Genomic DNA, 57,671 nt, shown 5'->3' on the forward strand with positions numbered 1-57,671 from the left:
CTTCCTCTTGAATATGGAATAATGCAATAAGAGCAAAAAGCATTGCACCCGTCTTGAATTTTGAGGTAAGCTCTTGTTTTTGTTGCTTTGTTTGGCGAAGACATAAACTTGAATTCTGTTTCTGAACATACTGAACTTATAATTGTATCTTCAAATGAGTCTTTGATTGTAAATTCAGGAATAAGGTTTTTTTTCCCTTGGGAAACAAGGGTTATTTTCTTATTTATTTTTTTTATTTCTTCAGGTTCTGTTTGAGAGTGGCATCCTGTAGCTATAATTTTTACTAAAGGATTTTTTTTAAGCTCTTTTCTTATTGCCTGTCTTGACTGCATTCCTGCTTTGGCAGTCACAGTACAAGTGTTTACAATAACAAGGTCTGGAGTTTCTTCATTTTGTTCATATCCGCTTTGTTCAAGTTGCATTGCTATTGAGTCAGATTCGTAATGATTGCATTTGCAACCCAGGGTAATGATTTTAAATTTTTTCATTTTTTACTATAAATCCTGCTCCAATAATTATTTCTTTGTCGTAAACAACAACGCCTTGGCCTGGAGTCACTGAGCTTACAGCGGAATTGAATTCAACCTTGAATAAATTATCCTTAATTTTTAAAATTTTGCCTTTTTGGCATTTCTGGGAATACCTTGTTTTAAATTGGGCTTCAAAAGGAAATTTTTCTGGGTATTTAAACCAATTGAAGTTTGACCCAAGAAGTGAATATGAATCAAGATCTTCTTTTTTTCCTACAATTATTGTTTTAGTTTCAGGGTTCGTTTCAAGAATATAATAAGGATGAGGTCCAGGGCAGTTTATTCCTTTTCTTTGGCCAATGGTAAAATTATGAACACCTTTGTGAAAGCCTATTGTTTTACCAGTTTTATCAATTATTTTACCTGGGGCAAAATCTAGTTTTTTGTCCTGTTCTAAAAATAATTTATAGTTTTTGTTTTTTATAAAACAAATATCCTGGCTCTCATCTTTTTGAGTTGGAGTAAGATTGAAATTTTTTGCAATTTTTCTGACCTGGGATTTTTTTAAGTGTCCAATTGGAAATATTGAGTTTTGAAGATTTTCCTTAAGAACCATTGAAAGAAAATAAGATTGATCCTTTAAGGGGTCATTTGCCTTTGCAATAAAAAGATTACCATCATTGTCTTTAATTGTTTTTACATAATGGCCTGTTGCAATTTTTTTTATATCTCTTTTGTTTGCTTCTTTAAGGAGAAGTCCAAATTTAATCAAGGGATTGCACATAAGACAGGGATTTGGAGTCAATCCTTTTGTATAAGATTTTTTAAAGTAAGATACAATTTTATCTTCAAAATCTTTTTTTATATCAATGAAAACAACAGGGAGATCAATTTTATCGCACATCTGGGTTATTTCATCTTTTATAACAGATTTTTTTTTGGACTCATAGCCGGTAAAAAAGTGAAATCCTGTTATTTCAATTTTTTTTCTTTTTAAAATAAAAGCAGCGACAAGTGAGTCTATACCGCCGCTTACAGCTACTGCTATTTTTTCTTTCATTTTTTAAAAAAAGTTTTCGTTTTTCGGACTTGCAATCATTGCCTTTACAGGGCAAGTCACTACGCAGAGTTCGCAGGCACTGCACTTATCCTGATCAAACTCAACAGTCATTTCAGGTCTTTTAATATAAAGTGCCTGGGTAAGACAAACAGCAGTACAAGCTCCGCAATGAACACAAGAAGCTTCATCTCTGATTATTTCCTGGGCGGCAGTTTTAACAGAGACTCCCTTTTCTTTAAGATATTTTACCCCTGAATCAAAGTTTGCAGCTGGGCCTGAAAGGTCAAGAACAAGAAGTCCTTCTTTTCTTGGAAGAATTTCAGCATGTAAAATAGCAAATGTCAGCCTGAAGTCTTTTGCAAGATTGCATACAAGAGCTTCGTGAGCTTGGTCCTCGGGAAACCTTAAAATAAGAATTTTGGAACGCAATTTTTTTCCTCCATTTTCAAAATAATACAAAAAATCATATTAAATTTTTTTTAATGGAATTGTCAAACTTTAGTGTAGATTTGTTTTAAATAGAACCTTGAAGTTTTTGGGAAAGATAAAAAAAGCATCCTTAAATGATTTAAGGATGCCGGGAAAGTCTTTGAAAAAAATATTATTGAGGAACTACATTAACTGCATTTTTTCCTTTGGGACCTTCTGCAATGTCAAAAACTACTTTTTGACCTTCTGATAGAGTTTTAAATCCATCCATGTTAATTCCAGTATGATGAACAAAAACGTCTGGTCCGTCTTCTTGTTCGATAAACCCATAGCCTTTACTTTCATTGAACCACTTTACAATTCCGTTTGCCATTTTAAACTTTTTCCTTAAATTATTTCTATTAATTGTTACTGGATTTCTCTTTTAAGAAGACCTTATTTTGGATTACAAAAAAAGATATGTTCTAAAAAAAGAAACCTGTTTGCGAAAAACTACTATTTGTTTTTCATAATTACAGAGTAACATACTTTAATTTTTAGGAAAAGTAAAAGGATTTTTAAAAAAAATATCCCCCTGAGTACTCAGGGGGATATTAAGAAGGAGAACAATGAAAAAAATAAAACTGTTTAGTAAAGGTAATTTTTTACAAAAGTTTTTTCTTAAGCCTTTGCAAAAATTCTAACTTAATATTTGTATATTACAATATTCATGCCATGTCTATAGATAATAAAAAAGATTTAAAAGAGTGTTGGCGTCAACAAAGTTCAGGTCTAGAATGTTGAGGATTTAACTGTTTTTAATTAAGAATCTTTGTTTATCAAAATTAAGCCTAGGTGTGTTTTGTTTAAGAAAGAAACAAGTCCTCTGAGTATATTTTACACTATGTATCTTTTTTAACCATTTCAATCTTTTTGAAAGCAAAAAACGTTAAGATGGTTGTCTATTGAAAGTTTGCCATGTTTTTCAGGTGCTTGTGAAATTAAGTTTTTAATCTTTGCCTCAATGCTTTCATTCCAGTTTATACCTGGTTTGTCTTTAATTTTAGAATTAAAAAAATCATTGTAACCATTAATGAGAAATTCGATTTTTAAATTTTTGGAGAAAAGTTTTTTGAAAGAAAGATTCTTTAGTTTTTTAATTTCTTTATTTGCTTTTTCCTTAAGCCTTTTCTCTGTGTTAATAAGGGCTGTTATTTTTCCATAGATCCCTTTATTATACATTGGTTCTATAATTAAAAGAGTCCCTTTGTTTTTTAACACCCTTTCTGCTTCTTTAAGAGCAAGGGCTTGACTGTTTTCTTCAATGTGGTGGAGAGACTGGCAAAAGAAAACAAAATCAAAAGATTGGTCTTTAAAGCAAAGGCTGGATCCTGAATTTGCAGCAAAATAAAGGTTGTCAGTTTTTAAATTCTTAAGCTTTTCAAAAAATGGTTCAATACCTATTGTAAGGGAGGTGTTTTTAGAGATAAATTTTGTAACTTCCCCGTTTCCACAGCCTATGTCTAGGGCAAAACAATTTTTGTTTTTTATTTGTGAAAGAATTGTTTTTTTTATTTTGTTTTCAGGATCTCTTATCATCAATGCTCACCTTTTTGCAATCTCAGCCGATTAACTGCTTTTCTTAACTTAAATGGACAGATAAAATGTCACTTCTGGCATTAACATTTTGAATTATAACAACAATATTGTCTCCTGGCTTTAAATTCATTCCAGATGTTGCAGGAAGTTTTGAGTCCATCATGTAATTGAGAAGAACAATTGAATAACTGTTAAACCTTTTATCTGAGATAACAAGAGCAGGTTCTTTTTCCCCTCTTTTTTCTTCAAGATATTTTAAAATCCAATATCTTTTTCTTTGGAACTGAACCCTTCCTATGCTTGACATTGTGTTGTCAAGCCTTGCTGTTATTTCATCTAGCTCTTCTGTTGAATAGGGAGTTTCTAGCCCAAAAACAGATTTTATCTGTCTTTGACATACCAGATCAAAATATTTTCTTACAGGAGAAGTTGATGTTATATATGAGTTAACTCCAAGTCCAAAGTGGGGTTCTGGAGTGGTAGAAATTATTACCCTGCTCATTTCTTTTCTTTGGAGGAACTGCATTAAAAGATCCCCATTGTCTCCTTCATAATATCTTGTTTCAGGTTTGGGCTGGCCTCTGAAAATTGCAGGAATGGAATTTGATTTTAAAAATTCAGCCATAAGATGATTTGCAATTATCATAAATTCTGAAACAAGAAGCCAGGAAGGAGTTTCCCTGTCTAAAACTTTTATTTCAATATTTTTATTTTCATCAACATAAACATCAGTATCAGGAATTGAAATATGAACTGCGTGGGATAAAAATCGTGTTTCTCTTAATTTTTTTGCCAATTCATAAAGTTTTGAAAGTTCATTTGAATTGCTTGAATTTATAAGTTCATCTGCTTCGTCATAGGTTATCTGCTCACTTACTTTTATAATTGAAGGAACTATTTTAAAGTCGCTTATTGAAAAGTCTTCTGTAAATTCAATTAAAACACTGATTGCAGGTCTTGTTTCTCCTTTAATCAAGCTTGATTTTTTTTCAGATATGCTAGGGTGGAGCATTGGTATTTTTTCGTCGGGCATATAAATTGAACTTGCCCTAAGCATGGCATTTCTATCTATTGGTGTATCTTTTTTAATTGAAAATGCAACGTCGGTGATATGAACGCCGGCTGTTAGTTTTTCATTTTTTTCCTCAAAACTTAAGGCATCGTCAAAATCTTTTGTATTTTTGCCGTCTATTGTAAAAATTTTTAAACCTGTAAGATCTTTTCTTTTTGAAAGATCTAAATCCAGGGTCTCTTTTTCAAGATTTTTAACTGACTCAATTATGTTGTTTGAAAAGTTTCTTTCAAGATCATATTTTAATAAATCTGTATTTTCATCATTATCCCAGACTCCAAGTCTTGTAAAAAGTTTAAAAACTTTAAGTCCGGGCTCTGTTCCTGCTTCTTTGAATATTTCCCTTGCAAGTTCGCTTTGATTTGATTCATTTTCAAGAAGGTAATATGAGGAAAGAATGTTTATCAGATCAAGTTCTTCAGTAGGCATTTCAGGATTTTGCATGTTCATATTTTTCTTGAGCCAGCTGCCTCCTTTTTTGATTATATTTTTTTTCCTCTCTTCTTCCTGTTTTTGTATTTTTAGTTGCTCTACCTGTTCAGGAGTAAATGGAAGATATTGTGAGTGATTGAATTTAAAATAGAGCCTGTCATAAAACATTGCCCTCATTAAAGCTGATTTTTGGAAAGGTTCGGGGTTGTCTCCAAACCAAAGTTCGGAGACAGAATCCACATCTATCCAGTCTGACTCTGTATTTAAAATTTCCCATAAGGATTCTATGTCAACTTCTTTTGAGTTTTTTTCAGATTCAGCTGAAAAATCTTTTAAAATTTTTGAGATATTTTCCCTTGATTGTTTTAAGGGGATTCTTTTTTCAGATGAAAGGGAAATTCTTTTTTGCGATATATTAACTTCCCTGTTGTTTTCATTTAAAATTCTTAATCTGTTTTTTTTGATTTCAAGAACTGCAGCAGAAAGAATTTTTTGGTCATCTATATATTCTACAACTTGTCCTTCATTCATAATTAAATTTTTATTGTCCCCTCATTTTCCTCAAATAGAGATTAACCTTGTTTACAAATTCAATCATAAATATGATTTACTTTGAGCCATTGATTGTATAGATTTATATCTTTTTATTAACAAAAATGGATCTATTTATGTCTTTTAAACTTGTTTTACCATATTTTAAGGAACACTTTGTTAAAATTATATCAGGAATACTTATCCTCCTGACTGTTGATTTTTTTCAACTTTTAATACCATATCTGACAAAAAAAGCTATAGATGTAATAACATACAATAAAAATGATTTTAATAGTGTTTTAAAAGTTGGGCTAATAATTGTTTTATCAGGCTTTTTAATTACTTTTTTAAGATATTGGTGGAGAGTTTTCCTTATAGGGACATCAAGGCATATTGAAAAAGGAATAAGGGACAGTCTTTTTTTTAACATAATGAATTTTAAGGTTGGTTTTTTTGATCAGGTAAAAACCGGAGATATAATGGCAAGGGCCACCAGCGATCTTGCCCATATAAGAATGGCTTTTGGAGTTGGAATAATTGCATTTACAGATGCTGTACTTCTCGGAAGTGCTACAATAGGAATCATGTTTTATCTCAATCCTAAGCTTGCTGGTTTAGCACTTATTCCCATGCCTTTTATTGCCCTTTCTACACGGGTTTTGGGTAAAAAAATGCATGATTATCATACAGATGCACAGAAATCATTTTCAGATCTAATGGAAAATATGAGGGAAAGCTTTTTGGGAATAAGGATAATTCGGGTTTTTAACTTTGAAAAGTTCATTAATAAAAAAGTTGATTCATATTCTTTGGACTATTTTGAAAAAAGCCTTAAAAGAGCAGTAATTCTTTCTGCGATCAAACCATTGATGATTTTTTTCCTTAACTTATCTCTTTTTATAATTCTTTTTTACGGAGGCTTCCTCGTGATGGAGGGAAAAATCACCTCAGGTGATCTTGTTGCCTTTATTCAATATTTAAGCCTTTTAGCCTGGCCTGTGATGGCTCTTGGCTGGATGACCAATCTTATGCAAAGGGGGATTGCCTCGCTTAAAAGAATTGAAGATATCTTAAATTTAGGTGAATCTGTTTTTGAAGAAGAAGCTAGAAGTGAGGAAATTAAAAAAGTTGAAGAAATAAGCTGTGAAAATCTTTGGTTTAGTTATGAAAATGAAGAGTATGTGTTAAAAAATATAAATTTTTCTCTTAAAAAGGGTGAAATGCTTGGAATAACCGGGCCTCCAGGAAGTGGTAAATCAACCCTTGCGGCTATTATTTCAGGTCTTTATGAGCCTTTAAAAGGGAGTGTTAAATTAAACGGGAAAGATTTAAGAACTATAAAAATTAAAAACTTAAGACAAAAAATTACATTTATGCCCCAGGAATCTTTTATATTTTCAGGGGAATTAAAAGAAAATATTGTTCTTGGCCAGAATTATGATTTAGAAAGACTTAAAAATTCAATTAAATTATCCTGTCTTGAATCTGATCTTGAAAATATGCCCCAAGGTCTTGATTCTATAGTAGGAGAAAGGGGAACTGCTCTTTCAGGGGGACAAAAGCAAAGGACAGCAATTGCAAGAGCTCTTTATAATCCAGGCGATATTATCATTTTTGATGATCCAATAAGCCAGGTTGATTCAAATACAGCAAGGTTTTTAATTGAAAACTTAAAGAGTTTAAGCGAAGATAAAATTCTTATTGTTATTTCAAACAGAATATCTGCAATTTTGAATGCTGAAAAAATTATGGTTTTGAAAAATTATGAAGCTGAAAATATAGGTTCCCATGAATATCTTTTAGAAAATAATAGGTTTTATAAAAAATCATCTAAGATTCAGGGTGTTTTGTAAATGTTCCATTCAATTGAATCCAAAAAAATTAAAAAACTATCTGACTTTAAGGTTTTAAAGGTTTTATACCCGTTTATTAAACCCTATGTTAACCATCTTCTTTTATGTGTTTTATTGATCTTTTTTATAACTGCTCTTGAGCTTCTCCTTCCTTATCTTACCAAAAAAGCCATAGACGGATTTATTCTTTCTGAAGTTCAAGGTGCTTCTCTTTTGTTTGGAATAGAAATAGATTCTTTTTATAAACTGTCATTTCTTTTTCTTAGTGTAATTGCCCTTGTTTTTGTCTTTGATTTTTTTCAATCTCTTTTTATGGAGTTCACGAGTCAGAAAATAATTTATAATTTAAGGAAAGAACTGTTTTTTCATATGACCCATCTTCCAATTTCATTTTACGACGATAATAGCACGGGTCGTCTTGTTAGCAGGGCAGCAGGCGATATTGACAATATGAATGAAATGTTTTCATCAATCCTTGTTTTTATATTTAAGGACCTTGTTTTAATGATTTCTGTTGTTGTTATAATGTTTTTTTATGATCTTAAATTCGCATCTCTTGTTGTAGTTGTAATTCCTTTTGTAATTGCCCTTGTTTTATTTTTTTCAAAAATATCAAGAAAAGCTTTTGCAACAATGAGGGAAAAGATTGCAGGAATAAATCACAGTTTTTCAGAAAATATTTCAGGAATAAGAATAATTCATACAAACAATTCTTTTAATTATTTTTACAAGAAATTTCAAAAACTTAATTTTGAAAATTTTAAGGCTGGAATGACCCAGGTAAAAGTTTTTGGTATTTTTATGCCTTTAATTGAACTTTTCAGTCTTTTTTCCCTTTCAATAATTTTGGTGTATGGAGCTTCAAGAATTAATGAAGAAGCAATTACAATAGGAGTGCTTGTTGCTTTTATTTCTTATATGAAAATGTTTTTCAGGCCTGTAAGAGACTTGTCTGAAAAGTTCAATCTTATTCAAAATGCTCTTGCATCGGCAGAAAAAATTACTGGGATTCTTAATGAAGAAAAAGAAGCTGATAAAAAAGGAGCTTTGGATTTCAATGAAGAAATTGAAGAGATTGAATTTAAAAATATTTGTTTTTCATATAAAAAAGGAGAGACTGTTCTAGACAATATTTCTTTTAAGATAAAAAAAGGACAGTCTCTTGGGATAGCAGGACACACAGGAGCAGGGAAAAGCTCAATAATTAATCTTATCACAGGTTTTTACAAGCCCGATTCAGGGGAGATTTTAATCAATAAAAAAAATATGGATTTTTACAAAAAAAATCAAATAAGAAAAAAAATTGCACTTGTTATGCAAGACCCCGTGGTTTTTTCAGGGAGTTTAAGGCAAAATCTTCTGCCTGAAAACAAAAGTTTTGATAAAAACTTTTTAAATCAGTGCCTTAAAGACGCAAATTGTAAGTTTGCATTTAAAAGTAAGCAGGGAATTGAAATGAAAATAAAAGAAGGTGGAATGCCGCTTTCAAGTGGAGAAAAACAGCTATTGTGTATAGCAAGGGCTTTTGCCGCAGCTCCTGAGTTGATTATATTTGATGAAGCAACTTCCTATATTGATTCAGGATCAGAAAAATTAGTTCATGATGCAATGAAAAAACTAATGGAAAAAAGAACCTCAATAATGATTGCACACAGATTGAGTACAATTAAACACTCAGACAATATTCTTGTAATAAAAGATTCAAAAGTATGTGAATCAGGAAACCACAATGAGTTGATAAAGAAAAAAGGTGAATATTATAACCTCATTCTAAGCGGGTGAATTATCGTAATTCTATGTTTTATTGACATCAATTAATTTTTGAGGTAAAAAAAATTTTTAAATAAATATAAATCAAGGGAAAAAATGGTTCTTAAAATATATAAACAAAGTTTTCTTGTCAAAATCACTCTTGTTATTCTGTTTTTTTTTATATTTATCTTTCTTTTTTCATTTCAAAAGGGGTCAAAAGCCTTTACTGAGCTTGGGCCTGTAAATAATGATAATGAGAAAAGTTTACAAACACTTCTTGCTTCTTCTGATTTAAATAAAGAAAATTCATCAGCCTTGGAGTTGGCTGCTGATGATTTATCGGAATTTGATCTATTAAATGTAAAACTTGAAAATAACACCTTGTATGAAAAATTAAAAATCTTTGGTATTTCATCAAAAGAAATTATGAAACTTTCAGTAAGTTTTAAGGATTCTTTTGATTTTAGATATTCTTTGCCAGTACATAAATTCAGTGCAAAAACAAACAATGAAGGTTTGATTGAAAAATTTGTATACAAAACAGATCCTGAAAACCAGTTTGTTGCAGTAAGAAATGAAAGTGATTTTTTTGATGTTTCAAAAAAAGAAATAGTGCCCGATATCACAGTAGAAACCTCTGAATTTGAAATAAATTCCAGTTTTTATGAAGCCGTAGTAAAATCAGGGGAAAGCCCTGCTCTTGCGGCCCAGTTTGCCGAAATCTTTTCATGGGATATTGATTTTTATCTTTATCCAAGAAAAAATGATAAAATTCAGATTTTATATGAAAAGAAGTTTATTAATCAGAGTTTTTGCGGATATGGAAAGATTTTAGCTGCAAGATATATTGGCTCTAAGGATTCTTTTTCAGCTTTTTATTTTGATGATGGAAAAACTAAGGGCTATTATGATGAATCAGGAAGCCCTTTAAGAAAAATGTTTTTAAGAGTTCCTGTAAAATTTGGAGTTTTGACCTCTTCTTTTTCAATTAGAAGGTTTCATCCAGTCTTAGGGAAATATAAACCCCATACAGGAATAGATTATGGAGCACCCAAGGGAACCCCTATTTTTGCAACAGCCAATGGAGTTGTTATTTTTTCAGGCTGGCAGAATGGTTATGGTAATCTTGTAATTTTAAAGCACCCAAATGGTTATAAAACTTATTATGGGCATTGTGACTCTCTTATTGCAAAAAAAGGTGAAAAAATTAATCAAGGTCAGATTCTAGCAAAAGTTGGAGAGACCGGAATAGCAACAGGTCCTCATGTTCACTATGAGGTTAGAATAAACAATAAACCAGTTGACCCTAATACTCTAAAGTCTGAAAGAGGAAGGCCCATAGTCGGGGGCAAGTTGGAAACTTTTAAAACCCTTGTTCAGGTTAGAACTGATTATATGAATAATCAGCTTGGAGAAAGCCAGGAAAAGCTTATTGCATCATTGGTTGAGAAGTAAAGCCAATGTTTACAATTGAACTAGTTCAAAAATAAGCTTTCCTGAATTTAAGATTGAATTTCTCTTAAATAAATTGTTTAGTTAAGGATTGCATCAAGAAAGGCTTCAGGGTCAAATTCATGGAGGTCTTCAATTTTTTCTCCCACACCAATATAATCAACAGGAATTTTAAACTCTTTTTGAATTGCAGCAGCAATTCCACCTTTAGCTGTTCCATCCATTTTTGTTATAATAATCCCTGTTATTTTTGCAGCCTCATTAAATGTTTTTGTCTGGTTAAGAGCATTTTGACCTGTAGATGCGTCAACCACCAGAAGAACTTCATGGGGAGCACCTTCAAGGCGTTTGTTAATAGTTGACTTTATTTTTACAAGTTCTTTCATAAGATTGTCTTTATTGTGAAGTCTTCCTGCGGTATCAATTATCACTACGTCTTTTTTTCTGGCAATACCGGCATCAATACTGTCAAAGGCAACAGCAGCAGGATCTGTTTTTTCTTTGTGTTTTACAAAATCACTTCCTGAGTTTTTTGCCCATTTTTCAAGTTGTTCAACTGCAGCAGCTCTAAATGTATCGGCGGCACCTATAAGAACTGATTTTCCTTCATTGGTAAATTTATAGGCAAGTTTTCCTATTGTTGTTGTTTTACCAACACCATTAACCCCGGTGACAAGGATTACGTGGGGGCTTCCATAAAGTTTTTTTTCAGGCTTTTTCATGAAAGATAAAAGCTGTTTTCTTATAAACTCCTTTAGTTCTTTTGGAGATTTGATTTCTGATTCGTTTTCTTCAATAAGGGCGATAAGTTCCATTGATGTTTTTACTCCCAAATCTGAAGATATAAGTTTTTCCTCAAGTTCTTCAAGGTGGGAGATATTAAGTTTGTTTCCTGTGAATAAATCTTCAAGATCAGTTGTTAAAATTGTTCGAGTTTTGGAAAGGCCTTTTTTTAGAGAGGAAAAAAAGCCTTTTGGTTCTGAAATGGGTGAACTTTTAGTTTCTTTTTTAAGATCTTTTTTTATCCAGTTTTCCTGGTTATTTGATTTCTTTTTACTTTTTCTTCGAAATATCATAATTTCATTCCTTGGAGTTGCTTGTAAATATTTATAGTTTAATTCTCAATGTTTTGTTTGAAAGAGTCAATTCCCAAGTTTGTGGGTAGTTAAAAAAGCTGGTAATCAGCTTTTGTGAAGATAAATACATAGTAATCAGTCAAAAAACAAGAAAAGTCTTTGCAAGATCCAGTTGGAGAAGGGAAATAAGGTTTCTATGATCAAAACAATAGTTTGCAGCGGAATCTCAGAGTCAGAAAAAAAAATTCTTGAGCTGGCCTTAAAATACAAAATTGAAACAAAAGGTTATTGTCCTAAAAACCTTAAATTTAATCATGAAAAATTTGGTCTTGAAAAAGTTTTAGATGAAAAAGACGCTGATTTTAAAAATATTAAATCTGCTGATGGTTTGGTATATTTGTCTGAAACAGGTTTTCCTCAAGATGATTGTTATATGGAATTTAAAAATTATTGTCTTTTAGATAATCTTCCTTTTTGTTTTCTTGATATAAGTTCTGCTCATATTCATAAGATGTCAGACAAAATTGGGCAATTTGTTTTTGAAAATGGAATTTCTGCTTTAATGTTTAAAACCGATGCTGGAATCAAATCAGATAAAACAGAGCTTATTCAGGGGATTTTTGAATCACTTATATATCTTCTTTTAATGAAAACTAATCCGGAAAGACTTATTTCTCCAATTCGGGCTCAGGTTCCTGATTACTCATCCAGCTCTTTTTCGGTTCAGTCTGTTGTTGAGGATTTGTTAAGCACTTTGCCTTTAAGAGACAGGGTACTTATATCTAAAATGAATGAAACTGAGCTTCCAGATCTTTTGCTGGTTTTTGGAATAACTATTTTGTCAAAATATTATTGGCCTAAAAATAATTTTCTTTTAAACGACTGCATTGAAATTTCAGGCAAAAAAAATTTGGAAGAATTTGAAATAGCCGAGGTGATAATCAAGAGTTTATGGAAAAATCTTAGAAAAACTCATAAAATAAGGATTTTGAAATAATTCTAAATTTAAGCTTAACAGGGTTCTTCCAGAATTGGTTTAAATGGGTATTTGGTCAATTAATCCAGTCTTGACAATTGTTTCATCTTTGATATTAGTGAATAAATTTATCAAGAATTTAACAGCGGGGACTTGAAGGGTCGTTTTTTTATTCTGTTCAATTAGTTTTGGTAAAATATTGAGCAGTTTTAAGACTTTAGTTATGTTTTACATTTTTATACACTCTGATTTATTCAACAATTTGTCTGTCCAAGTCAACATTAAAAACATTGTTAATTGTGCTTACCTAAAAAATCATTTCCAGTTTTTATAAATATTTTTGTAACCATACAAATTTTCAGCTTCGAAAATAGAAACAATTTAGGATCGGTTTCATTATAGCTGAACAACCTTTTTAATTTTTAGCAGTTATTAAAAAATTATTAAAAAATTCCAGGGAGTTAATTATGACATCTCATACAGTGGAAAAAATTGGCGGAACTTCTATGTCAGATTTTGAGAAAACCTTGAATAATATAATTCTTAAAGACAAGGAAGATATTTATAACAGGATTTTTGTTGTTTCTGCCTATGCCGGGATTACAGACATGTTGCTCGAGCATAAAAAAACAAGTGAACCCGGAGTTTATGGGCTTTTTTCAAATGGAAATGATTCATGGGCCTGGGGAGATGCAATAACTAGTGTTGGTGCGAGGATGTGTGAGATCAATGCTTCCTTTGAGCATTTAGGCCTTGATCTTCAGCTTGCAGACAGGTTTGTCAAAGAAAGAATAGAAGGTGTAAGGAGCTGTCTCATAGATCTTACCAGGTTGTGTTCTTTTGGTAATTTTCAATTAGTAGAGCATTTAAGTGCAATTAGGGAAATGCTCAGTGCTCTTGGTGAAGCTCATAGTGCGCACAATAGTTTTCTTATACTTAAAAATATGGGGATTAATTCAAGGTTTGTAGATCTTACAGGCTGGATGGAAGGTGAAAACATGGGTTTTGATGAAAAAATAAAATGTTTTTTCAAGGAAATGGATCTTTCTTCCGAGCTTCCCATAGCAACAGGATATACAAGATGTAAGGAAGGTATAATGGATACTTATGACAGGGGCTATAGTGAGATTACCTTTTCAAAGATTGCCTGTGTCACCAATGCTCTTGAAGGAATAATTCATAAAGAATTTCATTTAAGCAGCGGGGATCCCAAGGTTGTTGGCGAAGATAAAGTAAGAACCATAGGCAAAACCAATTATGATGTTGCAGATCAGCTTTCCGATCTTGGAATGGAAGCTATCCATCCAAGAGCTGCAAAAGGACTCAGGCAGCTTGGGATTCCTTTGAGAATAAAAAACACTTTTGAACCAAATCATCCAGGAACATTGATCAGGGGAGATTATAAAAGTTCTGAATCAAGGGTGGAAATAATAGCTGGAAGACCGAGTTTATACGGAGTTGAGGTTTTTGATCAAGATACTGTGGGGCAGTATGACAGGGATTTTATTGTAACAGAGCTTTTTAAAAACTCTAAAATCAGGTATGTAGCAAAAAACCTTAATGCAAACACTATCACCCATTATGTCACTGCTTCTCTTGAAAAGATCAACAAACTTATTAATGGGATCGAAGAAAAATACCCTTCTGCAGAAGTATCAGTGAAAAAGGTGGCAATGGTTTCAGCCATTGGAAGCAATATGTCAATTCCTGGCTTTTTGGCAGCAGCAGCCAAGGCTTTGTATGAAAAAGGTATTAATGTTCTTGCTGTTCATCAGAGCATGAGACAGGTTGATATGCAATTCATAGTAAATGAAAAAGATTTTGACAAAGCTGTTCTTGTGCTTCATAGAGAGCTTATAGAAAAAACCGATGAGTATAAATCCCAAACTCAAAAGTAAAATTAAGAGCACACCAGTCCTGTAAAATTATTTTGCTAATCTTTACCATTAAAGGGTTTGTTCCCGTAAAACTAAAACTTAACCGGAGGAAGTTGTGGCTCTTCGTGACTATTCTTACTCAGTTTGGTGGAATTTAATTCTTATTACAACAGGGTCGGTACTTTTTTCCTATGGATTAAAAGCAATAGCTGTTCCCCATGGATTTGTTCCTGGTGGTTTGTTTGGGTTTGCCACTCTGGCTTACTATTTTTCAGGGACCCTTACTCCAGGGCTCTGGTTTATAGTTTTAAGTATTCCTCTTGTTGTTATTGGGTTTATATATATAAGCAAAAGATTTATGGCTTATACATTATATGCCACCATAGCTCTTACCATAGCCTATGAACTAATAACCCATGATACAGGAATTGTTAACCAGTTTTATGCTGCTTTGACTTCAGGAGTGATTTGCGGAATAGGAGCAGGAATTGTTTTAAAAAGCCTTGGCTCCAACGGCGGTATAGATATAATTGCCATTATTCTTTATCAAAAGTTTAACATTGGACTTGGGAAATCCTATATGTTTTTTAATTTAATTGTTTTTGGAATCAGTTTTATGTTTATTGAGCCAGACGTAGTTATTGCGTCAATAATTCTTGTTTTTCTTACTTCAATTTCTTTGGAATACGTTTTATCTGCCTTTAACCAGAGGAAAGTTGTTTTTATCATATCTGATTTTTCTGATTATATTGCTGATCAAGTAATAAAAAACCTTGGGGTAAGCTCAACTTTTATCAATGGATATGGTGCTTATATGAGGCAGCCTAAAAACGTTCTTATGACAGTTATAAATAATGTTCAGCTCAAAAGACTTGAAGAAATAGTTTTTACTGAAGACGAAAATGCATTGTTTATAGTTGAAAATACTTTTAATGTTATTGGCTCTTCTTTTTCTAAAAGAAAAATTTATTAAAATTTTTAACTCTTGGCTTGTTTAAGAAGTCAGGTCATTTAACCTAAAGAGAATATTAAGGAATGGTTTAAGTTTTTTTGTTTAAATTGGCTGGAGCTTAATTGAATTGGTCGGGACGGCAGGATTTGAACCTGCGACTCCTTGCACCCCATGCAAGTGCGCTACCAGGCTGCGCTACGCCCCGACTGTTATGAACAAAGACTTATAGCAAGGCAGCATTTAAGTTGTCAAGATAAATTACAAGACAAATTTTAAGTGTCAGGACAAAGATGGTTTTTAAAAGGCTTTTTCAATCCCTTGAAAAGGGTGATAAAATTGGTATAGCTTCTGTTTCCGGTAAAACCGATCTAAAAGCAACATTAAATGGGGAAAAATTTTTGGAAGACCTAGGATATTCCCTGGTTTACTCAGATAATATTGAAAAATCCAGAAGGTATATGTCAGGCAGTGATGATCAAAGGCTTGAGGGTTTTTTAAGCCTTTTAAGGCAAGAAGATATTAAAGGTATAATTTTTGCTAGGGGAGGATACGGGGTCTTACGAATAATTAACAGGATAGATTTTTCTGAAATTGAACAATTTAATGGTTTTTTTATGGGTTATAGTGATAATTCAATTCTTTTGAATTTGATAGCTGAGAAAACTGAAAATATTGTTTTTCATGGTCCAAATTTATCTGAATTGGAAAAATCAGATTCAGTCTTCCTTGAAAATATATTCAAAGGTAAAATTTTTAAAGAATTATCAACTAAGCCTATCTTTATTAATCCTGGCAAAGCCAGTGGAATTCTTGGAGGAGGTAATCTTACTTCCCTTTCAAGTCTTTGCGGAACAGGCTATCTTCCTGATTTTAGAAATAAGGTTTTGTTTATTGAAGATGTTAATGAGCCACCCTATAAAATTGATAGAATGCTAACTCAAATGCGTCTTTGTGGATGTTTCAGGGAGATAAGAGGAGTAGTAGCCGGCAGCTTTGAGGGATGTGGCAAGATGGAGCTTATTTTTGAAATCCTTTTGGAAAACTTCAAAAATATTCCCTTTGTTTTTTTAAATTGTTTTGGCCACGGTTCAACAAATAACCCCCTGGTGTTGGGTGAAAAGATTGAAATCGACTCATTTTCCAAAAGAGTAGTTTATGTATAATTTTGAAAGAGTGGACGATTTTTTTTTAAAAGCCCTTGAAAAAAAAGTCTTTACAGGAGCTTCAGTTCTTGCGGCAGAAAATTCTGAAATAATGTTTTATAAAAGTTACGGTTACAATTGTGATAAAAAAGAAGAAAAAACAACCTTAAAAACAGTTTTTGATCTTGCATCACTAACTAAACCGCTTGCTACTGCAATTTGTTTTCAATTACTTTGGCAGGAAGGGAAAATTTCTCCAGATAATTATGTTTCAAAGTTTGTTCAGGGTTTTGACAAAAATGGGAAAAATTTTATAAAGCTTGAGAATTTACTCCTTCACAATTCCGGCCTTCCAGCCCACAAACATTATTATGAAAAACTTTGTTTCCTTCCATTTGATGAAAGGGAAAATGCAAGGATTGGCTGGATATCAAGGGAGGCTTTGATCAGTCTTCCGGGAACAAAAACCTTGTATAGTGATCTTGGCTTTATGGTTCTCAAAAACATTCTTGAAAAAGTTTCCGGGATGAATATTTCACAATATATTAAAAATAATTTTTATGACAAGGTTGGATCTGAGTTGTTTTATGGGTCAAAAATTAAAAAAAATTTAAAAGATTTTTGCTCAACCGGATTTTCATCTTTCAGGAAAAGACATCTTAAAGGCGAAGTAAATGATGACAATGCCTTTTCCATTGGAGGAGAAGACGGGCATTCAGGGCTTTTTGGTACCTGTATTGATATTCATTGTGTTTTAAATGAGCTGGTTGGTTCATTTTTAGGAGCTGGAAATAAAGTTTTAAAAAACGATTTTACTGAAAAAATGCTCAAAATAAGAAAAAACAGAAGAGCTTTAGGTTTTGATGGAAAGTCCTATTCAAATTCTTCCTGTGGTGATTCTTTCTCATTAAATACTGTGGGACATCTTGGCTTTACCGGGACTTCTTTTTGGGTGGATCTGGAGTTTAACCGGTGGATAATATTGTTGACAAATAGGGTGTTTTGCGGGGATAACAATGAGAAAATAAAAGAGTTTAGGCCAAAGCTTCATAATTTAATCTCTAATCTGGTCTAATCTTTTTCTTCTTGTAAAGAAGTTTTTTTTCTGGTAGCGGGACAATAGATTAATTTAAAGGATTTTTTAATGTTCAAAAATATTTGAATTGGCTTAAGTCTTAGCTAGATTTCTCAGCTTTATCTGTTCGAATAAACTAACCTTGAAAATCCAGAACCCTTTCATATTCTTGAGGTGTTTTTTTATTTTTGTATATAAATTTTTGTATAGGTATTAGAATATGAGGCAGCTGGATTAAATTATAAACTGAATTTTTTTAGATTGGTTGTTGCTCGGAAATTGTTTTTTTGCTTTGAGTATGAGCTGCAAAAAATCAGGTTTCTTTCCGCACCTTATTAATCTTAATAACAGATTCGTAAATGAGGTAATAAAAGCATGAACTTTTTTGTTGATTCACTATTAGGTGCTTTTTCAAGTGATCTTGCCATAGATTTGGGAACAGCAAATACCCTTGTTTATGTAAAAGGCAAGGGTATTGTTTTAAGCGAACCTTCAGTTGTTGCAGTGAGAACTGATAACAGGGCAAAGAATAAAGTACTTGCCGTTGGGCTTGAGGCCAAAAATATGCTTGGCAGAACTCCTGGAAATATAACAGCAATAAGACCGATGAAAGATGGTGTAATTGCTGATTTTGAAGTTACAGAAGCAATGTTGAGGCATTTTATCCAGAATGTTCATAATAGGCGTAATTTTTTAAGGCCTCGGGTAATTGTAGCTGTTCCTTCGGGCATAACTCAAGTTGAAAAAAGGGCGGTAAAAGAATCTGCTGAGCAAGCTGGAGCAAGGGAGGTTTTTTTAATTGAAGAGCCCATGGCTGCCGCAATTGGAGCGGGCCTTCCTATTACAGAGCCTACTTGTAATATGGTTGTTGACATTGGAGGAGGAACAACAGAGGTTGCTGTTATTTCTCTTGCTGGTATTGTCTACAGTCGTTCATTGAGGGTTGCTGGAGATAAGATGGATGCTTCAATCATGCAGTATATCAAAAGAAAATATAATCTTCTCATAGGAGAAAGAACAGCTGAGATAATAAAAACTACCATAGGTAATGCTTATCCAGATCCTGAAAATCTTGAAACCATAGAGGTTAAGGGAAGAGATCTTGTTTCAGGTATTCCCAAAATTCTTGCAATTGATTCAGAAGAGATAAGAGTTTCAATTCTTGAGGAAATAGAGGCAATAGTAGAAACCGTTAAGATTGCCCTTGAGCAGACCCCTCCTGAACTTGCTGCTGATATTGTTGACAGGGGCATTGTTCTTACAGGCGGGGGAGCTCTTCTTAAAAATCTTGACAGGCTTTTAATGGAAAAAAGCGGTCTTCCTATCAAGGTTGCAGATGACCCTCTTTCAACCATTGCACAAGGAGCGGGCGAATCCCTTGAAAATATAGAAATTTTAAGGGAGGTTATGGTTTTTTGATAATCCAAATATTATGTTTTCAAGAAAAAAAATTATTAAGCCCCTGATTGTTATATTTTTGTTTATAAACATTTCAGCCTTGATTGCTGCCGGTCGTGGAGGAGGTAAAATCCAGGGACTTGGTGCTTTCGGCCTTGATTTGTTTGGTCCGATTGAAAAATTTATAGTAACAGGGAGCAGAAATCTGAATAAAATTTGGGATAATTACTTTGCTCTTGTGCATGTCAGAGGTAAAAACAGCCAGCTTGAAAAAGAACTTAAGTATTTTCAAGCTCGAGAAACTAAACATTCAGAGCTTATGCTTGAAAATGAAAGACTTAGAGAACTCCTTAAATTTGGTAAAAAACTTAAATCTGAATATATAGCAGCTGAAGTTGTGGGAAGGGATTCTGGAAAATGGTTTGATACAATTATTTTGAACAGGGGCAGGAAGTCCGGTGTTTTAGTCAGCTGTCCTGTTATAGTTCCAGAAGGAATAGTAGGGCAGGTTGTCAGTGTTTCTAAAAATTACTCGAAAGTACTTCTTGTTACTGACAGAATGAGTGGGGTGGATTGCCTGGTTCAAAGCTCCAGAGGCAGAGGGGTTGTTTCTGGAACTGGTGAAAACATTTGTTTGTTCAAATATTTTCTGAGAAAATTTGAAGTCAAGCCAGGGGATCATCTGATTACCTCAGGGATGGATAAAATTTTTCCAAAAGGACTGAGGGTCGGGGAAGTAATCAATGTAAAACGCAGGGATTCTGGAATTTTTCAAGATGTGGAAGTAAGGCCTTTTGTAGATTTTGAAAGGCTGGAGGAAGTTCTTATTCTTTTTAATCCCTCGCCTGAAAGAAAAGATGGCTGATATTTTTTTTAATATTTTTTTCTTTTCATTTCTTATTTTAATCCAATCATTTTTTTTAAACAATTTTGGATTTTACGATATTCTTCTTCCTTGGATATTTTATTATTATTATATTTCAGATAATGATTTTAAGGTTTTTTTTATTTGTCTGCTTGCTGGATACCTGAAAGATTCTTTGTCTGGTGGGGCTTTTGGCGTTTATCTGTCTTCATATTTATGGTTTTTTTTTATGATCAAACTCAGTTCTTCATACTTGAATCTTGGTAATAGAATTTTTATAATATGCTTTGGAGTAGCTGGTGTTATTATCAATTGCTTTTTTATCTTTGTTTCAAATTATCAATGTTTTTTTGATTCAAGTTTTAGGCAAAAAGCTTTTAATTCTTTTTTAAATGAAATTTTATATTGTGTTTTTACTTTTATTTTTTTGTTTTATTTTTTTATCAGAGTAAGAGAGTTTGGACTTATGTTTAAAGCCTTTGTTGAAAGAAAACTGGCTCAGTTGTCAAGGATATAGCTGTGGTTGTTCGTATTGATGGAAATCCCGAGCCTGAATGGTTTAGAGCCAGACTCAATTTTTTTTTAATATGGATAAGTGTGGCTTTTTTTATTCTGGGAATTAGGCTTTTTTGGCTTCAAGTTATCAAAGGTGAAACTTATAGAAAACTTTCATTAAACAATAGTGTTCGAATCCAAAGGCTTATTCCGGCAAGGGGGCTTATTTTTGACAGGAATGGAAAGCTTATTGTGGACAATAGACCTTCCTTCAATGTTAGAGTTGTTCCTAAGGATGTAGGTTCAATTGATGAACTTTTAATAACTCTTGGTAAAATAATAGAAATAAACCCTGGAATAGGAAAGGAACTTAAAAAAGCCCTTATATATAGTCCTTTCAAGTCTGTTACTCTCGCAAATGATGTTGACAGGGACATTGTTGCTAAAATAGAAATCAATCAGTTTTTTTTGCCAGGTGTATATATTAGTGTTGAGCCGAAAAGAGATTATCTTTATCCTGGAACAGCCTCACATCTTATAGGATATCTTGGAGAGACGGACACGGATTTTCTTAAGAAAAAAAGTGATATTCCCCTAAGAATTGGTGATTATGTAGGGAAGTCAGGAGTTGAGAAAAAGTTTGAAGACTACCTGAGAGGTGTGTACGGTGGAGCTCAGGTTGAAGTAAACGCAAGAGGAAAGATCATGAAGGTTCTCAATGAATTGCCTGCTGTTCCGGGTAACAACCTTCACCTTACAATAGATCTTGAGCTTCAGAAATATGCGGTTGAACTTCTTGGGGAAGAGGCAGGAGCTGTTGTGGCCATGGATCCTTACTCAGGTGAAATTTTGTGTATGGTAAGCACCCCTTCTTTTAATGAAAACCTTTTTGTTACAGGTATGAGTGAAGCCCAATGGAAGGAGCTTGTAAATAATCCTCTAAGACCTCTTGAAAACAAGGCTATTCAAGGTAAATATCCTCCCGGTTCAATTTTTAAAATGATTCCGGCAGCAGCTGGCCTTGTTGAAGGAATTATAGGACCTGAAGAAAAACACTTTTGCTCAGGCAGATATTTTTACGGAGACAGGTTTTTTAGGTGCTGGAACAGCTATGGGCATGGAAACATAGATGTTAAGCAGGCTCTTATTGAGTCTTGCGATGTTTATTTTTATAAGCTTGGTGTGAAGCTTGGTGTTGATAAGCTTGCTGAATATTCCAAACTTTTTGGTCTTGGCAGCAAAACAGGAATAGAAATTGAAAATGAAGAAGCAGGGCTTGTTCCAGACTCAAAGTGGAAGATGCAAAGATTAGGAAAGAGCTGGCAGGGCGGAGAAACTCTTTCAGTAATTATAGGTCAGGGATATAGTCTTGTAACTCCTCTCCAAATGGCTGTAATGACATCTGTGTTTGCAAATGGGGGGAGTCTTGTAAAGCCTTTTCTTGTAAAAAAAATAGTTGATTCTAAGGGCTTTGTGGTAAAAGAAACAGCTGGAAGTAAAAAACAAGAACTTGGCATTCAGAAAGAATATCTTAAACTTATAGATGAAGGGCTTGATCTTGTGGTAAATTCTAGTCCAGGAACAGGCTATTCTGTCAGATCCGACAAAATAAGGATAGCTGGTAAAACAGGAACTGCTCAGGTTGTCAGCAGTGAAAAATATAAAATGAATAAGGGGAAGAAAAAAAATTGGCTGCCCCATGCCTGGTTTATAGCTTTTGCTCCTGTGGAAAATCCTAAGATTGCTGTTGCTGTCTTGGTGGAACATGGAGAACATGGTTCAAGAACTGCAGCTCCCATTGCAAAAAAAATAATTGAAAAACATTTTTTTGATGAAGAGCAAGAAGCAAATGATTGATAAAAGGGTGTTTGCTAATTTTGACTGGGTTTTGTTTGTGCTGATCCTGGTTCTTTTCTTTATAAGTCTTGGTGAAATATACAGTGCTACCCACAAAGAAGGCGTTGTTTATGGCTCGGATTTTGTTTTAAAACAGGGCATATGGTTTTTTGCAGGGCTTTTATTGTTTTTTGTTTTGGGAATTGTTGATTACCATTTTTATGAAAGATGGAGTCTTTTTTTTTATTGGGCAGTTAATCTTTGCCTTATTTATGTTCTTTATGAAGGTAAATTGGCTGGTGGTTCTCAAAGATGGATTTCTTTTGGAATTATAAATTTTCAGCCTTCTGAACTTTCAAAAATTTCCCTTGTGCTTGTACTTGCAAGACATTTTTCTAAAAATATTTTTATGGGAGGGGTGGGATTTAAATCTCTGGCGTTGCCCATCATGTATACAATGATCCCCTTTTTTTTAATTTTGAAGCAGCCAGATCTTGGCACTGCTGGGATTCTTGTTTTTATTGCCTCTTTGGTGATTTTGTTTGTTAAGGTTGAGAAAAAAACTCTTTTATCTTTGGTTGGTGGAATGGGTTTTGGTGGTGTTGTTTTTTATTTTTTTTTTCTTAAGGAGTATCAAAAGGAAAGGATAATTAGTTTTTTAAATCCAGGCCAAGATCCTCTTGGTGCAGGTTACCATATAATTCAATCAAAAATTGCAATCGGTTCAGGGATGTTTTATGGGAAAGGTTATTGCCACGGAACTCAGAATGCATTGTCTTTTCTTCCAGAACAGCACACAGATTTTATTTTTTCAGTGTTTGCCGAGGAATGGGGGTTTCTTGGGAGTATAATTTTTCTATCCCTTTATTTTTTTATTCTTGTATGGGGGCTTAAAATAGCGGGAAGCTGTCGCAATAAGTTTGGTATTATTGTTTCAGTTGGTGTTGTATCTATGGTTTTTTGGCAGCTCTTTATAAACCTTGGGATGGTTATGGGTATTTTCCCTGTTGTGGGTATGCCTCTTCCTCTTATAAGTTATGGAGGAACATCTGTTATAACAATTATGTCTGCAATGGGAATTCTTATGAGTGTAAGCATGAGAAATTTTATGCCAAGATAAAATAGTTACGAAGCCTTGAATAAATTAAAGATTTTGAGTAAAAAAGAAAAATAAAAATGATATTAAAAAAATACAAAGTCAAATTAGGTAAATTAAAGAATTAGTCGCTTAATTTTGATTTAGAATCCTTAATAAAGCCGGATTTCCCAAAAACAAATTGACACTTTAAGCCAAAAGGTGGTAGGGCGAGACTTAAAAAACAATTGTTAATAATTTTAATAGAGGTTTTCAGGGGGGGGTTATGTCTGTTGATATTAGCCTGAATAGTTCAGTTATTATTCAGATTGTCAATTTTGTGGTATTGATTATTGTGTTAAATATAGTTCTTTATAAGCCTGTAAGAGGTATTCTTGCTAAAAGAAAGAAGGTGGTTGACTCTCTTTCAGATGATGCAGAAAAAGCGGTGTTTAATGCAAAACAAGGCGAAATTGAATTTCGTGAAAATATTAAGTCAGCAAGAATTGAAGGTGCCAGGAAAAAAAATGAAATCATAGAAAAAGCCTCTGAAGATGAAAGTAAAGTTTTGTCTCAGCTTCAGAAAGATTCAATGGCAAAGTTTAATGAAGTCAAAGTGAAAATAAGTAATGAAACTGAAGCTGCTAGAGCTTCATTGGAAAAAGATATTGGTGAATTTGCCTCACAAATTGCAAAAAAAGTTTTGGGGAGGGTTATTTGATGAAGATTGGGAAAATTGTTTTTTTTCTCCTTCTTCTGCTGTTGGTTTCGGCTGCAGCTGTTTCAGCAAGTGCAGGAGGAACTGAGGGCGGATCCCACGGAGGCGGATGGGGAACCATAGATAGTTACAAGCTGCTTAACTTTGCAGTTCTTGTGTCTGTTTTATTTGTGCTTTTAAGGAAGCCTGTTTCTAATTTTTTTTCCCAGCGAATTGAAAATCTTAAGTTGGAAATTTCAGAGCTTGAATTAAAAAAAGAAGAAGCTGAAAAGGAATTGCACAAATTTCAGAAAAAAATGGAATCCCTTGAAGAAGAAGTAAAGACAATAGTCGATACCTACGTGGAGCAAGGAGAAAAAGCTAGAGAGAAGATTATTGCCGAGGCAAAAATTTCGGCTGAAAAGCTTCAAATTCAGGCAGAAAGAAAAATTGAGCAGGAGTTTAAACTGGCCAGAGAATCGCTTTCAAGAGAGATTGTAGAAAAAGCAGTTTTAGAAGCGGAAAAACTGATCAGAGAAAACATCACTGAAGAAGATCAGGAAAAAATTGTTTCTGACTATATCAGAAAGGTGGTGGCATAATGAAAAATATTGTTGTTGCAAGACGTTATGCTAAAGCACTTATACTTATTGGTCAGTCAGATGCCAAAATTGGTGATTATGCAAAGGAGATTTCTTCAATTGCTGCAGTGTTTGAGTCTAACAAAGAGCTTTCTGAATTTCTTTTGAATCCTCTTTATGGGCGTTCGGACAGGAGACAGGTTCTGCTTAATGTCATGGAAGAACTGTCTATGTCAGAGACAATGGAATCCTTTATTATGCTTTTGTTTGACAAGGCAAGAATAGGGCTTGTTTACGAAATCAACGAAAATTACCAAAAGCTAGCAGATGAAATTAGCAATATCGGTAGAGCTGTAATTACATCTGCCTCACCTCTTTCTGAAGACATAGTTGATAAGTTAAAATCTGCTCTTTCTGCAAAAACAGGAAAGCAAATTGAGGTTGAACTTAAAAACGATCCGGAAATTATTGGTGGAATCATCACTGTTATCGGTGATCTTGTCTATGATGGAAGCATTAAAACACAATTAGAAAATATGAAAGAATCTTTTAAAAGGGGTGAAGTAAGCTGATGGAAATCAAAGCAGAAGAAATAAGCCAAATTATCAAAGATCAGATTAAGGGTTTTGACAAGTCGGTGGATCTTGCGGAGACCGGTGTCGTATTGTCTGTAGGTGATGGAATTGCCAGAGTTTACGGACTTGAAAATGTAATGGCTCTTGAACTTGTTGAATTCCCCGGAAACCTTATAGGACTTGTTTTAAACCTTGAAGAGGACCATGTTGGTATTGCCCTTATGGGTGAAGATACTCTTATCAGGGAAGGTGATATTGCTAGAAGAACCGGAAGGATTGCTCAGGTTCCTGTAGGTCCGGAACTTCTTGGAAGAGTGGTTGATACCCTTGGAAATCCAATTGATGGAAAAGGGCCTCTTGAAGCCAAGCAGTTTAACAACCTTGAAAAAATGGCTCCCGGTATTATTGACAGAAAAAGTGTTCATGAGCCAATGTACACAGGTCTCAAGGCGATTGACGCAATGATTCCTGTAGGCAGAGGGCAAAGGGAACTTATCATCGGAGATCGTCAGATTGGTAAAACAGCAATAGGTGTTGATGCTATTCTTAATCAGAAAAACAGCGGAATTAAGTGCGTATATGTAGCTTGCGGACAGAAAAAATCAACTGTTGCCCAGGTTGTTTCAGTTCTTGAAGAGCATGGAGCTATGGAATACACTACTGTTGTTGCTGCATGTGCAAGTGACCCGGCACCTCTTCAGTATCTAGCACCATATGCAGGATGTGCCATGGCGGAATATTTTATGGAAAAGGGAGAGCACTCTCTTGTAGTTTACGATGACCTTTCTAAACAGGCTGCAGCATACAGGCAGGTTTCTCTTCTTCTTAGAAGACCTCCTGGTCGTGAAGCTTTTCCCGGAGACGTATTTTACAACCACTCAAGACTTCTTGAGCGTTCAGCTAAATTGAGCGATGAGCTTGGTGCAGGTTCAATGACAGCACTTCCGGTTGTTGAAACTCTTGAAGGTGATGTTTCAGCATTTATTCCTACAAACGTTATTTCTATTACAGATGGTCAGATTTATCTTGAGCCCGGTCTTTTCTTTTCAGGAGTAAGACCTGCTGTTAACGTTGGTATTTCGGTTTCAAGGGTTGGTGGTTCCGCCCAGGAAAAAGCAATGAAAAAAGTTGCAGGTACTCTTCGTCTTGACCTTGCTCAATATAGAGAGCTTGAGTCTTTTGCAGCTTTTGGAAGTGATCTTGACGCTGCAACACAAAGACAGCTTAAAAGAGGTGAAAGACTGGTTGAAATTCTTAAGCAGCCTCAATACCAACCGCTTCCTTTTGAAAAACAGGTTGCAGTGATTTATGCGGGTACCAATGGTTTTCTTGATAAATATGAAAGAATCCTGGTTGCAAAATATGAAGCAGGACTTTATCCGTTTATTGAAGACAGATTTCCTGAAATATTTGAAAATATAAATACTGAAAGACAGCTTTCTGAAAAAACAGAAAGTCTGCTTAAGGAAGCTCTGACTGCGTATGCAGAGGAGTTTGAAGACACAATAAAATAATTTTAATTCATAAGGTTGATTTAAATGGCTACATTAAAGGATCTCACTCATAAAATCACCGGGGTTAAAAAAACCAAGCAGATAACCAGGGCTATGAATATGGTAGCTGCTTCAAGACTCAGGGGAAGCCAGAGAAAAATTGATGCGTTCAGGCCCTATGCTGAAAAATATGCTGAAGTTTTAGCAAGCCTGGCAGCAAAAGCTACCAATATTTCTTCAAAGCTACTTGAACCCCGTGATGAGATTAAAACTGTACACATAGTTGTGTGTACATCTGACAGGGGTCTTTGCGGTGCTTTTAATGAATCGTTGCTTGATGAAATAGAAGAGCTTGTAAATAAGAATTCTGATAAAAATATTACAATAACTGCTTTTGGAAAAAAAGGAAGGGACTGGTCTGTAAAAAGAGATTTGAGGATATTAAAATCTCACCTTGACATAGTAGGAACAAATTTTAGTTTTGAAATTGCAGAAAGATCTGGAATTGATTTGATCAATCTTTTTCTTTCGGGGGAAGCCGATGAAGTTTATATGATTTATTCCGAATTTCAGAGTATGAGTAGACAAATCCCTGTAGTTTCTAAAATCCTTCCTATAGAAAGGCCTCAGTCCATCTTTGAAGAATCTGTGGAAGAAGAGGGTTATCTTGCCGAGCATATTTGTGAACCCTCACCTGAGGCTGTGTTGGAGGAAATGCTGCCTAGAAGTGTTCAGATTCAGATATTCAGAGGGCTTCTTGAAACTTCGGCAAGTGAGCATGCCGCAAGAATGATTGCTATGGATAATGCAACAAGGGCGTGTAATGATATGATAAAAGATCTTAACAAGCTGTATAATAAAACAAGACAGGCAGCTGTTACAGCCGACCTCATGGATATTGTCGGCGGCGCAGAAGCACTGAAAGGCTAATTTTTTTAATTGGAGGCATATAAAATGGCAGAAAATATAGGTAGAGTTAGGCGGGTTGCAGGACCTGTTGTTGATGTGGAGTTTGAACCCGGAAAACTACCCTCGATTCTCACTGCATTGATAATAACAAACCCTGCTATTGATGATAAAGAAGATAACCTTGTATGTGAGGTAGCTCAGCATCTTGGAGATAATCTTGTAAGAACAATTTCAATGGGTACAACCGACGGCCTTGTTAGAGGGATGGCGGTTAAGGACTCAGGAGCTCCTATCTCCATACCTGTTGGTGAAGCAGTCTTAGGTAGAGTACTTAACGTTACAGGTGATCCTGTTGACGGGATGGGTGAAATTTCAAGAGAAAAGCAGATGTCTATTCACAGGCCTGCTCCAGATCTTGTGGACTTAGACACTTCTGTTAAGGTTTTGGAAACAGGTATCAAAGTTATAGACCTTCTTGTCCCCTTCCCAAGGGGAGGTAAAATGGGCCTTTTTGGTGGTGCCGGCGTTGGAAAAACTGTTATTATGATGGAAATGATTAACAATATAGCCATGCACCATGGCGGTGTTTCTGTTTTCGGCGGTGTTGGTGAGCGTACAAGAGAGGGTAATGACCTCTATGAAGAAATGAAAGAGTCAGGGGTACTTTCAAAAGCATCCCTTGTTTATGGTCAGATGACAGAACCTCCTGGAGCACGCATGAGAGTTGCTCTTTCAGCCCTTACTTCAGCTGAATATTTCAGGGATGAAGAAGGTCAGGATGTTCTTCTTTTTATTGATAATATTTTCCGTTTTTCACAAGCAGGCTCAGAGGTTTCAGCTCTTCTTGGTCGCATGCCTTCTGCTGTTGGCTATCAGCCTACGCTTGCTGAGGATATGGGGGATCTCCAGGAAAGAATCACTTCAACAAATAAAGGTTCAATTACTTCAGTTCAGTGTGTTTATGTTCCTGCAGATGACCTTACAGACCCTGCACCAGCAACAACTTTTGCCCATCTTGACGGTACTGTTGTTCTTTCCCGTTCTATTTCTGAACTTGGTATTTATCCAGCGGTTGACCCTCTTGATTCAACTTCAAGAATTCTTGATGCAAATGTTGTTGGAGAAGAACATTATAATGTCGCAAGAACTGTTCAGGTTGTACTCCAAAAATACAAAGATCTTCAGGATATCATTGCAATTCTAGGTGTTGATGAACTTTCAGATGAAGACAGGATTGTTGTTTCCAGGGCAAGAAAAATTCAGAGATTTTTGTCTCAGCCTTTCCATGTTGCAGAGCAATTCACTGGTATGAAAGGGTGCTATGTTAAGATTGAAGATACAATAAAGTCATTCAAGGGCATTTGCGAGGGTAAATACGATAATCTTCCTGAACAGGCTTTTTATATGGTTGGTACTATTGATGAAGCAGTTGCCAAAGCTGAAAAGATGGAAGCTGAAGATTAATTGGATAAGGGGGAATTATGGCTGGAAAAATCAGTCTCGAAATTGTCACCCCTGAGAGAATAGTTATATCTGTGGACGAGGCAGAAATGATTGTTTCTCCCGGTGAACTTGGGGATTTTGGTGTACTTAAAGGGCATACTCCTTTTCTTACATCTCTTAGAACAGGCAGTTTAAGGTATTTAACTAGTGGTGGTCAGGAAAAAGTTGTTTTTATAAAAGGCGGATTTGCAGAAGCTCTTCCAAATAAGGTTACAATTCTTGCTGATGCAGCAGAAACTAGAGAAGAAATTGATCTTAAAAGGGCTGAAGAAGCCAAGAAACGTGCTGAAAAAAGGCTTGACGATTACGTTTCTAAACAAGAAGAGATAGATTTAGAAAGAGCTAGAGCTGCCTATCAAAGGGCAGAAGCAAGATTAAAAATTGTTATTCGAGAAATGATAAAATAAACTTTGTTTAGATGGCCGCTGATCCAGCGGCCATTTTTTATAGGCCTATTCTTTTGCACCAAAGCATGCCAAAGAATGGTTTATATAGGTGCTGAAAAACTAACTTAGCTTTGTTTAGCACTGAAAATGAATTGATTAATCAGCTTCTTTTCTTAAAAAAGTTGGAACGTCCAGCTTGGTTGCGGCTTTTCTTTTGTTCCTGTAAAAAGCAGGCTTATGAAGCATTTCTGAAAATCTATTCCTTTCCTCTTCGCTGAAATGGGTATCCTGTCCTTCAACCTTGCTTGTACGTTTGATTATAGGTTCATTTCTAAGTTTTTTGTATTTTACAACATTTTCTGAGTTGAAGTTTTCAGGCTCTGAAATTATAGTTGAGGTAGCAGGTCTTATCCTTCCTCTTGTAGGGGTATTGACACCATTTCTTGAATAAAAAGAATCATTGTCAAAATTTGATGTGGAAATACTTCTTGAGCTTTCTATCCCTGTGGCAATAACAGTTATTTGAATTTCTTCTTCAAGATTTTCATCCATTGCCTGACCCCAGATAAGGTTAACATCTTCACCGGCATCCTGGTAAATTCTATCCATTGCCTCAGTAAGTTCAGACATTGCAAGATTTTCAGATGAGGTAATATTAACAAGAATTCCTGTTGCTCCTTTAACTGAGATATCATCAAGCAGAGGATGGGAAATTGCTTTTTCAGCTGCTTCCGATGCCCTTGTTTCACCAGAAGCTGTTCCTATGCCCATAAGAGCTACTCCGGCATTTGACATTATTGTTTTCACGTCTGCAAAGTCCAGGTTTACAAGACCCGGCTTAAAAATAAGGTCTGAAATTCCCTTGACTGAATGATGGAGAATTTCATCTGCTTTTTTAAACATTTCAACTACAGTTGCATTTTTAGGAGCAAATTTTGTCAGTTTATCGTTTGGGATGGAAATTACAGTATCAACTATTTCCCTGAGTTCTTCAAGTCCCTGGTCTGCTTGAGCTTTCCTTCTTTTACCTTCAAAAGAAAAAGGTTTTGTAACAACGGCAACTGTGAGTATATCCATTTCCTTGCAGATTTTAGCAACAACAGGAGCTGCTCCTGTTCCTGTTCCTCCTCCAAGTCCGGCTGCAATAAATACCATATGAGCATCTTTAAGGGACTCTCTTATTGCATCAGCACTCTCAAGAGCAGACTGTTTGCCTTTTTGAGGGTCTGCTCCTGCTCCAAGTCCAAGAGTTGTTGTTGTCCCGATTTGAATTTTTACAGGAGCTTTAGATTTTTCAAGATCCTGGGCGTCTGTATTTGCAACAATAAATTTAACCCCTTCAAGTTCAGATTCAATCATATTGTTTACAGCATTCCCGCCTGCACCACCGATTCCGATTATTTTTAGTTTGGCAGCATTTTCATTTTCTACATATGAAAAACTCATTCTTGCCTCCTTTATATAAGCCTTTTTTATTTCGGGTTTTAATTAAATTATTATTTAAACCAGTCTATTAATTGTTGAAAAAATTTGGTTGCCTTGTTCTTTTTTTTCTGGGTTGTTTTATTTTCATGGATTTCTTTTGCACCAAATTTAACAAGACCGGCAACAGTAACAAACTGTGGTTTATTTATCATTTCTGTGAGCCCGTTTAACTTAGAGGGCTTTCCTATTCTTACAGGGGCATTAAGTACAGACTCTGCTAGTTCCCCAATGTCTTTCAAATTTGCAGTGCCGCCTGTGATTACAAATCCTGAGGAAATTTCATCCTGCATTCCAGCTCTGTAAATTTCATCATATAAAAGAGATAAGATTTCTTCTGTTCTCTTTTCAATAACTTCACATAAAATTTGTCTATGGGTTTCATTACCTTCTTTTTTGCCCATCGCAGGTATATTTATAAGTTCATCAGCGTCAATGTTTGCTGAAAGGCATTCTCCTTGTTTTATTTTAAGCTCTTCTGCAGCCTGTACAGTTGTTCCCATAACAATGGAGATATCTTTAGTAATAGTGTTGCCGCCTATGGGCAGCACATAGGTGTACTTAATGTTTCCTCCTGAAAATATAGACATATCAGCTGAGCTTCCCCCAATATCTATAAGGGCAACCCCATGCTCTTTTTCTTCATCTGTAAGAACTGCCGAAGCAGCAGCCAGAGGTTCAAGTACTATTTTTTTTACTTCCATATCTGCATTGTAAACGCATTTGTAAATATTTTGAATAAAGCTTGAGGGGCCTGAAACAAGATGAACTTTTACTTCAAGTGTTCCGCCTGCCATTCCAACAGGATTTTGGATTCCATGCTGTTCATTGACGATGAACTCCTGGGGAAGAACATGGATAATTTCTGAATCCTTTTGAAGGGTTTTGGATGAAATAAGTGCTGTAGCCTGTTCAATAACTCTTTCTACATCGTCTTTTTTTATTTCATTATTGTTTGTCATTATGACTCCGGATCCTGAATAGCCTTTGATATGCTGTCCAGAAATACCGGCATAAACTTCGGAAATCTCACAATCTGCCATTATTTCAGCTTCGTCTACAGCTCTTTTAATAGCATTTACAGTGGAAGTAATATCAACAATTGCACCTTTTTTGATTCCAGTGGAGTCTTCTTCCCCAATTCCGATTATTTGCACCTCATTATTTATTACCTCTCCTACAACAGCCCGAACTTTTGTTGTACCAATATCCAGCCCTACAATTATTTCGCCTTTTTGTGCCAATTTATCCTCCTTCTTTTAGCCCATAGCAGGAAAGGGTTTCAAGACCACCCGATTTTTATTCGATAAGTTAATTTTTTCGATCTTAATCTCGTTAAACTTCTTTTTTAAATATAATTTTACAATACTTAAGCTTTTGATTTTTTTTTCTAAATCTGTAAATCCAATCAGAATTTCACTGAAAGAATCAGTATTGTATAGTGTAATTCCAATATCTTTGTCTAAATGCAGCCTTGAATTGGTATTAAATAAAATATTGGTAGTTTTCAAGGTCTCCATTATAAGAGAATAATAATGGTTTTTATTTATAAAATCAGAATAATTCAACCCAGTAACTTCAGGAATCCCAAGAAATTTATCTTTGTTTTCATATTTTTTGAATAAATGACCTTGTTCATTAATTATAAAATTTTCTTTGAGACTGATTTTAGCCAGGGGTTTTTCCTCAGTAATTTCAACTTCTAGGACATCAGGCAGAATTCTTTTTACTTTTGCGTTTTTTATCCATTGATTGTTTTCAAGCTTGAGTCTTGCCATTGAAATATTAAGTCCAAAAATATTGTCACCTTCAAAAAATCCTGCAATTGTTTTAATTTCTTCTTTTCCAAGGTAATGATTCCCGGTTATTTTTATTTTTTTTATTGGAAACTCCTTGGTTTTGGTTACCATGTCATGGGCAAAAATGAAGCCTGTTCCCAGAAGGAAAATAAATAAAGTATGAAAAATAAAATAAATTATTTTTTTCCAATTTGGTATTCTTGTTTCATCAGTCCCTGCCGACAATTTTAACCTCCGGTTCAAGTGTTAGATCAAATTTGTTTTTTACTTTTTTTTGAATCAGCTCCTTGAGTTTAATTATATCTAAAGCAGTACAGCCTTCTTCACTTATAATAAAGTTACCATGCAAATTTGAAACCCTTGCTCCTCCTATTCTTTTATCTTTAAGCCCTGTTTTGTCAATAAGCATTCCAGCTGGAGAGCTTTCTGGGTTTTTAAAAAAACAACCGCAGCTTTTTTCGTTCAAAGGTTGGGAGTTTTTTCTTTCAACTAAAAGTTTTTTTGCTTCTTTTACAAGCTTTTCACTATTGGTTTTTAAAAGTTTTAAAGTGCAACCCAGAATTATAAATTTTTTATCTGTTTTAAGTTTAAGCTCCCTGTAAGAGGGGAGAATTTCATTTTTGGCTGCTTTGAACTGTTCTCCTGAATAATCCATTAGTAAAACTTCTTCTATAACTGAAAAAATATCTCCTTTTTTTGTGCCTGCATTCATAAAAACAGCACCGCCGATTGTTCCCGGAATTCCAATAAGTGAGTTTAAACCCTGATACCCCTTGATTGCACAATGCCAGCATATCTTTTGCAACATTGCACCAGCCTGGACATTTAAATAAACTTCATTTTTAGTTTCTTTTACCAGCCCAAACTTATGGAAAAATCTTTTAAAAGATATAATGATTTTAATCCCATTAGTTTTTATTAAAGTGTTGTATCCTCCACCCAGGATAAAAAAATCCTCGTTCTTTTTTTTTAAATATTTAACTAATATTGAAAGGGACTTTAAATCAAAAGGTTCTATAAAATAATTACAAAGAGCTTTTGTTTTAAAGGCAGTTGTTTTTCCAACATCAATGTCTGTTAAAATGTTCCCTTTAAAATCAAGCTTGTTGAGTTCTTTTTTAATCATTTAAAAGCCTCGAAAGAAATTTTTCACCCAGCTTGTTTATATTTCCTGCTCCAAGTGTAAGTACTAATGAGTTTTCCTCTTTAAAATTAAGCAAATATTCAAGAACTGCTTCTTCAGAGGAAAAAGTATTTACATCTTTGTGCCCGTATTTTTTTATTCCTTCACAAATGGAAAAATTATCTATGCTTTCAATTGGTTTTTCTCCAGCAGGATAAATAGGCATTACAACAAGCCTGTCACTTTCATAAAAAGATCTTGTAAAACTTTCAAAAAGAGCCTGGGTTCGTGAATATCTGTGGGGTTGAAAAATAACAGTAACAATTTTTTCAGGGTAGGCTTTTCTTATTGCTTTAAGAGTAGTCTGTATTTCTGTTGGATGATGGCCATAATCGTCCATAAGAAGAAGATTTTTATACTCACCTTTGACTTCTATTCTCCTTTGGACTCCGGATATTTTTTCAAGAGCGTACTGAATTGTTTCAAAACTTATACCAAGCTCGCATCCAAGAGCTATAGCAGCAAGTGCATTGGAAATATTGTGTTCACCCGGAAGGTTAAGGGAAATTTTTCCTTTGAGCTTTCCTTTGGATTCAACATCAAAATGACTTCTAAGCCCTGTAAACTCAATGTTTTTTGCCTGGTAGTCAGCCTGCCTTTGAAGCCCATATGTTATATATCTTTTTTTAATATCTGGTATTATTTCCTGAATATATTCATTGTCAAGGCAGATAATACTGAGGCCGTAAAAAGGAATTTTGTTTATAAACTCAAGAAAGTCTTTCTTAATATTTTCAATTGTTCCGTAATAATCAAGATGCTCTTTGTCTATGTTTGTGACAATTGCAATTGAAGGGGTCATTTTAAGAAATGATCCATCTGATTCGTCTGCTTCAGCAACAAGAAAAGAGCCAAGGCCAAGCCTTGCATTTGTCCCAAGTCTTTTGAGTTTTCCTCCTATAATTATTGTGGGGTCAATTTTTCCTTCAATTAAAATTTCTGAAATAAGGGAAGTTGTTGTTGTTTTTCCATGTGCTCCTGCAATTGCAACTCCGTATTTCAGTCGCATCAGTTCGGCAAGCATTTCAGCTCTTGGAATTACCGGGATTCCATTTTTACGTGCGTAAATTATTTCAGGGTTTGATTCAGGAACAGCAGAAGAAATAACAATAACATCTGCTCCAGCTGTGTTTGTTTCTTGATGCCCTTTAAAAATAACTCCGCCAAGGCTTTTAAGTCTTTTAGTATTACTGTTTTCATTAAGATCTGAACCTGAAACCTTGTAGCCCTGGGCAATTAGAATCTCTGCAATACTGCTCATTCCAATTCCGCCTATACCAACAAGATGTATATGATATGACTTATCAAACATGGTTTTTTTCTAATATCCCTTTTATTGTTTCATAAATTTTATTAGCAGCGTTTGGCATTGATTGTTCTTTCATTTTTTCAGCCATTGAGGTTAGAAGCTTTTTGTCTTTATAGAGATTGCTGATATTCTCTCCAAGAGCTTTTCCTGAAAGATTTTTCTCTTCAATAACAATGGCTGCCCCTTTTTTTTCAAATTCAATGCAATTATAGTATTGATGGTTATGAGTAGCATAAGGGTAGGGAATAAAGATTGCCGGTATTCCTGCTCCTGAGATTTCTGCAAGGGTTGATGCTCCAGCCCTTGCAACTATTAAGTCAGATTTTTTATATATATCAGCAATTTCTTTAAAAAATGGAGCAGGGTAGCTGTTTATTCCCTTGTTTTTATATATTTTTTCAATTCCTTCAAATTGAGGCTCACCTGTTTGATGAATGAATAAAAAACTATCAATTTCATCTATAAAATCAAATGAATCAATTATAGCATTGTTAATTGCTCTTGCTCCCTGACTTCCTCCTGTTATAAAAACAGTGAACTTATTTTTATTGTCTTTTTTTCTTTCACCCAATATTTTCCGACGTATAGGGTTTCCTGAAAAGACTTTTTTATTTTCAAAACCAAGTTTTGTGTTTTCAAAGGAAACAAAATTTGCTTTTGAAATTAAAGAAAAAATTTTATTTGAAATACCGGCCACTGAATTTTGCTCTTGAAGAAATACAGGTATTCTTTTAAGCCAGGCTGCAATTATAACAGGAACTCCTACATACCCTCCAACTCCTATAACTGCGTCTGCTTTGAATTTTTCAAGTTCTTTTTTAGCTATAGAAACAGAAGATAAAATTATAAAAACAGTTTTTATTTTATTGAAAATATTCTGGTTGATAAATTTTCCCGACTCAATTGAAGCTGAGGGGTATTGTTCCATGGAAAGGATCTTTTTTTCCAGTTTGTTGCCTGTATTTAAAAAAAGTATTTTATTTTTTCTGTTTTGCCTCATAAATTCATCTGCAATGGCAATTCCGGGATAGAGGTGACCTCCTGTTCCTCCTCCTGCAATTACAATTTTAAAGGTGGCTTGTGTTTTCATTTTGAGTTTGCCTTTATATTGAGCAGAATTCCAATTCCTGCCATGTTCATAATAAGAAATGTTCCTCCGTAACTTATAAAAGGTAGGGGTAACCCTTTAGGAGGCAGAAGAGAAAGGGTTACCCCCATATTGATAATAATGTGAATTCCTATTATTGAAGTGAGTCCAAGGGCAAGGAGTGAGCCAAATTTGTCAGGTGCATTTTCTGAAATTTTAAATCCTCTTATCAAAATTGCCATAAAAAGACCGGTGATCATAAAAACACCAAGAAAGCCTGTTTCTTCACCAATAATTGAGAAAATAAAATCAGTGTGGGATTCCGGGAGGTACTCAAGTTTTAAAATTCCATTTCCAAGTCCTTTTCCAAAAAAACCTCCATTTATAAAAGCTTTTAAAGACATTGTTGTTTGATAGGAAAAACTGGAGGAATATTCCCATGGATTAAGGTAGCTTATCAGTCTTTCAACCCTGTAGTCTCTTTGGATCATAAGAAAAAAACCTGAAATAAAGCCTGTTCCTGCAATTAACAACATTTGTTTTATTTTTGCTCCTCCAGCAAAAATCATTATCCATATAAGAGCCCCAATTATAATAATAGAACCAAAATCTGGTTGATTGTAGAGAAGTGATGCAAAAATTATAAAAAGAATGAAGTGGGGAAATATTCCTGAAAAAAACTTATCCATTTCATCTTCATGTTTTGAAATAGTATGGGCAAGGTATAAAATAATTGTATAAAATGAAAAAACCGCTGGCTGAAATGAAAAAAACGGGAATTTTAACCATCTATATGCTCCGCCTACTTTATGCCCGAAAGGAGTGACAAAAATTGCTATCAATAAACAAATAGATAAAAGAATTCCTGGATATGCTAGTTTTTTTAAATAAAAATAAGGTATAAATCTGAAAATAAATAAAAGAATCAAACCCATAAAACCGTGTAAAGCCTGTTTTTTTACAAAATAAAATGGATTGTTAAACACTTTTTCACCAAAGTGAAAGCTTGCAGAATAAAGAATTATCAGGCCAAAGCCTGTAATAAGAAAAAAGGAAATCCAAAGAAGGGGATCCTCTTTAATTATTTTTTGATTTCTAATCTGCTGTTTAATAGTCATTTTTATTGTTTTCTCTGTTTTTTAAATTAAGGAAAGAGTTTTTAAAAGCCTCACCTCTATGCGAATAGTTTTTAAACATATCAAAACTTGAGCATCCAGGTGAAAGAATTACAGTTCCTTTTTCCGAAATATTTTCAAAGCCTTTTTTTACAGCATCTTCCATTGTAATTGAAAAAACAGCCTTTCTTTTAAAATTAATTTGGCTATTGATTTTTTTTGAAGCCTCCCCAATTAAGATAATGTTTTTTACTTTTTCGTTCAGTATTTTTGACATCACCCCGTAGTTATATCCTTTATCTTTTCCCCCCAGGATTAAAGATATTTCTCCCTCAAGGCATTCAACCGCCTTTATAACTGAATCAGGATTTGTTGCCTTTGAATCATTAATAAAGGAAATATTGTTTATGGAGCCCAAAAACTCCATTCTATGGGGAAGGGGATTAAAAGTTTCAATTGCTTTTTTTATTCCTTTAATACTTCCCCCGGATTCAAGTGCAGTTAGGGCTGCAGCACTTAAGTTTTCAAGATTATGCCTTCCTTTCAACTTGAAATTTTTAAGGCTGATTTTTTCTACTTTTTTATTAAATGAAATTTTAAGTTCTTTTTTATTTGCAAAAGCACTATTGAAACTTGGGTCAAAAATATTGAAAAAACTTTTTTTGCCTTTTGTTTCAAGTTTTAAACTTTCATTATAATTAATTATTGAAGTGTTTTCTTTGTTGAAATTCTTAAAAAGATTAAGTTTGGAATTTTTATAGCCACAAAAATCTTCATATCTGTCCAGATGATCTGGGGTGATATTAAGTATTGTTCCTACTTGAGGTGAAAAGTTAACACAGGTATCAAGTTGAAAGCTTGAAATTTCTAGAACAAAGATATCAAATTCTGACTTGTCTGATATACCCTGGGAAAGAGGAACTCCAAGATTTCCTCCCCTGAAAACTTTTTTTCCGCTGTGGGCAAGAATGTCGGCTGTAAGTTCTGTTACTGTGCTTTTACCATTTGTCCCTGTAATGGCGGCAACTGGTTTGTCAATAAAAGACCAAGCTGCTTCAAGTTCTCCTATTACATTTTTTCCTTGATTTACAGCTTTGATATAGACTTCTTCCCTTTGATCAATTCCAGGGCTTAAAATAATTAAGTCACTGGTTTTAATTTCTTCTTCGAAATTATTGGCAATTACAATTTTTATTTTTTGGTTAGAAATTTTTTTTATTTCATCTGATTCAAGAATTTTTTTGTTTTTATCGCATCCTTTTACATTAAAACCTTTTGAATGAAGAAGATTTAATACAGATATTCCTGATTTTCCAAGACCTGCAACAAGAATTTTTTTGTTTTTAAAGTCTTTAATTGAAAACATGGCTTATCTTATCTTTAGGGTTGAAATTGCGATTAATGAAAATATTATTGCAATTATCCAAAACCTTACAATAATTTTAGGCTCTCTCCATCCAAGCATTTCAAAATGATGATGAAGGGGAGCCATTCTGAAAAATCTTTTGCCTTTTGTAAATTTAAAATAGCTTACCTGAATAATTACAGAAAGTGCTTCCATTACAAAAACACCTCCGACAATTACAAGAAGGATTTCCTGTTTTGTAAGAACAGCTATTGTGCCTAAGAGTGCCCCAAGTGGAAGGGAGCCTGTGTCACCCATAAAAATCTGGGCAGGGTTTGTGTTAAACCATAAGAAACCAAGACCTGCACCTGCTATTGCTCCACAAATAACTGTAAGTTCAGCACATCCGGGAACAAAAGTTATCTGGAGATAATCTGCAAGTTTAGCATGTCCTGCAACATAAGAAAAAAGAAGAAAAGTTGCGGCTGCAATTGTAACAGGCCCTATTGCAAGTCCGTCAAGCCCGTCTGTGAGATTAACTGCGTTTGATGCTCCTGTAATAACTAAGGCAGTAAAAAAAATATATCCTATTCCAAGGTCAATTGTATGATCTTTGAAAAAAGGGAAGTGAAGTTCTGTATTAAACCCAGGAGTCAGATAAATAAGTATTCCGGCAATAAGTGATATGCAAATTTGTATAAGGAATTTATTTCTTGCACTTAATCCTTCCCCTTCTTTTTTCATCTGTTTAACATAGTCGTCTGTAAATCCTATGGCAGTAAATCCTATGGTAACAATTATTGTTATCCAAACATAAAAAGTGTCTAGTCTGGCCCATAAAAGAATGGAAAAAACAGTAGTGCCTATTATTAAAAAACCACCCATGGTGGGGGTTCCTTTTTTGTCGTAATGACTTGAAGGACCGCAATCTCTTATATATTGGCCTATCTGGAGTTTTCTCATATAACCGATAAAAGTAGTTCCTAACATAAGGCAAAGCACAAATGAAGTTAAGCCAGAATAAATGGTTCTAAATGTTATATATTTGAAAACATTGAAAAAGCTAAGATCTGTATGCAAAGGATACAGTAGATGATAAAGCATAATTTACTCCGTTTTATTTGTCAGATTTTCAATTATAGTTTCCATTTTAGAACCCCTTGAGCCTTTAACCAGAATAAAATCTCCTGGCTTAATAGTTTTTAAAAGTTCATCTGATATTTGCTTATGATTTCCTTTGTAAAGGATTGTTTTTTTACTGGTTTTGTTTTTGGCACCGGCAATCAGGCTGTCGGCAAAGTCTCCGTATACAAAAATTCCGTCAAGCTCAAGTTCTCCAAGAGTTTCTCCAGCTTTAAAATGGTAATCTTTAGATTGTTTTCCAAGCTCAAGCATATCACCAATAACTGCAAATCCTCTGCTGCCATTTTTTATTAGAGTAAAATCTTTTGCAGATGCTTTTAAAGATTCTGGATTGGCATTGTAAGTGTCATCAATAATAAAAATGTTTTTTCCTGGGTCATGGATTTTAAAAAAACGTCCCTTAGTTCCTGAATACATTGCAATTCCCTTTGCAATTTCCTTTGAGTTCATTCCTGAAATAAATCCAGCCAGGGCTGCTCCAGCTGCATTTTTTAACATAGTTTTTCCAGGTATATTTAAATTTACTTGAAAACTTTCTTTTTTACCTGAAAAATTAAGATTAAACAATGCTTTGGAAGAGGAATTCCCAATTTCAAAATCTGAAATAAAAAGATTGGATTTTTCATTGAATCCAAATTTTAAAATCTTCATATTTTTTATATGTTTTTCAAGGATTTCATCATCTTCGTTTATAATTATGAATGAGTTTTTTTTCATTCCTTTTGTTATAGTTGCTTTTTCCCTGGCAATTTCTTCAAAATTTTCAAAAAATTCAATATGGGCAGGAGCAAGTTTTGTTATTATTGCAAAGTTTGGCTCGGCAATTTTTGAAAGATATTCTATTTCTCCTTTGGAACTCATTCCCATTTCAATTACTGCAAACTCGTGGTTTTTATTTATCTCAAGAATTGTGAGGGGAACTCCAATGTGATTGTTAAAGTTTTTGGCAGGGCCGTGAACCTGAAATTTTTGACTAAGTATTGATTTTAGAATTTCCCTGGTGGATGTTTTTCCAACAGAGCCTGTTATTCCAAAAACTTTAATCCCAGATTTTTTTCTTTTGAAATTTGCGACTTTTCCAAGGGCTTTAATTGAATTTTCAACTGAAATAACTGAAGCTTGATTTATATTTTCCGCAAGCTTAATTTCTGAATTTTCTATTATTACACCGGAGATGTTTTGGTTAACAGCTTTTAAAACAAAATCATGGCCATTGAACTTATCTCCTTTTATTGCAATAAAAAAAGAGTTGTCAGAGAGTCTTCTTGAATCTGTTAAAAGCTTTCCCGAAAAAGACAGGCTTCCTCTTTTGATAATTTTACCTTCACAGGCAAGAGCAAGAGTGTCCAGATTTTTTATTATAAAATCTTTAGTTCCCATAAATTTCTTCCACCTTTTTTAGTACAACTTCTCTGTCATCAAATTTAAATTTTTTTCTGCCTATGATCTGATAGGTTTCATGACCTTTTCCAGCAATTAAAATACAGTCTTTTTCATCAGAAATTAAAAGGGCTTTTTCTATAGCTCTTTGTCTGTTTTTTTCAATAAAATAAATATTTTTGTCGTTTTTTGTTATATTTAAAAAATCTTTTTCAGGAATAATATTTGTTAATCCAGCTTTAATATCTGAAATTATTTTGTCTTGGTTTTCTGTTCTTGGATTATCAGAAGTTATTATGGTAATTTCAGCCATTCTTGCTGAAATTTCTGCCATTAATGGGCGCTTTTTTATATCCCTGTCCCCTCCGCAGCCAAAAACTGAAATCAGCCTTTTTTTGCAAAGGGGGCGAAGAGAGTTTAAAACATTTTCAAGAGCGTCGGGAGTATGGGCATAATCAATAAAAACATATGGGCGTTTTGTGTTTTCTACCTGCTCAAGCCTTCCTCTTACCGGCTTTGAGGTTTCAAGAAGATTTATACAATTTTCTATACTTATTCCTGAAGTAATGCAGGCTGAAACAGCAGCAAGAATGTTTTCTACATTATGCTTTCCAAAAAGATGAGAAGAAAAATTGTATGTTTTTCCTTTAAATTTAATTTTTCCCCGGCTTCCTTTCAAGTTTGTTTTTAAATCTGATGCCTGAAGAAAAGCTTTTTTTTCCGTGGAATATTCCAATAGTTTGGTAAAATTTTTGGTTTTGAGTTCTTCTGCTATTAATTTACCTGTTTGATCATCAATATTAACAGCAGTAAAAGGGGGTTCTTTTTTTGATTCTAAAGCATTTTTTATTATAAAATCAGATTTTACACTGGCGTATTCTTCCATGGACTTATGAAAATCAAGGTGATCCTGGGTAAGATTTGTGTAAACAATTGTATTAAATAAAACGTCGTCAATTCTTCCAAGTGCTATTGAATGGGAAGATACTTCCATGACAATATCTGTGACATTATTTTTTTTCATTTCATAAATTGTTTTTTGAAGCTCAGCTGATTCAGGAGTGGTATTTAAACTTTCTTTTTCATAAATTCTGCCGTCTTTTAAAGGGTAGCTCAGCTTTATTGTCCCAATAATCCCTGTTTTTTTACCTGACTTTTTTAAAATATCTTCAATAAGGGCACAGGTTGTTGTTTTTCCGTTAGTTCCTGTCACTCCAATTATATTTATTCCAATTGAGGGGAATCCGTAATAAAGTGCAGAGAAAAATGAAAGTGCTCTTCTTGAATCTGAGACCACTAATTGAGGAACTTTAATCCCGCTTTGTTTTGATTGGCAGACTATAAGGGCAGCTCCTTTTTTTTCAGCTTCTGCAATATACTTATGACCATCAAAAGAAAAACCTTTAACTGCGATAAAAAGGTCTCCTTTTAAAACAGCTCTTGAATCAAAGGCTATTCCGCTGATCTTTGGGAAAACCACGGGTGCTTCTTTAATCTTAAAAGGAGGATTTGAGTTAATAAGTTTATCTGACTTCATTTGTTCCTCGGCTTAAGGCAATTGTTATTCCCTCTGGAAGAACATTCATATAGGAAAGAGTTTTTGTTGCAATTTCCTTAAAAACAGGAGCTGCTACAATTCCTCCATAGTATCCTTCAATTGGTTCATTTATTGCTACCATTACTGCAATTTCAGCTTTATCTGCAGGGGCAAATCCAAGAAAAGTTGAAATGTATTTTTCCCTTGAATATTTCCCGTTTGGTTCAAGTTTTTGTGATGTTCCTGTTTTTCCTGCTGCTGAATATCCTTTAGGGGCAGCATTTGAACCTGTTCCTTCAGTAATTGTTTTTTCCATCATTTTAGTGATTGCAATTGCTGTTTTTTCTGAAATCACTCTTTTTTTTATTTTTTTGGTGTTTGAGAATATTTCTTCTCCCAAGGGGTTTGTTATTTTTTTCAAAAGATAAGGTTTTAGCAAATATCCTTTGTTTGCTATTGTTGAAACAGCAGTTGCAAGCTGAACTGAAGAAGCAGACATTCCATGCCCAAAGGAAATATTGCTGGTGTCAACTTTTGTCCATAAATTGGGTTCACGGAGAACTCCTGAAGTTTCAATGGGGACATCAAGCCCTGTTTTTTTGGCAAACCCAAAGTCTTTTAAAATTTGGTACAGGGATTCTCTTCCTACAAGTTCTCCTATTTTTACAGCCCCAATATTACTTGAAAATTTTATTATCTCGGAAACCTGAAGCCATTTGTGAGGTTTGGTATCGTGAATTGTAACTGAACCTATTTTATATTTTCCGTCCTGGCAGTAAAAAATGGAGTTTTTGCTACAAAATTCTTTGTCAATTGCACCTGCCGCAAGAAAAATTTTTAAAATGGAACCTGGTTCAAATGCATCAAGAGTGTTTCTATTGTTCCAGGATTGGGGATCTGACTTCCAGTAAACATTAGGGTTGAAAAACGGGTATTGAGCCATGGCAAGGACTTCACCTGTGTTTGGATTTATTACCACTGCTTTTCCATCTTTTGCTTTAAATTTTGTTACAATTCTTTCAAGGGCCTGCTCGGCTATATACTGAATGTTTTTGTCAATTGTCAGGTAAATATCATTACCGGGGTTTGTTTTATGGTTGAAGTCGGGGTTTTTATACCAATTTCCCTTACCTGCTGAAATGATTGGAATTTGAGTTGTTGAACCCTCAAGTAGATGATTATAGGTGTATTCTGCTCCTGTTCTTTGCTGATTGAGATTTGTAAATCCTATTATAGGTGCTCCAAGGTTTTTATTTGGATAAACTCTTTTGCTTGTTTTTATTACTTCAAAAAGTCTATGGTCAAGATTAAGTTTTTTTTCAAGGGCATGAATTTTTTCAACTTCATTTTTTGATGCTTTTCTTTTTAGATAAACAAAGCTTGAACTTGAATCAAATTTTGTCTTTACTTCTGATTTTTTAAGTCCGGTAATTTCTGAAATGGTTTGATAATCGCTGAAGTTTTGTTTGAATTCAGGGCGAAGTGCAAGATCCCAGGCATCAAGTGAAATTGCAAGGACCTCTTTGTTCCTATCAAATATTGTTCCTCTTTTTTCATTGACTTCTATTTTTTTTGAATAAGTGTTTAGTGTGATTTTTTTAAGTGCAGGACATGAAAAATTCTGGATAACAAAAGCTCTTCCAATAATAAGAAAAAGGCAAAGATAAGCAATGTATTTTATTATTTTTATCCTTAATACTGAGTTGGTTGCTGCTTTTTTTTCTTTAATTCTCATTTTATAAGTTCTATCTGTGATCTTAGAGCTGGGTTAAATTGAAGTATTTCAGCCAGCTTTTCAATCCTTTCTGGAGACTTAAGTCTGGCAAGTTCTGTTTTTAAAATCCTTTTATGTTCAATAAGTCCGGTTTTTTTTTCACTAATTTTTGTTATTTCAAAGGAAAGTGTTTTAAATCTTCCAGTTGACCATACATGAAAAAAAAGGTTGAACATCAAAACCATGAAAAGCAAAATAATGTACAATGGTTTTGTTTCTTTCATAATTTTTCAAGAACCCTCATTTTTGTACTTCTTGCCCTTGGGTTTGTACTGATTTCAATATCAGTGGGTATAAGAGGTTTTCTTGTAATAATTTTAAACTCTTTTTTCTTGCCGCAAACGCACATTGGAAGATCAGGTGGGCAAATGCAGGCTTTTTCAAGTTCTTTAAACTTATTTTTCACTATTCTATCTTCAAGGGAGTGGAATGTAAGAATACAAAGTCTCCCTTTGGGTTTTAGGAGATAAGGTGCTTCTTCAAGAAATTTTTCCAGATGATAAAGTTCATTGTTTACTTCAATCCGGATTGCCATAAAACACTTTGTTGCCGGATGAATTTTGGATTTTCTCGAAAATTTATTCGGGATTGAGTTCTTTATGATTTCAGCCAGTTCTGTTGTTGTTTTTATTGGCTTAATTTTCCTTTTGATTTCAATCCTGTTTGCTATTCTTGAAGCAAATTTTTCTTCCCCGTATTTTTTGAAAACTAAAAACAATTGTTCTGTTGAATAGTTGTTTATAATATCATAAGCTGTTTGGTCTGAGTTTTGATCCATTCTCATGTCAAGAGGGCCTTCTTTGGTAAAGCTGAAACCTCTTTTGGCTTCATCAAGATGGTGGGAGGATACCCCTATATCCGCAAGGATTCCATCAGCTTTATTTATTTTTTTTTCTATCATCACTTGCTTTATCGATGAAAAATTGGCCCTTGAAACAGTGTACCTGTTTTTAAATTCAAAAAGAACTGTTTTAACATTTTCTATTGCCAGCTCATCTCTATCCATAGCAAGAAGTCTGCCTTCAGGTGAGCTCTTTTCAAGAATCAGTCTTGAATGACCTGCTCCTCCAAGGGTGCAGTCAATATAAACTCCCCTGGGATTTATATTGAGATATTCAATTACTTCCTCAGGCATCACCGAGCTGTGAGAATATTTCATAATTAAAGCCCAAGCTCGGCAATCTCTTCTTGAAAGTCTTCAAGTAAAAGATCTTCTGCCAGTTTATCATTTTCTAATTGCCAGTTTTCTTTAGACCATATTTCAAAATGTTCTAAAACCCCAACAAGAACCACATCTTTTTCAAGGCCAGCATAATCTCTTAAAGACTGGGGGATTATAATTCTGGACTGTTTGTCCAGTTCGCATTCTGCAACTCCACCTATAAATGTTCTGAAAAAGCGACGCATTTTTTCGGTTTTAATTTTTTGATTTTTAAAATTGTTTTCAATTTCAATCCATTTTGACTCGGGGTAAGCTCTTATGCAGTTGTCCATTCGCGTAAGGTAAAGTACAGGTGTTTCCTCTGACTCAATATCTTTTTTGAATCTTGAAGGAACACTTAACCTGCCTTTTTGATCAAGCTTGTGTGATGAACTCCCCCGGAACATATAAATTCCTTTTTTTACCTAAATTTTCCTTTCGGATAGTAAATCTACATATAATACAAATAAAATTCAAGAACAAATGTAAAAACCCCTTGTTATTTTGGATATTTTTATTTTTTTATACGTGTGGGGCAAAGTGGGGTGAAAATTTAAAGAGTTTTATGTTTTATTGATCTTGTAGATTTTATTCATCTACTTTAGTACTTGGGGTATTTTAAAAAAATACAAAGGAAGATAAAAAGTTTTTAAGATAAGGATTTTATACAAACAAATTGATTTAACCATGATTTAGAGTATTATAAACAACTGTAAAAAAGGCAGATTTTTTAGATGTATTTATATCCAAAGCCTGAAAGGCTCTTATTGAGTGACCTTGAGGGTTTAGATCTGTGGAAAGGCATTAAACAAACTAATTTTCAACTTGTCTTAGGGTAGAATTTTTGTGCTCTTATTTTTTAATGAAAAAACAAATTTGCTCTCAAAGAGAATTTTGTTTTATGAAAATATTTATGTGAATTTGTAAATCTAAGAAGGATATACTAAAAATGGGGAAAAACCTAGTAACTCGGGTTGACGACTTTGTAAAAATCAGCACTGTTCTTATTTCAGTCTCTGACAAATCAGGGTTGGAACAATTTATTTTAGAACTTGTCAAAATTAATCCTGATATAAAAATTCTTTCAACCGGAGGAACCTATTCCAGGATAAGTGAAATTTTGGGTGAAAAAGCAATAAATGTTCTTTTTCAGGTTTCAGATTATACAGGGCAACCTGAAACCCAGGGCGGGCTTGTAAAAACTCTTGATTTTAAAATCTATCTGGGAATTTTAACTGAAACATACAATGATTATCATAAAAAAGACCTTGAAAGAACATTGGCTCTTCCAATAGATATGGTTGTGGTAAATTTATATCCTTTTGAGGAAACAATTTCTAAAAATGATTCAACTCCTGAAAAAGCAAGGGCAAATATTGATATTGGCGGGCCTTGTATGATACGAGCTTCTGCAAAAAACTATTTAAGGGTTGCCTCTGTTGTTTTCCCAAAAGATTATGGAAAAATAATTGATAAAATGAAGGAGCAGGGCGGATGTCTTGATCTTGAATCAAGATTTGAATTTGCCAAAAAGGCTTTCAGGCATACTGCGGACTATGATAATGCTATTGCTTCTTATCTTGAAAAAACATCATATTCTAAAAAAATTGAACCCTGCTATAAGCTATAAGAAGGAGAATTAGGAAATGGTAAAAGATTTAAAAGAAATGTATAAAAGAATGGATGGTGACAGCTTTCCTTCCTCTATGGAAGTAAGTTTTTCTGATGATAAAGGCAGGCAGACCCTTTTTTATGAAAAGGTTGCCTGGGATATCAAGGGCGAAGCTAAGGGGCTTAGATATGGAGAAAACCCAGGACAGGAAGCAGCTCTTTACAGACTTTCAAATGGAAATCTTGTGCTTGGTGACACTCAAATAATTCAGCCCGGGAAATATCTTGCTTCTGATATTGAACTTCTTCAGTCTGGAAAACATCCTGGAAAAACAAATGTAACCGACGCAGACAATGCTCTTAACATTTTAAGGTACTTCACAGATTCACCTTCATCTGTAATTGTAAAACATAACAACCCTTGCGGTGTTGCAAAGTCTGACACTCTGGAATCTGCTTATACAAAGTCATATTTCGCAGACAGAATTGCAGCTTTTGGAGGATGTATAGCTCTTAATAGAGCTGTTGATCTTGCTACTGCTCAAGCCATAGCCTCCCAGTACGCTGAAGTTGTTGTTGCCCCTGAGTTTGAAGAAGGAGTAATGGATGTTTTTGCCAAAAAGAAAAATTTAAGAGTAATGCAAATAAGAAACATTGAAAAGCTTCAGACATTTGTCGGCCTTAGAACAATTGATTTTAAGAGCCTTATTGATGGTGGAATTATTGCTCAATGGTCTTTTGTTCCTGAAATTCTTTCTTCAAGTGATTTTAAAAAAGCGGAGTGCGATTACAAAGGCAATACATATAAGGTAAACAGAGAACCAGACCAAAGAGAGTTAAAGGACATGCTTTTTGGATGGCTGGTTGAAAGCGGGGTAACATCAAACTCTGTGATTTATGTAAAAGATGAGGTTACTATAGGTATAGGAACAGGAGAGCAGGACAGAGTCGGTGTAGCTGAAATTGCAAGGGACAAGGCATATAAAAAGCTTGCTGACAGGTATGCTTTTGAACAATTTAAAACCCCTTATATTCTTTTAGACAATGAAGACAGGAAAAATGAGATAGATGAAAGGGTAAAAAATGAAAGCGGCGGACTTAAAGGGTCTTGTATGATAAGTGATGCTTTTTTCCCTTTTAGGGACGGTATTGACGTAGGTCTTAAAGAAGGAGTTTCAGCAGTTGTTCAGCCCGGAGGTTCAATGAATGATTATCAGTCCATTGAAGCATGCAATGAGTTTAATGCCTCAATGGTTTTTACAGGTCAAAGAAGTTTTAAACATTGATTTTGAAGGGGAGAATTTCCCCTTATTTATTAGGCAGCGGAGTTTTTTTGAAAATATTTCTGATAATTTTCGGACTTGTTTATTTTTTATTCCCTTTTGATCTTATAAGGGATTTTATTCCCTATATCGGCTATCTTGATGATCTTGCTGTTATTGTCTGGATTATTTATATTATTAATAAAAAGAAAAAACTTAATGGTTTTCGTAGCAGTTACTACAATAAAGAACAGTCTGGGCCCGGAGCTTTTGGGAAAAAAGGAATAAAAAATTGCTATGAAATTCTTGGGATGACAGAAAGTTCTTCCAATGAAGAAATTAAAAAAGCATACAAAGAGCTGGTTTCAAAATATCATCCTGACAAAGTTGAGCATCTTGGTGAAGAATTTAAAAGATTTGCCCATGAAAAGTTTATTGAAATAAAGAGTGCATACGAAGAAATTAAAAAACTAAGAGGTTTATAAGTTTTTAATGTTACATCTCCCAAGCTGGATGAGAATAAAACTTCAGCACAATTTGATACAGGCAGTCTGCTGGGGAGTTGAAACCGGGCATTGGGGTTAAGCCAGAGTGCTCAAGTAAGGCAGAAAGGAGATTTACTATGGTAAGAGTTGTTTTCAATCAAAAGGGCGGAGTAGGTAAATCGACCATAACTTGTAACCTTGCCTCTGTTGCTGCTATTTCCGGGAAAAAAGCCCTTGTAATAGATCTTGATTCTCAGTGCAATTCAAGTTTTTATCTTCTTGGAAAAAACTCTCCTGAAGGGGTCAGTGTTTCTGGATATTATAATGATATCTTGTATTCGTTTTTCACAAAGCCCGATCCCTTGCGATATATAATAAAAACAGATTTTGATAATCTTTATTTAATGGCTGCTGATGATGAAATGGATTCTATTATGGGCAAACTTGAGTCAAGGTATAAAATGTTCAAGCTCAGAGAAGCTTTGGATAGTTTGAGGGAAGTTTACGATGAAATCTGGATTGATACTCCTCCTGCGGTTAATTTTTATACAAGATCTGCATTGATAGCAGCAGATCAATGCATTGTTCCCTTTGACTGCGATTCTTTTTCTAAAAAGGCAGTTGAAACTGTTTTTAGGCTGGCTTCTGAAATTAAGGCCGATCACAATCCAAAGCTTGAGATCAGTGGGATAGTGGCAAATCAGTTTCAGAGAAATGCAAACTTTCCCGCTGCAATTTTAAATGAATTAAAAGAGCAGGGACTTCCTGTTTTTGAAACTCTTATTTCCTCTTCTGTCAAAATAAAAGAATCGCATTATGCTTCAAAACCAATGGTTTTTTTCGACCCTAAGCATAAGCTCAGTTCAGAATTTATCTCTCTTTATGATGAATGCACCAAAATATAAAGGTGATATTTATGGACTTGTTTTCCATCAATCCCATTGGTGAGGTAAGCTCTCCGTTTAAGACCAAATTCGGTCTGCCTCGCCAACCTGGCATTGTTTTGTCAGTAGAGTCAAAAATCCGACTGTTTGAAGAATTTTCCCACATTGATTTTTTTAGGGGATTGGAGGATTTTTCCCATATCTGGATACTTTTTATTTTTCATCACAATATTGTTTCGGGTTTTAATAAGCTTGTGAGGCCTCCAAGGCTGGGTGGTAATAAAAAGGCTGGAGTTTTTTCAACAAGATCTCCTTTCAGGCCTAATTTTATAGGAATGTCTGCAGTAGAACTTTTAGATATTGAATATGGTAAAAATACCATCCTGACTGTTAGGGGCGGTGATTTTGCAGACAAGACTCCTGTTGTAGATATTAAACCCTATGTGAAATTTGCTGATTTAATAAACAATTCAAAATCTAAAGTTTTTGATTCAAAGCCTGAAAAATCATTTGATGTTGAGTTTTCCAGTGAAGTAAAACAGGTTTTAAAAAATAAGAATAAACTCCGACAGCAGCTCAAAGAGGTTTTAAGTTACGACCTTAGGCCTGGTTATTGCTCCGAAGATCATCAAGATAAGGTTTATGGCATGGAATTTGAAAATTATAATATAAAATTCGAAGTCAAAGGAAGGATTCTTTACGTAAAAGAGATGATTAAATCTTTGGGGAGGTCATAATGGAAGTGCTAGGAATTGATGTGGGCTTTGGCTTTACAAAAGTATCCAACGGGAGGCAGAGTAATATATTTCAGTCTGTAATAGGAGAGCCGGTTGATATTCAGTTTAAAACAAATTTCGGAAATAATAAATTCACTGATAATCTTCATGTAACAATAGACAAAAAATCATATTTTATAGGTAATTATGCATCAAAACAGTCTGCTGTAAGGGAGTTTACCCTGGATCAGAATAGGCTTGTTTCAGATTTTGTAAGAATTCTTGCAATTACAGCAGCAGGTATTTACGCTGAAGACGGAATTACCATGAATGTTGTTTCAGGGCTTCCTGTTGCTTATCTTGGTCATGATAATGAAGCCTTTGCAAAAACACTTCAGGGCGAACATATGGTGGAATATCATCTGCCTGACGGTACGGTGACAAGGAAGCGTCTTAATATTAATTCAGTACAGCTTATGCCCCAGCCGCTTGGATCTGTTTTTAATATTCTTATGGATGAAAGCGGACAGATTGTTAATCGAGATCTTGCTCATCAAAAAATTGGAGTTGTTGATATAGGTTTTAAGACAACAGATTTTACTGTTTTTGACAGGATGAAATACATAGAAAGAAGTTCTTCTACAACTGATCTTGGGATTTCAAGAAGTTTTCTTGCCATAGCAGAAAAACTTAAAAAGGAAAGCGGAGTTCAATTGGAGTTATACAGGTTGTTTGATTCAGTCGATTCTGGCCATATTAAGATAAAAGGCAAAGACTATAATATAGCAAATTTAAGGGACAGGGTGTTTGAGTATGCTGCAAGGGAAATTGTAAGTTCAATGGATAGGCTTTTTGCCGATGAATGGGATATGGATTATCTTGTCCTTACAGGGGGTGGTTCCAAGGCTCTTTATGAACATATAATACCCCTTGTTAATATGGAAATTCTGCCTTTTGATTCTTCAAACGATTTAAGATTCAACAATGTAATGGGATATTTGAAGTATGGTAAAAATAAATGGTTGAAAAAACCTGTCAAAATAAATCCTGTACCAGGGAAATCAGATGTGGATGGAGACAAGGAAAGAAGCTGATGGTTTTTGGTTAACTGAATTTTTGGCTGATGGAGTTCATTGTGTCAATATTTTCAAGGAAAATTTCAATGAGCTCTGGATCAAACATTCTACCTGAATTTTCTTTTAAAAATTCAACCACTTCTTCATCGGTCCATGGATCTTTATAGCATCTTTTTGAAGAAAGAGCATCAAACACATCTGCTATGGACACTATTCTACCAAACAATGGAATTCCTTTTCCTTTTTTGCCCCTGGTTTCAATGTTTGAGTCTCCATTAAATTTTTTGACACCTGGATAGCCTTTGCCATCCCAGCGTTCATGGTGATTTAAAATTACTTCTTTTGCTGCTTTATCAAATTCTGAGATTTCTTCTTCAAAAATTTTTGCACCTAAAACAGTGTGCTGTTTCATTATTTCAAATTCTTCATCATTAAGTTTTCCAGGTTTTTTAAGTATAAGATCGGAAATAGCAACTTTTCCTATATCATGAACCATGGAAGCCAGTTTAAGAATATCTTTTTCTTTGTTAATTACTTCATTGGGAATTTTGTTTTTAACTGCCCAGGCAATGTAAAGCTCTGTAGAGTAAGCTGAAACCCTCTTAACATGGGCTCCTGTTTCTCTAGGATCATGAAGTTCTGTCATTTGTATCATTTTTAAAATTATTGATTTAGTTAGCTGGGCTTTTTGAAGAGAAACAGCTGCTATTCCTGCAAAATGAAGTAAAATTTCAATATCTTCTTTTGTAAATTGCCCCGGAGTTCTATCTTTTTTTATGGGATTTATTATTTGAAGAACACCTATAACTTTACTTAAGTCACCTTTCATTGGAATGGCTAGGATGGACCTGGTTTTATATCCAGCCATTTTGTCAAAAGCGGGATTGAATTTTAAAGGATAGCTTGAGTTTATGTTTGATACATCATTTAAAACGACAACTTCACCTTTTTTGGCACAAAAGCCTGCAATGCTTAAATTGTTTATGGGTACACTTTGTTTTTTATAAACAACTTTATTTTCTTTCAAGGTATCATTTTGAGAATATGAGATTATAAGATTTTGTTTTTCTGCAATATAAATTGAGCCGGCATCAGCATTGCAGAAATCCCTGGCTTCCTTTAGTATTTTTTCCATCAATACATCAGGATCGTGGATTTTGTTCAGAGCAGTTCCAAGGCTTAAAAGTTTTTTAAACTTCTTTTTATTTTCAAGGTTGTCTATCATGATGATGCCATTTTAAATTCTTGTCCATTAGTTGTATTTGAATTTAACTTGTAAGTATTAACATATTCTAAATTTCATAATCTTTTGAAGACTCTAGAAATTTGTATTTGAAAAGTCAATTTCTTTATATGTTAACAATTTGGTCTCAAATTCTTTAGTCAATAATCCAGTTTTTTAAAATTCTACAGTTAAGGCTGATTTTTTTAAAACTCTTTGAAACTCAAGAATGTTGAAGGGGAATGGGTTTTTATTTGGAATAAGGATTTGAATAGAACCAAATGAATTGAAATAAGATTCTATTTGTATTTAAATAAAGATTCTTAAAACCATTGATTATCTTTGACTGATATTTGGTTCTGCTACCTTACTTTGAAATAAACTTTTGTTTTTTTACTGCTTGAAGATCAAGCTCTGAAGTTTCAGAAACGGTAGTTTTGGTTTTTCATTGTTGTATTTTTTTACTGATTGAATTTTTTCATGCTCCTTTCCATCTCTCTTTTAATCTCTTTTTCTTTGAGGTCTCTTCTTTTATCATATAGTTTTTTCCCTTTACCAAGGGCAAGTCCGATTTTTACTTTTCCGTTTTTCAAATAGGCTTTTAAAGGAACAAGAGTGAATCCTTTTTCATTTGTTTTTCCTATAAGTTTTTTGATTTCTCTTTTGTTTAAAAGAAGTTTTCTTGGCCTCATGGGGTCGTGGTTATCAAAATAAGCATGGGTATAAGGCGCAATATGGAGATTGTAAACAAAAACTTCATTGTTTTTTATTTTTGCAAAAGCTTCTTTAAGGCTTATTTTACCTTCCCTGACTGATTTGACTTCTGTGCCTTTAAGAACAATCCCAGCTTCATATTCTTCTTCTATGTCAAGATTATGTCTTGCTTTTTTGTTATATGCTATTTGTTTAGTATGTGAATTGTTTCTCAATTTATACTTCCTTTATAATTTCAGTTTATCCCCGTATTTATCTTTGATGAGATTTTTGGAATCTTCAGGGTTGTTCTGTTTGAACAATTCTTTTGTAAAAGCAATTGTTTCCTTGACTTCCATTTCTCTGATTATTTGTTTAATTTGGGGAATTCCATTGGGATACATACTGAAGTTTTTTATCCCAAGCCCAAGAAGTAATGGGATGTTCAAGGGATTTCCAGCCATTTCTCCACAAATAGAAAGTCCGAGATTGTTTTCTTTAGCTACTTTAACTGTGTTTTTTATGAGCCTTAAAACAGAGGGATCAAGTTCGTTGTACAGGTGGGCAACCTCTTCATTACCCCTGTCGATTGCAAGGGTGTATTGAACAAGATCGTTTGTTCCAAGACTGAAAAAATCAACTTCTTTTGCAAGAGTATCAGCAATTATTGCTGCAGAAGGAACTTCTATCATTATTCCTGTTTTTATATTTTTGTCCCAGTTGATTTTGTTATCATCGAGTTCCTTTTTGCATTGGGAAAGTATTTTTTTTGCTTCAAGGACTTCCCCAAGAGAAGAAATCATGGGGAAAAGAATCTGAATTTTTCCAAAGTATGAAGCTCTTAAAATAGCTTTAAGCTGAGCTCTGAATATATCCTTTTTTTTAAGACAAAACCTTATTGCTCTCAAACCTAAGGCTGGATTTGTTTCAGGAAGCTGTCCCCTGCTGTATCTAAGAGCTTTGTCACCGTTGACGTCAAGGGTTCTTATTGTAACTTCGCCCGGAGACATGAGTTCGGCAACTTCTTTATATTTCTCAAACTGTTCATCTTCATCCGGGTAGCTGTCTCTATTCATGTAGAGAAATTCAGTTCGAAAAAGGCCAATCCCGTCTCCGCCATGATCTTTAACAGAAACAACTTCTTCACCAAACTCAATGTTTCCCATTACATTTATAGTAACACCGTCTTTTGTTTTTGCCGGAAGATGACTTGCTCTGGTTACTTCCGCATGTCTTAGCTCGTAGTCTTTTTTCTTGTCTTCAAATTCAATAAGAGTTTCATCATCGGGGTTTATTATTACAACGCCTTCAAGGCCGTCTACTATTATTATGTCATCATTTTTTATTTGGGAGGTTACATTCTCCAGGCCCAGCACACAGGGAAGCTCTAAAGTTCTGGCTATAATGCTTGTGTGAGAGGCTGTTCCGCCTGTATCAGTGATAAACCCCATAATTTTGTCCAATTGTATTTGGCTTGTCTGTGCGGGAGAAAGATCTTTGGCAACCAGAATAACTCTTTTTTTTATACCTGCTATATTAACTTCAACAGCACCTGTGAGGTTAAGCATTATTCTGTCTGCAACATGGACAATATCTGCCCCCCGGCTTTTTAAATATTCATCTTCAATATTTTTAAAAATTCGTTTTGTTTCATCAACTATTGTTTTTAAAGCCCATTCAGCGTTAAAAGCTTTTTGTTCAATTGTTTTAATTGTTTTTTCATAAAGCATTTTGTCCTTGAAAAGCAAAAGATGTGTTTCAAGAATTTGAACATGCTCTCCAAGAGCTTGAGGAGTATTTCTAATTACTTCCTTTAGTTCGTTTTTTGCATTGTTTACTGCTGTTTTAAATCTTGCGATTTCTGGTTTAATTTCACTTTTTGGAAGACTGTATTTTTTTACTATATCAACGTTTCCCGAATCAACAAGATAGGCTTTTCCTATACATATACCGGGAGCACCGGCTATGCCTTGTATTCTTTGTTCAAGCATTTGGTCATTCAAAATTTATTCTCCAAAACCGTTTAGAATAATATTTTTTATTTCTTCAAAAGTTTTCTTGTCTTCGCTGGAATCTGCAATCAATGTGATTAGCGAACCTTTTTGGCAGGCAATTGATAAAATATCTATCATACTTCCAGCATCAACCTTGATGCTGTCTTTTTCAATCCAGATATCAAATCTAGCTTTTTTTACAGTTTTTGCAATCAAGGCAGCCGGTCTTGCGTGCAACCCCAGTTCGTTTGTTATTGTCAGTTCTTGTTTAAGCACTATGGAGAAAACCTTTGTTTTTGTATAAAAAAGTTTTGTTTTTTTGCAATGGATTATAAGTCAAAAAAAAGTTTGATTCAATGGAATATTTTGAGTGGAGGGTGATTGGCAAGATTAATTTGTTCTTATCTTGTCCCGGCCTAAATCGGTTATGCAATGACCGGGACTTTCATGGTTAATTTATTGCATCTTTAAGGTTTTTTCCAGGAACAAATTTAGGAACTTTGCGTGCAGGGATATCAATTTCTTCACCTGTCTGGGGATTTCTTCCTTTTCTTGCTTTTCTGTCAGAAGATTTGAATGTTCCAAATCCAACAAGAGTTACATTCTCTTGTCTTGCCAGGGCCTCGGTGATTGCTGAAAAAACCTGATCAACAGCAGCCTGTGCATCTTTTTTGCTGCTGAGCACCTTTGCAACTTCAGCAACTAAATCACCTTTGTTCATGTCTTCCTCCTTCTTGGTTTATTAATAATATGTTTTATTCTTTTGGGGATTGAGAAATATTTTAAGTTCTCAAAAACTAAAAATAATAAAGCTTTTTAGATAAAATTTATTTTGGAATATTGTTTTATAAATTAAAAACAACCATCATAAAAACATTATAAAATTACTTGTAAGACGCTGTCCTGTCAAGCTTATTATCCCTATGAGCCTTATAAAAGCAGTATTTTTGTAAAAATTTATTTCTAAGTTTTAAATAAAAAAATAAATGTTGACAAATGTATTAACAGTCTTTAGTTAATAGATTGATTTAAATTAAAAGGAAAAATTCAGACAATGAAACTTCAGACAGTAAACAAAATCTGCAAAATTTATTATTATTGGTTCTTCTATTTTAGCAGGCGTCTGTCTGGAGGTGCTTTTATCTAGTTTGAATCAAAGCATCGTGGACAGCCGGTAAAATGCTGTCTACGGAGACTAATAATATACAAAAAGACCGTGGAGAGCAAACTCCCCGGTCTTTTTTTTTGTATAAACTTTATTATTAGAGTGAGGGAAAGTAAAATGATAGGGAAGCAGATAAGGCTAGAAAGAATTATTAATAGAAACACCAGGAGGACGATAATAGTTCCCATGGATCACGGGATTACTGTAGGGCCAATTGAAGGTATTAAAAACATGAAGGATGCTGTGAACAAGATTGCAAAAGGCGGAGCAAATGCTGTTATTGAGCATAAAGGTGCTGTTGAAGACGGTCTTAGAGGAAAAGGGCCTGATATTGGCTTGATAGTTCATCTTTCAGCTTCAACTGCAATGTCTGTATATCCAAATGCAAAAACAATAGTATGTTCTGTTGAAGAAGCCATAAGACTTGGTGCCGATGCTGTTTCAGTTCATGTAAACCTTGGAAATGGTGAAGAAAAGAATATGTTAAAAGATTTTGGGAAAATAACCTATGAGGCAAGGAGCTGGGGAATTCCTGTTCTTGCCATGATGTATCCAAGGGGAGAAAGAATTAAGGATGAATACGATCCTGAAGTTGTAAAGCACGCTGCAAGGGTTGGGGCGGAAATGGGCGCTGATATTGTAAAAGTATCATATACAGGCAGTCC

At 34.2% G+C, this 57,671-nt stretch carries 54 protein-coding genes and 1 tRNA gene (2 of these 55 only partly in view); 27 read left to right on the plus strand and 28 right to left on the minus strand.

What is annotated here, in order from left to right:
- The 6 genes from mtaB to RBR53_01655 form a co-directional block, all read right to left on the minus strand.
- Positions 1-488: the beginning of a tRNA (N(6)-L-threonylcarbamoyladenosine(37)-C(2))-methylthiotransferase MtaB gene (gene mtaB / locus RBR53_01630; protein ID MDY0131344.1), read on the minus strand. Its footprint begins 808 nt before the window's first position; only the first 488 of its 1,296 coding nucleotides appear in the window; its start codon is at positions 486-488; its stop codon lies off the left edge, out of view.
- Positions 475-1,530 carry a tRNA 2-thiouridine(34) synthase MnmA gene (gene mnmA / locus RBR53_01635; GenBank protein MDY0131345.1) on the minus strand — a complete coding sequence of 352 codons (1,056 nt, stop codon included), beginning with the start codon at positions 1,528-1,530 and terminating at the stop codon, positions 475-477. Before mnmA ends, mtaB begins: the two co-directional genes overlap by 14 nt.
- A 3-nt stretch (positions 1,531-1,533) precedes the next feature.
- Positions 1,534-1,959, minus strand: coding sequence for an NIL domain-containing protein (locus RBR53_01640; GenBank protein ID MDY0131346.1), 426 nt, complete (start codon positions 1,957-1,959; stop codon positions 1,534-1,536).
- Positions 1,960-2,131: 172 nt separating this feature from the next.
- Complete coding sequence (locus tag RBR53_01645) at positions 2,132-2,332, minus strand: cold-shock protein (protein MDY0131347.1); 201 nt, start codon at positions 2,330-2,332, stop codon at positions 2,132-2,134.
- Between the two features lie 530 nt (positions 2,333-2,862).
- Positions 2,863-3,537, minus strand: coding sequence for a class I SAM-dependent methyltransferase (locus RBR53_01650; GenBank protein MDY0131348.1), 675 nt, complete (start codon positions 3,535-3,537; stop codon positions 2,863-2,865).
- Positions 3,538-3,580: 43 nt separating this feature from the next.
- The gene (locus RBR53_01655; GenBank protein ID MDY0131349.1) at positions 3,581-5,572 is read right to left on the minus strand and encodes a ribonuclease catalytic domain-containing protein; all 1,992 of its coding nucleotides are present in this window, start codon (positions 5,570-5,572) and stop codon (positions 3,581-3,583) included.
- A gap of 137 nt (positions 5,573-5,709) precedes the next feature.
- Here RBR53_01655 and RBR53_01660 point away from each other — a divergent pair, with 137 nt between their 5' ends.
- The 3 genes from RBR53_01660 (at position 5,710) to RBR53_01670 (ending at position 10,635) form a co-directional block, all read left to right on the plus strand.
- Entirely contained in the window at positions 5,710-7,428 is a 1,719-nt protein-coding gene (locus RBR53_01660) for an ABC transporter ATP-binding protein (GenBank protein MDY0131350.1), read from the plus strand.
- Positions 7,429-9,210 (plus strand): ABC transporter ATP-binding protein, encoded by a 1,782-nt coding sequence (locus tag RBR53_01665; protein ID MDY0131351.1) that lies wholly within the window; start codon positions 7,429-7,431, stop codon positions 9,208-9,210. It begins immediately after the preceding gene.
- Between the two features lie 84 nt (positions 9,211-9,294).
- A complete protein-coding gene (locus RBR53_01670; protein MDY0131352.1) occupies positions 9,295-10,635 on the plus strand; it encodes a peptidoglycan DD-metalloendopeptidase family protein in 1,341 nt (446 codons plus the stop codon).
- A gap of 77 nt (positions 10,636-10,712) precedes the next feature.
- On the opposite strand, the gene ftsY is transcribed toward RBR53_01670, so the two are convergent.
- Entirely contained in the window at positions 10,713-11,708 is a 996-nt protein-coding gene (ftsY, locus tag RBR53_01675) for a signal recognition particle-docking protein FtsY (GenBank protein ID MDY0131353.1), read from the minus strand.
- Between the two features lie 196 nt (positions 11,709-11,904).
- Here ftsY and RBR53_01680 point away from each other — a divergent pair, with 196 nt between their 5' ends.
- The 3 genes from RBR53_01680 (at position 11,905) to RBR53_01690 (ending at position 15,534) form a co-directional block, all read left to right on the plus strand.
- Positions 11,905-12,705: a hypothetical protein gene (locus tag RBR53_01680; GenBank protein ID MDY0131354.1), complete on the plus strand. Its 801-nt coding sequence runs from the start codon at positions 11,905-11,907 to the stop codon at positions 12,703-12,705.
- A 446-nt stretch (positions 12,706-13,151) separates the two neighbouring features.
- Complete coding sequence (locus RBR53_01685; protein ID MDY0131355.1) at positions 13,152-14,582, plus strand: aspartate kinase; 1,431 nt, start codon at positions 13,152-13,154, stop codon at positions 14,580-14,582.
- A 94-nt stretch (positions 14,583-14,676) separates the two neighbouring features.
- Positions 14,677-15,534 carry a YitT family protein gene (locus RBR53_01690; protein ID MDY0131356.1) on the plus strand — a complete coding sequence of 286 codons (858 nt, stop codon included), beginning with the start codon at positions 14,677-14,679 and terminating at the stop codon, positions 15,532-15,534.
- 107 nt (positions 15,535-15,641) lie between these two features.
- On the opposite strand, the gene RBR53_01695 is transcribed toward RBR53_01690, so the two are convergent.
- Positions 15,642-15,718: transfer RNA gene (locus RBR53_01695), tRNA-Pro, on the minus strand.
- 85 nt (positions 15,719-15,803) lie between these two features.
- Between RBR53_01695 and RBR53_01700 the strand changes: the two genes are divergently transcribed.
- From RBR53_01700 to atpC, 14 genes are all read left to right on the plus strand, one after another.
- Entirely contained in the window at positions 15,804-16,676 is an 873-nt protein-coding gene (locus RBR53_01700; protein MDY0131357.1) for an LD-carboxypeptidase, read from the plus strand.
- Positions 16,669-17,730, plus strand: a complete 1,062-nt coding sequence (locus RBR53_01705; protein ID MDY0131358.1) for a serine hydrolase — start codon at positions 16,669-16,671, stop codon at positions 17,728-17,730. The genes RBR53_01700 and RBR53_01705 overlap by 8 nt, the downstream gene beginning before the upstream one ends.
- A gap of 375 nt (positions 17,731-18,105) precedes the next feature.
- Entirely contained in the window at positions 18,106-19,149 is a 1,044-nt protein-coding gene (locus RBR53_01710) for a rod shape-determining protein (GenBank protein ID MDY0131359.1), read from the plus strand.
- Between the two features lie 13 nt (positions 19,150-19,162).
- Positions 19,163-19,993, plus strand: coding sequence for a rod shape-determining protein MreC (gene mreC, locus RBR53_01715; protein ID MDY0131360.1), 831 nt, complete (start codon positions 19,163-19,165; stop codon positions 19,991-19,993).
- Positions 19,986-20,510 carry a hypothetical protein gene (locus RBR53_01720; GenBank protein MDY0131361.1) on the plus strand — a complete coding sequence of 175 codons (525 nt, stop codon included), beginning with the start codon at positions 19,986-19,988 and terminating at the stop codon, positions 20,508-20,510. Before mreC ends, RBR53_01720 begins: the two co-directional genes overlap by 8 nt.
- A gap of 2 nt (positions 20,511-20,512) precedes the next feature.
- Entirely contained in the window at positions 20,513-22,345 is a 1,833-nt protein-coding gene (gene mrdA / locus RBR53_01725; GenBank protein MDY0131362.1) for a penicillin-binding protein 2, read from the plus strand.
- On the plus strand, positions 22,338-23,444 hold the full coding sequence (gene rodA, locus RBR53_01730) for a rod shape-determining protein RodA (protein MDY0131363.1): 1,107 nt from the start codon (positions 22,338-22,340) through the stop codon (positions 23,442-23,444). The genes mrdA and rodA overlap by 8 nt, the downstream gene beginning before the upstream one ends.
- Positions 23,445-23,685: 241 nt before the next feature.
- Positions 23,686-24,120 (plus strand): ATP synthase F0 subunit B, encoded by a 435-nt coding sequence (locus RBR53_01735; GenBank protein ID MDY0131364.1) that lies wholly within the window; start codon positions 23,686-23,688, stop codon positions 24,118-24,120.
- Positions 24,120-24,698 carry a hypothetical protein gene (locus RBR53_01740; GenBank protein MDY0131365.1) on the plus strand — a complete coding sequence of 193 codons (579 nt, stop codon included), beginning with the start codon at positions 24,120-24,122 and terminating at the stop codon, positions 24,696-24,698. Before RBR53_01735 ends, RBR53_01740 begins: the two co-directional genes overlap by 1 nt.
- Positions 24,698-25,249 carry an ATP synthase F1 subunit delta gene (gene atpH / locus RBR53_01745; GenBank protein MDY0131366.1) on the plus strand — a complete coding sequence of 184 codons (552 nt, stop codon included), beginning with the start codon at positions 24,698-24,700 and terminating at the stop codon, positions 25,247-25,249. Before RBR53_01740 ends, atpH begins: the two co-directional genes overlap by 1 nt.
- Positions 25,249-26,766, plus strand: coding sequence for a F0F1 ATP synthase subunit alpha (gene atpA / locus RBR53_01750; protein MDY0131367.1), 1,518 nt, complete (start codon positions 25,249-25,251; stop codon positions 26,764-26,766). The genes atpH and atpA overlap by 1 nt, the downstream gene beginning before the upstream one ends.
- Before the next feature lie 24 nt (positions 26,767-26,790).
- Positions 26,791-27,675, plus strand: a complete 885-nt coding sequence (atpG, locus tag RBR53_01755; GenBank protein MDY0131368.1) for an ATP synthase F1 subunit gamma — start codon at positions 26,791-26,793, stop codon at positions 27,673-27,675.
- A 24-nt stretch (positions 27,676-27,699) separates the two neighbouring features.
- Complete coding sequence (atpD, locus tag RBR53_01760) at positions 27,700-29,118, plus strand: F0F1 ATP synthase subunit beta (GenBank protein ID MDY0131369.1); 1,419 nt, start codon at positions 27,700-27,702, stop codon at positions 29,116-29,118.
- A 17-nt stretch (positions 29,119-29,135) separates the two neighbouring features.
- The gene (atpC, locus tag RBR53_01765; protein ID MDY0131370.1) at positions 29,136-29,564 is read left to right on the plus strand and encodes an ATP synthase F1 subunit epsilon; all 429 of its coding nucleotides are present in this window, start codon (positions 29,136-29,138) and stop codon (positions 29,562-29,564) included.
- 135 nt (positions 29,565-29,699) lie between these two features.
- Here the strand turns inward: atpC and ftsZ are convergent, their stop codons facing one another.
- From ftsZ to mraZ, 15 genes are read right to left on the minus strand one after another with little or no spacing between them, the layout of a single operon-like run.
- Positions 29,700-30,989: a cell division protein FtsZ gene (gene ftsZ, locus RBR53_01770; protein ID MDY0131371.1), complete on the minus strand. Its 1,290-nt coding sequence runs from the start codon at positions 30,987-30,989 to the stop codon at positions 29,700-29,702.
- A 50-nt stretch (positions 30,990-31,039) separates the two neighbouring features.
- Positions 31,040-32,269 (minus strand): cell division protein FtsA, encoded by a 1,230-nt coding sequence (gene ftsA, locus RBR53_01775; GenBank protein MDY0131372.1) that lies wholly within the window; start codon positions 32,267-32,269, stop codon positions 31,040-31,042.
- Positions 32,270-32,284: 15 nt separating this feature from the next.
- Positions 32,285-33,049 (minus strand): FtsQ-type POTRA domain-containing protein, encoded by a 765-nt coding sequence (locus tag RBR53_01780; GenBank protein MDY0131373.1) that lies wholly within the window; start codon positions 33,047-33,049, stop codon positions 32,285-32,287.
- A complete protein-coding gene (murB, locus tag RBR53_01785; protein MDY0131374.1) occupies positions 33,033-33,950 on the minus strand; it encodes a UDP-N-acetylmuramate dehydrogenase in 918 nt (305 codons plus the stop codon). Before murB ends, RBR53_01780 begins: the two co-directional genes overlap by 17 nt.
- Positions 33,943-35,319 carry a UDP-N-acetylmuramate--L-alanine ligase gene (gene murC / locus RBR53_01790; GenBank protein MDY0131375.1) on the minus strand — a complete coding sequence of 459 codons (1,377 nt, stop codon included), beginning with the start codon at positions 35,317-35,319 and terminating at the stop codon, positions 33,943-33,945. The genes murB and murC overlap by 8 nt, the downstream gene beginning before the upstream one ends.
- Complete coding sequence (murG, locus tag RBR53_01795) at positions 35,312-36,406, minus strand: undecaprenyldiphospho-muramoylpentapeptide beta-N-acetylglucosaminyltransferase (protein ID MDY0131376.1); 1,095 nt, start codon at positions 36,404-36,406, stop codon at positions 35,312-35,314. The genes murC and murG overlap by 8 nt, the downstream gene beginning before the upstream one ends.
- Positions 36,403-37,521, minus strand: a complete 1,119-nt coding sequence (ftsW, locus tag RBR53_01800; GenBank protein MDY0131377.1) for a putative lipid II flippase FtsW — start codon at positions 37,519-37,521, stop codon at positions 36,403-36,405. Before ftsW ends, murG begins: the two co-directional genes overlap by 4 nt.
- Positions 37,511-38,884 carry a UDP-N-acetylmuramoyl-L-alanine--D-glutamate ligase gene (gene murD / locus RBR53_01805; protein MDY0131378.1) on the minus strand — a complete coding sequence of 458 codons (1,374 nt, stop codon included), beginning with the start codon at positions 38,882-38,884 and terminating at the stop codon, positions 37,511-37,513. Before murD ends, ftsW begins: the two co-directional genes overlap by 11 nt.
- Positions 38,885-38,887: 3 nt before the next feature.
- Positions 38,888-39,967, minus strand: coding sequence for a phospho-N-acetylmuramoyl-pentapeptide-transferase (mraY, locus tag RBR53_01810; GenBank protein MDY0131379.1), 1,080 nt, complete (start codon positions 39,965-39,967; stop codon positions 38,888-38,890).
- 3 nt (positions 39,968-39,970) lie between these two features.
- The gene (gene murF / locus RBR53_01815) at positions 39,971-41,386 is read right to left on the minus strand and encodes a UDP-N-acetylmuramoyl-tripeptide--D-alanyl-D-alanine ligase (GenBank protein MDY0131380.1); all 1,416 of its coding nucleotides are present in this window, start codon (positions 41,384-41,386) and stop codon (positions 39,971-39,973) included.
- Positions 41,376-42,923 carry a UDP-N-acetylmuramoyl-L-alanyl-D-glutamate--2,6-diaminopimelate ligase gene (locus RBR53_01820; GenBank protein MDY0131381.1) on the minus strand — a complete coding sequence of 516 codons (1,548 nt, stop codon included), beginning with the start codon at positions 42,921-42,923 and terminating at the stop codon, positions 41,376-41,378. Before RBR53_01820 ends, murF begins: the two co-directional genes overlap by 11 nt.
- Positions 42,910-44,658 carry a penicillin-binding protein 2 gene (locus tag RBR53_01825; protein ID MDY0131382.1) on the minus strand — a complete coding sequence of 583 codons (1,749 nt, stop codon included), beginning with the start codon at positions 44,656-44,658 and terminating at the stop codon, positions 42,910-42,912. Before RBR53_01825 ends, RBR53_01820 begins: the two co-directional genes overlap by 14 nt.
- Positions 44,655-44,921 carry a hypothetical protein gene (locus RBR53_01830; protein ID MDY0131383.1) on the minus strand — a complete coding sequence of 89 codons (267 nt, stop codon included), beginning with the start codon at positions 44,919-44,921 and terminating at the stop codon, positions 44,655-44,657. The genes RBR53_01825 and RBR53_01830 overlap by 4 nt, the downstream gene beginning before the upstream one ends.
- Positions 44,918-45,856: a 16S rRNA (cytosine(1402)-N(4))-methyltransferase RsmH gene (gene rsmH, locus RBR53_01835; GenBank protein MDY0131384.1), complete on the minus strand. Its 939-nt coding sequence runs from the start codon at positions 45,854-45,856 to the stop codon at positions 44,918-44,920. Before rsmH ends, RBR53_01830 begins: the two co-directional genes overlap by 4 nt.
- Before the next feature lie 2 nt (positions 45,857-45,858).
- Complete coding sequence (mraZ, locus tag RBR53_01840) at positions 45,859-46,305, minus strand: division/cell wall cluster transcriptional repressor MraZ (GenBank protein ID MDY0131385.1); 447 nt, start codon at positions 46,303-46,305, stop codon at positions 45,859-45,861.
- 542 nt (positions 46,306-46,847) lie between these two features.
- On the opposite strand from mraZ, the gene RBR53_01845 reads away from it, so the two are divergent.
- The 6 genes from RBR53_01845 (at position 46,848) to RBR53_01870 (ending at position 51,950) form a co-directional block, all read left to right on the plus strand.
- Positions 46,848-47,528: a hypothetical protein gene (locus RBR53_01845; GenBank protein MDY0131386.1), complete on the plus strand. Its 681-nt coding sequence runs from the start codon at positions 46,848-46,850 to the stop codon at positions 47,526-47,528.
- 16 nt (positions 47,529-47,544) lie between these two features.
- Entirely contained in the window at positions 47,545-48,795 is a 1,251-nt protein-coding gene (locus RBR53_01850) for an IMP cyclohydrolase (protein MDY0131387.1), read from the plus strand.
- Between the two features lie 47 nt (positions 48,796-48,842).
- Entirely contained in the window at positions 48,843-49,256 is a 414-nt protein-coding gene (locus tag RBR53_01855; GenBank protein MDY0131388.1) for a DnaJ domain-containing protein, read from the plus strand.
- Positions 49,257-49,393: 137 nt separating this feature from the next.
- Entirely contained in the window at positions 49,394-50,161 is a 768-nt protein-coding gene (locus tag RBR53_01860) for a ParA family protein (GenBank protein ID MDY0131389.1), read from the plus strand.
- 11 nt (positions 50,162-50,172) lie between these two features.
- A complete protein-coding gene (gene tsaA / locus RBR53_01865; GenBank protein MDY0131390.1) occupies positions 50,173-50,877 on the plus strand; it encodes a tRNA (N6-threonylcarbamoyladenosine(37)-N6)-methyltransferase TrmO in 705 nt (234 codons plus the stop codon).
- Entirely contained in the window at positions 50,877-51,950 is a 1,074-nt protein-coding gene (locus tag RBR53_01870; protein ID MDY0131391.1) for a ParM/StbA family protein, read from the plus strand. Before tsaA ends, RBR53_01870 begins: the two co-directional genes overlap by 1 nt.
- Positions 51,951-51,960: 10 nt before the next feature.
- Here RBR53_01870 and RBR53_01875 read toward each other — a convergent pair whose 3' ends face one another.
- The 5 genes from RBR53_01875 to RBR53_01895 all read right to left on the minus strand — a co-directional run bounded on the left by RBR53_01875 (position 51,961) and on the right by RBR53_01895 (position 56,562).
- A complete protein-coding gene (locus RBR53_01875; protein ID MDY0131392.1) occupies positions 51,961-53,157 on the minus strand; it encodes an HD domain-containing protein in 1,197 nt (398 codons plus the stop codon).
- Positions 53,158-53,615: 458 nt separating this feature from the next.
- On the minus strand, positions 53,616-54,083 hold the full coding sequence (gene smpB / locus RBR53_01880; GenBank protein MDY0131393.1) for an SsrA-binding protein SmpB: 468 nt from the start codon (positions 54,081-54,083) through the stop codon (positions 53,616-53,618).
- A gap of 12 nt (positions 54,084-54,095) precedes the next feature.
- Positions 54,096-55,850: a phosphoenolpyruvate--protein phosphotransferase gene (ptsP, locus tag RBR53_01885; protein ID MDY0131394.1), complete on the minus strand. Its 1,755-nt coding sequence runs from the start codon at positions 55,848-55,850 to the stop codon at positions 54,096-54,098.
- Between the two features lie 3 nt (positions 55,851-55,853).
- Positions 55,854-56,117 (minus strand): HPr family phosphocarrier protein, encoded by a 264-nt coding sequence (locus RBR53_01890; GenBank protein ID MDY0131395.1) that lies wholly within the window; start codon positions 56,115-56,117, stop codon positions 55,854-55,856.
- Positions 56,118-56,292: 175 nt separating this feature from the next.
- A complete protein-coding gene (locus RBR53_01895; GenBank protein ID MDY0131396.1) occupies positions 56,293-56,562 on the minus strand; it encodes an HU family DNA-binding protein in 270 nt (89 codons plus the stop codon).
- Between the two features lie 561 nt (positions 56,563-57,123).
- Between RBR53_01895 and RBR53_01900 the strand changes: the two genes are divergently transcribed.
- On the plus strand, positions 57,124-57,671 hold the 5' portion of the coding sequence (locus tag RBR53_01900; GenBank protein MDY0131397.1) for a 2-amino-3,7-dideoxy-D-threo-hept-6-ulosonate synthase. Its footprint extends 247 nt past the window's final position; 548 of the gene's 795 nt are visible here — the first part of the coding sequence; its start codon is at positions 57,124-57,126; its stop codon lies off the right edge, out of view.

The organism is Desulforegulaceae bacterium (genome assembly GCA_034006035.1).
Classification (GTDB): domain Bacteria; phylum Desulfobacterota; class Desulfobacteria; order Desulfobacterales; family JACKCP01; genus JACKCP01.

Coding starts and splice junctions, on each gene's coding strand:
- mnmA (MDY0131345.1), bottom strand. CDS start 1,530: ATGAAAGAAAAAATAGCAGTAGCTGTAAGCGGCGGTATAGACTCACTT.
- RBR53_01645 (MDY0131347.1), bottom strand. CDS start 2,332: ATGGCAAACGGAATTGTAAAGTGGTTCAATGAAAGTAAAGGCTATGGG.
- RBR53_01650 (MDY0131348.1), bottom strand. CDS start 3,537: ATGATAAGAGATCCTGAAAACAAAATAAAAAAAACAATTCTTTCACAA.
- RBR53_01655 (MDY0131349.1), bottom strand. CDS start 5,572: ATGAATGAAGGACAAGTTGTAGAATATATAGATGACCAAAAAATTCTT.
- RBR53_01660 (MDY0131350.1), top strand. CDS start 5,710: ATGTCTTTTAAACTTGTTTTACCATATTTTAAGGAACACTTTGTTAAA.
- RBR53_01665 (MDY0131351.1), top strand. CDS start 7,429: ATGTTCCATTCAATTGAATCCAAAAAAATTAAAAAACTATCTGACTTT.
- RBR53_01670 (MDY0131352.1), top strand. CDS start 9,295: ATGGTTCTTAAAATATATAAACAAAGTTTTCTTGTCAAAATCACTCTT.
- ftsY (MDY0131353.1), bottom strand. CDS start 11,708: ATGATATTTCGAAGAAAAAGTAAAAAGAAATCAAATAACCAGGAAAAC.
- RBR53_01680 (MDY0131354.1), top strand. CDS start 11,905: ATGATCAAAACAATAGTTTGCAGCGGAATCTCAGAGTCAGAAAAAAAA.
- RBR53_01685 (MDY0131355.1), top strand. CDS start 13,152: ATGACATCTCATACAGTGGAAAAAATTGGCGGAACTTCTATGTCAGAT.
- RBR53_01700 (MDY0131357.1), top strand. CDS start 15,804: ATGGTTTTTAAAAGGCTTTTTCAATCCCTTGAAAAGGGTGATAAAATT.
- RBR53_01705 (MDY0131358.1), top strand. CDS start 16,669: ATGTATAATTTTGAAAGAGTGGACGATTTTTTTTTAAAAGCCCTTGAA.
- RBR53_01710 (MDY0131359.1), top strand. CDS start 18,106: ATGAACTTTTTTGTTGATTCACTATTAGGTGCTTTTTCAAGTGATCTT.
- mreC (MDY0131360.1), top strand. CDS start 19,163: ATGTTTTCAAGAAAAAAAATTATTAAGCCCCTGATTGTTATATTTTTG.
- RBR53_01720 (MDY0131361.1), top strand. CDS start 19,986: ATGGCTGATATTTTTTTTAATATTTTTTTCTTTTCATTTCTTATTTTA.
- rodA (MDY0131363.1), top strand. CDS start 22,338: ATGATTGATAAAAGGGTGTTTGCTAATTTTGACTGGGTTTTGTTTGTG.
- RBR53_01735 (MDY0131364.1), top strand. CDS start 23,686: ATGTCTGTTGATATTAGCCTGAATAGTTCAGTTATTATTCAGATTGTC.
- RBR53_01740 (MDY0131365.1), top strand. CDS start 24,120: ATGAAGATTGGGAAAATTGTTTTTTTTCTCCTTCTTCTGCTGTTGGTT.
- atpH (MDY0131366.1), top strand. CDS start 24,698: ATGAAAAATATTGTTGTTGCAAGACGTTATGCTAAAGCACTTATACTT.
- atpA (MDY0131367.1), top strand. CDS start 25,249: ATGGAAATCAAAGCAGAAGAAATAAGCCAAATTATCAAAGATCAGATT.
- atpG (MDY0131368.1), top strand. CDS start 26,791: ATGGCTACATTAAAGGATCTCACTCATAAAATCACCGGGGTTAAAAAA.
- atpD (MDY0131369.1), top strand. CDS start 27,700: ATGGCAGAAAATATAGGTAGAGTTAGGCGGGTTGCAGGACCTGTTGTT.
- atpC (MDY0131370.1), top strand. CDS start 29,136: ATGGCTGGAAAAATCAGTCTCGAAATTGTCACCCCTGAGAGAATAGTT.
- ftsZ (MDY0131371.1), bottom strand. CDS start 30,989: ATGAGTTTTTCATATGTAGAAAATGAAAATGCTGCCAAACTAAAAATA.
- murB (MDY0131374.1), bottom strand. CDS start 33,950: ATGATTAAAAAAGAACTCAACAAGCTTGATTTTAAAGGGAACATTTTA.
- murC (MDY0131375.1), bottom strand. CDS start 35,319: ATGTTTGATAAGTCATATCATATACATCTTGTTGGTATAGGCGGAATT.
- murG (MDY0131376.1), bottom strand. CDS start 36,406: ATGAAAACACAAGCCACCTTTAAAATTGTAATTGCAGGAGGAGGAACA.
- ftsW (MDY0131377.1), bottom strand. CDS start 37,521: ATGACTATTAAACAGCAGATTAGAAATCAAAAAATAATTAAAGAGGAT.
- murD (MDY0131378.1), bottom strand. CDS start 38,884: ATGTTTTCAATTAAAGACTTTAAAAACAAAAAAATTCTTGTTGCAGGT.
- mraY (MDY0131379.1), bottom strand. CDS start 39,967: ATGCTTTATCATCTACTGTATCCTTTGCATACAGATCTTAGCTTTTTC.
- murF (MDY0131380.1), bottom strand. CDS start 41,386: ATGGGAACTAAAGATTTTATAATAAAAAATCTGGACACTCTTGCTCTT.
- RBR53_01820 (MDY0131381.1), bottom strand. CDS start 42,923: ATGAAGTCAGATAAACTTATTAACTCAAATCCTCCTTTTAAGATTAAA.
- RBR53_01825 (MDY0131382.1), bottom strand. CDS start 44,658: ATGAGAATTAAAGAAAAAAAAGCAGCAACCAACTCAGTATTAAGGATA.
- RBR53_01830 (MDY0131383.1), bottom strand. CDS start 44,921: ATGAAAGAAACAAAACCATTGTACATTATTTTGCTTTTCATGGTTTTG.
- rsmH (MDY0131384.1), bottom strand. CDS start 45,856: ATGAAATATTCTCACAGCTCGGTGATGCCTGAGGAAGTAATTGAATAT.
- mraZ (MDY0131385.1), bottom strand. CDS start 46,305: ATGTTCCGGGGGAGTTCATCACACAAGCTTGATCAAAAAGGCAGGTTA.
- RBR53_01845 (MDY0131386.1), top strand. CDS start 46,848: ATGGGGAAAAACCTAGTAACTCGGGTTGACGACTTTGTAAAAATCAGC.
- RBR53_01850 (MDY0131387.1), top strand. CDS start 47,545: ATGGTAAAAGATTTAAAAGAAATGTATAAAAGAATGGATGGTGACAGC.
- RBR53_01860 (MDY0131389.1), top strand. CDS start 49,394: ATGGTAAGAGTTGTTTTCAATCAAAAGGGCGGAGTAGGTAAATCGACC.
- tsaA (MDY0131390.1), top strand. CDS start 50,173: ATGGACTTGTTTTCCATCAATCCCATTGGTGAGGTAAGCTCTCCGTTT.
- RBR53_01870 (MDY0131391.1), top strand. CDS start 50,877: ATGGAAGTGCTAGGAATTGATGTGGGCTTTGGCTTTACAAAAGTATCC.
- RBR53_01875 (MDY0131392.1), bottom strand. CDS start 53,157: ATGATAGACAACCTTGAAAATAAAAAGAAGTTTAAAAAACTTTTAAGC.
- RBR53_01895 (MDY0131396.1), bottom strand. CDS start 56,562: ATGAACAAAGGTGATTTAGTTGCTGAAGTTGCAAAGGTGCTCAGCAGC.